The sequence below is a fragment of the Arthrobacter silvisoli genome (genome assembly GCF_003369445.1).
GTDB lineage: Bacteria > Actinomycetota > Actinomycetes > Actinomycetales > Micrococcaceae > Arthrobacter > Arthrobacter silvisoli.
This window is the reverse complement of sequence record NZ_QRCU01000071.1, coordinates 1-49174: the sequence shown is the minus strand read 5'-3', so window position 1 is coordinate 49174 and position 49174 is coordinate 1. Positions and strand designations below refer to the sequence as shown.

Genomic DNA, 49174 nt, shown 5'->3' with positions numbered 1-49174 from the left:
GTCTCACGAAGCGAGCCGCCGGACACCTTGGTGTCCGGCGGCTCTTACCATTCAAAAATGAAGCGTCGTCGTTGAAACCTCCTTAGTGTTCGGCGCCCTGGTGCTCGGCGGATGTCTTGATGGGGACCTCGTTGCCGTCGCAGTCGATCAGCTTGCCGTTTTCGAAACGGTCGCCTTCCGCCAGGCAGGCGAGGTCGGCTTCGGTGACCACACGGTTCGTTCCGGCCACGAACACCGACTGGTTGTCCGAGTTGCCCTTCTTGAAGTGGTTGAAGAGCACGTTCAGCAGGATGGCCATGACGGCCGCCGAGCTGATGCCGGAGTGGAAGATCGTGGAGAACCAGGACGGGAACTGGTCGTAGAACTTGGGTGCGGCGATCGGGATCATGCCGAAGCCGATGGACGCGGCCACCACGATCAGGTTCATGTTGTTGCGGTATTCGACCTTGGCCAGGGTGCGGATGCCGCTGGCGGCCACCGTGCCGAAGAGCACGACGCCGGCCCCGCCGAGGACGGGTGTCGGAACCGCGGCGACCACGCGGCCGAGGATGGGCAGCAGGCCGAGGACCACCAGGATGAGGCCGCCGGCGCTGACCACGAAGCGGCTCTTGACCCCCGTGATGGCCACGAGGCCCACGTTCTGCGCGAAGGCGCTCTGGGTGAAGGAGTTGAAGACCGGGGAGATGGCGCTGGAGAGCATGTCCGCGCGCAGGCCGTTGCCGATGCGCTTGGAGTCCACCTTGGTGTCCACGATTTCGCCGACCGCGATGATGTCCGCCGAAGTTTCGGTCAGGGTGACCAGGATGACGATCAGCATCGAGATGATCGAGGCGATCTCGAAGGTGGGCACGCCGAAGGCAAAGGGGGTGGGGAACGCGACGATGTCGCCCTGGCCCACCTTGGAGAAATCGGCCATGCCGGTGACAGCGGCGATGACGGTGCCGATGATCATGGCCAGCAGGATCGAGAGCCGCGAGATGGCGGCGTTGCCCACCTTGCTCAGGAGCAGCACGACGGCGGTGGTGGCGGCTGCGAGGCCGATGTTTGCCACGCTGCCGTAGTTGTCGGCCTTGGCGTTGCCGCCCATGGCCCAGTTGGCTGCCACCGGCATCAGGGTCAGGCCGATCGTGGTGATCACGGTACCGGTGACCACCGGTGGGAAGAACTTGATGATCTTGGCGAACAGGGGAGTGATGGCCAGGCCGATCAGTGAGGCGACGATGACGGCGCCGAAGACGGCCTGGATGCCGCCGCCGCCGTTGACGATCGCCACCATGGTGGAGACGCCGGCAAAGGAGACACCCTGGACAAGGGGCAGCTGGGATCCGAAGAACGGGATGCCCACGGTCTGGAGGATGGTGGCGAGCCCGCCGACGAAAAGGCAGGCAGCGATCAGCAGGCCGATGTCCTGCGCGGACATGCCGGCGGCCGCGCCGATGATGAGGGGCGGGGCAATGATTCCGCCGTACATGGTCAGGACGTGCTGGAATCCGTAGGCGAAGGAGCTGCCGATTGAAAGGCGTTGGTCTTCGGGCCGGGTGCTGGCAATGCCTGCGGGACGGGTTTTCTTCTTGGTGTTCATGGCAGACTTTCCTGATTTGGGGCAGACATCTTTGTCTGGCTGTTATGTCTGGCTAACAATCCGAGCCGAAGAACGGCTTTTGGGTATGGCTGAGGCCGGGGTGGCCGGAACCAGGCGCTGTTCAGCCCTGGCGCCGGCCGCCCCGGAATCCGGAGCGCGGTTTAGCAGAAGCCGGCGATGCCGTCCCAAGCGTTGCCCGGGTCGGAGATCAGGTCACGCTCGAAGTTGGCTTCGATGAGGCCGTACGGGCGGTCAGCGGCGAAGAACACCTCGTTCGGGTTGTCCAGGCCGAAGGGGCTCAGGTCCACCACGAAGTGGTGCTTGTTGGGCGTGGAGAAGCGGAGTTCATCGATCTCCGGGTGGGCATCCAGGACCTTCTGGGCCATCTGGTACAGGGTCTCCTGCAGCGCCTTGGAGTACTGCTCGGAGAAGCCTTCCAGCAGGAGCGCCTTCACGGATTCGTAGGCGGCGTTGTAGTCGATCTTGCCTTCCGCGACCGCGTCGTTGTTGTAGCGCCAGCGGGCGGAGACGGCGGTGGCAAGGATGCGGTCCGAGGTCTCCTGGAGAGTGGTGTACTTGTCCTTCGGGTAACCCTCGAAGCCGGACTGGGTGGACTTCAGGACCGTAAGGTCGCTCAGGCCGGAGATGACGTAGGTGGAATCGCCTTCGCGGACCACCACGGCGGTGCGGGTTTCCTGGCCCTTGCGGACGAAGGAGTGGTTGTGCTCCTTGCCGTTGGCGATGATGCGCTCCCAGGCGTACTGCTCGGCTTCCCAGCGGCCGCCGGTCACCCAGTCGAATTCGCTGGTGAAGTGCTTGGCCAGGCGGAGCAGGAACTGCTCCGGGGAGCCGATGCCGTCGCGGGCGAAGGCGTAGACGGTGTTCTTCTGGGTGTCGGTGGGAACCACGCGTCCGTTGTCGCCCTCGAAGTGGGCTGCGCTGAAGTCGCCGCGGAGTTGGGAAGTGACGTTGAGGTCTTCGATCTCGTGGCGGTCGGTGTCGCGGGTGATCTTGACGACGCGGTTTTCCGCCTTGCCGTACTGGTTCTTGCCGAGGACGATCTTGCTGCTCATGGTCTGTCTCAACTTTCCTGGTGGGCCGGGGTGGCCCGCCCACCGTGTGGTGTCGTGCGCCGTGCGGCGCCTGTTTTGGCGGACACCGGCAACAAAAAAGAGCCGGCATCCATTGATGCCAGCTCATTACGACCCTGCCTGCTGCTCCCAGGTTTCGTGACCTGAGTCACGAGTTGCTGAAAAGACTAGCGCGGGATTCCGTTCTTGTGAAGGGGGTCACCCGATCGCCCGCAACTTTCCGAATGTGACCGGGCCCGGCATCGGGGGCCATGGCGGGCTCTTGACGCGGCGTCGGAAGCTGCCTACGCTTTCCACATAACAATAAAAGTTTTCCGAAGTGCGGAAAATTATGGACCATGAATGAGGAGGAACAGATGGACCAGCAGGAGAACAACAACGTCGTGGAATTCCCGGCCCCCGGCCAGGAGCTGTACCTGCCGTTCGGCTCCACGGATCCGGACTTCTACATTCCGGCCGACTGCGACCGTACCTCCGGCGGGTTTTCCCGCTGGCTCCGTGCGCTCCCGGTGTTCGGCCGGCAACGTCCCTAGGATCCTGCCTTAGGGGACGAACGGACTCTGCGCAACAGAGCCATGAAGCGGGCGGCATCTGGGGAGGTGCCGCCCGCTTTTCCATGCCCTTTTCCAGGCCCTTTTTCCTGCCCGGCGCGTTGCCGCCGTCGTCCTGGCGCGAAAGCAAGGATTGTCAGGCTGCGGTCGCCGGATGTTCCCGCTGAATTCGCCGGAGAGCTGCCGGGTCGCCGGAACGTTCCAGCGACTCCGCAGCTCTCCCGCGACCCGGGGGGCCGGGGGTGGCCGCGACCCTCCCTCCCGGTTGCAGTCCCGACCCCAGGGCCAGGCGCGGACAACCTCCGCGGATATCCGGGGCTTTGCCTCACTTGGCCCGGAAGCAACCGGGAAGGAACGTCCGCGCGGTGCTCCGGAATCGCAGGCAGGGAGCCACCGCTGTCCCGGACCACAGGAATCGGCACAGCGCGGCAGCAGCTTCATCCCACGCGGCGCGATAACGCCGCTAGCCGGCGATGAGTTTCCGCGCCGCGGCCGAATGCTTCGCCACCAGGCCGGCGATATCCAGGCCCGGGACAGCGCCGTCAACCACCCGCCACGTTCCGCCGACCATCACACGGTCCGCCCGGTCAGCGCCGCACAGCAGCAGTGCGGCCACGGGATCGTGGCTGCCGGAGAACCGCAGCTCGTCGAGGGTGAACATGGCCAGGTCGGCCTGGAGGCCCGGAGCCAGCTGTCCGATGTCCGAGCGGCCCAGCGCGGCCGCCGATCCCCGCGTCGCCCAACCCAGTGCCCGCTCCACCGGAACATCCGCGCCGTAGCGCAGCCGCTGCAGGTACAGCGCCTGCCTGGCCTCCAGGATCATGTTCGAGGCGTCGTTGGACGCCGATCCGTCCACGCCCAATCCCACCGGAACCCCGGCATCCTCAAGTTCCAGCACCCGGGCGGTGCCGGACGCGAGCCGCATGTTCGACGTCGGGCAGTGGGCGACGGCGGTGCCCGCGGCTCCCAGCCGGGCGATCTCGCCGTCGTCGAAATGGATGCCGTGCCCCAGCCAGGTGCGCCTGCCCAGCCAGCCGACGCTTTCCAGGTAGTCCACGGTGCGCAGCCCGAACATCTCCCGGCAGAAGTCCTCCTCGTCCAGGGTCTCGGCCAGGTGCGTGTGCAGGCGGACATCGTGTTTTTCGGCCAGTGCCGCGCTCTCCGCCATGATCTCCTTGGTGACGGAAAACGGCGAGCACGGCGCAAGCGCAATCTGGATCACGGCCCCGTCGCCGGGCTCGTGGTACTGGCGGATGAGCCGCTCGCTGTCGGCCAGGATTTCTTCCGGGCGCTGCACGGTGGACCGTGGCGGCAGCCCGCCCTCGTCCTCGCCCAGGGTCATGGAACCGCGGGTCAGGGTGGCCCGCATGCCCATCCGCCGCACCACCGTGGCTTCGATGTCGATGGCGTCCTGCATGCCTGCCGGGAACAGGTAGTGGTGGTCCGCCGCGGTGGTGCACCCGGAGAGCAGCAGTTCGGCGAGGGCCACCTCGACGGCGAGTTCCAGGCTCCCCGGAGTCAGCCGCGCCCACACCGGGTACAGGTTCTGCAGCCAAGGGAACAAGGGCGCGTTGGCTACCGGTCCCCAGGCGCGGGTGAGGGTCTGGTAGAAGTGGTGGTGCGTATTGACCAGGCCCGGCAGCAGGACGTGCCTGCCGGCGTCGAACACCTCATCACACGGCGCGGACGGCTGCCCGCCCGAGGGGACCAGTTCGGCGATTCTTCCCTCGCTGATTACCAGTCCGCCGCCGGCGTCGAAGCCGTTGGCGGTGAAGACGGCGAGGGGGTTCTTGATCCAGAGCCTGGACGGGGCGGGGGCTTCGGATGTGCTGGCGGGGACGGGGGCCATGGAGGTCTCCTTCGGCTGTGTGCGTTCGACTGCTTGCGGAATGCGTTCCAGCTCAGTTAGGCCCTGTCTGCTGATCCAGGTGTACGGACAGCGTAGGGTCGGGCGCTCCTGTCTGCCAAGTGAGACCCGCGAAACAAAGATTTCACATCGCGAGATTTTTTTTTCAAAAAACTATGGCGCGGCTCACAACGCGGTGCTAATCTCTAACTGCCAAAGGCGGGCGCCCGGACTCCCGGGAAGCTATCTACCAGGCGTAACTCAACCTTCATCGCACATGCTGAAGCCTGGTAACCGCGGCACAGTTCCGTTCCCTTGGTGTTTTTCGGTCACCAGCGCTTCCACAGCAAAAGGAAGTCGCACAATGAGTACAACCGTCACGGCCGAAAAGTTCCTGGCCACCTCCATCGAACTGGCAACTGCCAATGTCCTGAACAGCGGCGGGCCGTTCGGCGCCGTCGTCGTCACCGCGGACGGCAGGGCCTTCGAAGGCGTCAACCGCGTCACGGCCAGCAACGACCCCACGGCCCACGCTGAAGTCACCGCCATCCGCAACGCCTGCCGCGAACTCGGAACCTTCGATCTGAGCGGCGCCACCCTCTACACCAGCTGCGAACCATGCCCCATGTGCCTGGCCTCCGCGCTCTGGGCCCGCGTCGACCGCGTGTTCTTCGCAGCGGACCGGCACGACGCCGCCTCCGTCGGCTTCGACGACGCCGTCTTCTACGAATACTTCGAGAACGACAACCGGGACGAACTGATGCCGGTCGCCAGGCTGGAACTGGGCGACCCCCAGGCCCCGCCCGTCATTCAGCCGTTCACCACGTGGAACACCCTCGATTCCAGGATCGACTACTAGGGCCCGGTGGCTGAGATGACAATCCTGGACAATTCCGCTGAAAAGCAGGCTGCGCTCCTGGGCACAAAACCCGGCACAAAACCCGGCGCAGGGCCCGCAGCGGCACACGCAAAGCCCGCACCTGCCGGTGGAGCCGGCGGTAGCAGCAACGGCAAGAAGCCGCCGAGCTTCCTGGACACGTTCTTCCAGATCTCCAAGCGTGGTTCCACGCTGGCCCGCGAATTCCGCGGCGGCCTGGTCACGTTCTTCACCATGGCCTACATCGTCATCCTCAACCCGCTCATCCTGGGCGGCTTCTCGGCGGAGAACGCCCCCACGGATGTCACGGGCGGGTGGCTCCCGGCCGCACAGGTCGGCGCGGTCACCGGCCTCACCGCCGGGGTCATGACCATCGTTTTCGGCTTGGTGGCCAACTTGCCCTTCGGCCTCGCGGCCGGCCTGGGCATCAACTCCTTCCTCGCCGTCGCGGTGATCCAGGAGGTCACGTGGCCTGAAGCCATGGGCCTGGTGGTCATCAACGGCATCCTGATCGTCCTCTTCGGTGCTACTGGCGCCCGGACGGCGATCTTCAAGGCTGTCCCCAAGGAACTCAAGGCCGCCATCACGGTCGGCATCGGCCTGTTCATCGCCTTCATCGGCTTCGTCGACTCCGGTTTTGTCCGCCCCACCAAGGGCGGTCCGCCGGTCCAGCTCGGCAACGATGGATCCATCACGTCCATCCCCACACTCGTTTTCATCGTCGGACTGCTGGTCATGGGTATCCTCGTGGCACGCAGGATCCAAGGCGGCCTGCTCATCGGCATCGTCGCTACGACCGTCCTCGCCGCTGTTGCCGAGGCCGTGTTCCGGATCGGTCCCGGCAGTGCGGACAACCCCGGCGGGTGGCACCTCAACACGCCGGTGCTCTCAGGACACCTGGTGTCCGTTCCCGACCTGGGCCTGGTGGGCCAGTTCGATCTCTTCGGTTCCTTTGCCCGGATCGGCGGCCTCGCAGCCACCATGCTGGTCTTCACCCTGGTGTTCACCAACTTCTTCGACGCGATGGGCACCATGACCGGCCTGGCGAAGAGCGCCGGCGTGGCCCACAAGGACGGCACGTTCCCCAAGCTGAAGTCGGCCTTCATCGTTGAGGGCATGGGCGCGGTGCTCGGCGGTGCAACCTCCGGCTCCTCCAACACCGTGTACATCGACTCGGCAGCGGGCATCGGCGAAGGCGCCCGCACGGGCCTGGCCTCCGTGGTCACCGGGGTCCTGTTCCTGGGCTCGATGTTCTTCACGCCGCTGACTTCGGTGGTTCCGCTGGAAGTCGCAGCAGCCGCCCTGGTGGTGGTCGGCGCGATGATGATGGCGCAGATCCGGGAGATCAAGTTCACCAAGTTCTCCATCGCGCTGCCCGCGTTCCTCACCATCGTGACGATGCCGCTGAGCTACTCGATCGCCAATGGCATCGGCGTCGGATTCGTCTCTTACACCGTGGTGAGCGCCGCCTCCGGCCGGGCCCGGAAAGTCCATCCGCTCATGTGGGTGGTCACCGCCGGCTTCCTGGTCTATTTCGCCCGCGGGCCCATCAACGCGTTGCTGGGCGTCTGAGGCCGCCTCAACCTCACACGCCCTGTCCCGCCTGCCCGTGCGCCTTCTTCCCAGAAACAAGGGGAAGAACAAGACTAGTGGCAGGATCGCGAATCGTTCCGGGCGGGCCCTCCCGCCCGGAACGCCACCGTAAAGGAAGTGATTCCCATGCTGGATCTGATGCCGACACTCGGCAGCTGGCAACCAGCCCTGAGCGGCCAGCGCTGTGCTGTGGCCACCATCGTGGCCTGCGGCGGTTCCGTTCCCCGGCCCATGGGCACCTCGATGCTGGTTTCCGAACACGGCGAGGTCCTGGGCAGCCTGTCCGGCGGATGCGTCGAAGGAGCCGTCGTCGAGGCGGCCCTTGAATCAATGCGCGACGGCGGCAGCCGCCGTGAGCTGTTCGGCTACAGCGCCGAGGACGCCTTCGCCGCCGGGCTCAGCTGCGGCGGAGAACTGGAAGTCCACATCCAGCCGGCGGAACCGGGCGAACTTGCCGGCCTGAGCGCGCTGGCGGGAGGTGACGCCGGCGCCGCCCTGGCCCTCATCCGCCGGCTCGACGCACCGGGGCGAACCGTCGTCGTCGGCGATCCCGCGGCCTTCAGCGCCGCCGGATCGGCGGAACTGGCGCGCCTGCTGGGACACGATCCGGCACTGCTCGGCGCGGCGGCCGTCCAGCTTGAGCCGCTGCTGCGCGGCGGCCGGGCCGGGCTGGTGCGCCTGGAAGCCCCGGACGGCTGCGATCCCGAAACGGAACCCGTCACCCTCTTCGTCGAAAGCCGGTTGCCCGCTCCGCGCATGCTGGTCTTCGGCGCCAACGACTTCGGCGCGGCACTCATCCCGGCCGGCCAACTGCTCGGGTACCACGTGACCCTGTGCGATGCACGGCCGGCCTTTGCAGGCCAGGAGCGCTTCAGCGCGGCCGACCAGCTGGCCACCGCCTGGCCGCACCGCTACCTCGCCGCCGAGGCCGCGGCCGGACGGATCGACGCACGCACCGTGGTGTGCGTGCTCAGCCACGATCCGAAGTTCGACATTCCGCTGCTCCGCACCGCCCTGGAGCTGGCCGTGAAACCCGGGCTCGCCTACGTGGGGGCCATGGGTTCGCGGCGCAGCCACCGCCAACGGGTGGACTCCCTGCTGGCCGACGGCACCCCGGCCGAGGCACTGCAGCGGCTGCATTCGCCGATCGGCCTTGACCTGGGCGCGGTCACCCCCGCCGAGGTGGCCGTCTCCGTCACGGCGGAAATCATCGCCTCCCGGAGCGGCGCCTCGAGCGCGCCCCTCAAGGACCGCAGCGGCCCCATCCACACAGCAGACTTTTCAACGAACACTTCACCGAGCACGGCCGGAAAGGCACAGCAATGGACATGAACACCATCGAGGCGGTGGTGCCTACCACCGACCCGGCCGAATGGCGCGACGGCGACGCCTGGCTGGCAGGCGGAACGGTGCTGTTCTCCTACGGCAGCTTCGCCTTCGGCCGCTTGGTCTCCGACGGCGGGCCGTTGCGGCGCCTGCTGGACCTGGGCCAGGCCGGCTGGACACCCGTCACCCTGAGCGACGCCGGCATCGAACTCGCCGCCACCTGCACGGTCGCGGAGCTTTATGCCCTGCCGGAGTCCGCGTCCGTGGCCGGCCGAAGCTGGCCCGGCCTGGACCTTTTCCGGCCCTGCTGCGATTCCTTCGTGGCCTCCTTCAAGGTGTGGAACATGTCCACCGTTGGCGGCAACATCTGCACCTCGCTGCCTGCCGGGCCCATGATCTCCCTCTGCGCCGGGCTCGACGCCACCGCCACCATCCTCGGCCCCGGCGGCAGCTCCCGCACCGTCCCGGTGGCGGATTTCGTCACCGGCGACGCCACGAACTGCCTGGCCCCCGGCGAGCTGCTGCGCAGCATCTTCGTCCCGGCAGCGGCGCTGTCCGCCAAGGTGGCGTTCCGGCGGCTCTCGCTGAGCAACCTCGGCCGCTCCGGCGTGCTGCTGACCGGGCGCCTGGACCCCGACGGCGGACTGGTCCTGACTGTCACGGCCGCCACCAAACGCCCGGTGCAGCTGCGCTTCGCCGCGGCCGGGCTGCCGGACGCGCAGCAGCTGGCCGCCGCCGTCGAACGCTCGATTCCGGCGGAGCTGTACCACGACGACATCCACGGCCTGCCCGCCTGGCGCCGCGACATGACGTTCCGCCTGGCGGAGAAAATCCGCGCCGAACTCCTGGGCGAAGGGATCCGGGTCTCCGGGGACTTCTGGAACGCTTCCGGCACACCGCACGCCACGTCCGCCCAGCCTTCCGCTGCACCCGCTCCTGCCCCTACGAAGGAGGCCCCGAATGGCCATTGAGATCAACGGAACCCCCGCAATGGAGGCGCCGCGACCGGGCCAGTGCCTGCGGACCTTCCTGCGCGAACAGGGCAACTTCGGGGTCAAGAAGGGCTGCGACGGCGGCGACTGCGGCGCCTGCACGGTCCACGTGGACGGCACCCCGGTGCACAGCTGCATCTACCCCGCGGTGCGCGCCGAGGGGCACTCGGTCACCACCATTGAAGGCCTGCCCGCTTCCGCTGGCTGCGCCGAGGGGGAGCTGCATCCCGTGCAGGAACAGTTCCTCGAGAACCAAGGCTTCCAGTGCGGCTTCTGCACGGCAGGCATGATGATGACAGCCGCCACCTTCGACGAGGAGCAGAAAGCCAACCTGCCCCGCAGCCTCAAGGGCAACCTCTGCCGCTGCACCGGCTACCGCTCCATTGCCGACGCCGTCTGCGGCACGGCAGAGCACGCCGGATCCGGCGCCGGCCGGCTCGGTGACAACGTTCCCGCCCCGGCGGGGCATGCCGTCGTCACCGGCACCGCCCGCTACACCCTCGACGTCCCGCCCGATCAGCTCCCGGGGCTGCTGCACCTGAAGCTGCTGCGCTCGCCGCACGCCCACGCAAGGATCGTGTCCATCGACACCGCGCCGGCACTCCGTGTTCCCGGTGTCGTGGCCGTCTTCACCCACGAGGACGCCCCGGCGCAGCTGTTCTCCACGGCCCAGCACGAGCTCTACACCGACGACCCCGACGACACCCGGGTGCTCGACGACGTGGTGCGCTTCATCGGGCAGCGGGTGGCCGCCGTCGTCGCCGACTCGGTGGCCGCGGCGGAAGCCGGGGCACGCGCGGTCGAGGTCGAATACGAACTCCTGGACGCCGTCTTCACCCCGGCCGACGCCTTGCAGCCCGGCGCTCCCGCGGTCCATGGCGACAAGGACGGCGAAGCCAGCCGGATCTCCCGGCCCCTGGAAAACGTGGTGGCCGAGGTCCACTCGGAACTGGGCGACGTGGCCGCGGGGTTCGCCGCCGCGGACGTCATCCACGAGAAGACCTACCGGACCCAGCGCGTCCAGCACGTGGCCATGGAGACGCACGCCTCGATCGCCTGGCTCGACGACGAGGGCCGGCTGGTGGTCCGCAGTTCCAGCCAGGTGCCGTTCCTGGTCAAGCGCACCCTGGCCCGGGTGTTCGACCTGTCCGAGGACCGCGTCCGGGTGGTCGCCGGCCGGGTGGGCGGCGGTTTTGGCAGCAAGCAGGAAGTGCTCACGGAAGACCTGGTGGCGCTCGCCGCCCTGAAGCTCCGCCGCCCCGTGCAGCTGGAGTTCACCCGCACCGAGCAGTTCACCGCCACCACCACGCGCCACCCCTTCACCATCAAGCTCAAGGCCGGGGCCAACCGGGAAGGCCTGCTCACCGCGCTCCAGCTGGACGTGGTCACCAACACCGGCGCTTACGGGAACCATGCCCCCGGGGTCATGTTCCACGGCTGCGGGGAATCGCTGGCGGTGTACAACTGTGCCAACAAGAAGGTGGACGCCCGGGCCGTGTACACCAACACGGTTCCGGCCGGCGCCTTCCGCGGCTACGGGCTGAGCCAGATGATCTTCGCGATCGAATCCGCCATCGACGAACTCGCCGAAGGCATCGGCATGGACCCCCTGGACTTCCGCCTGAAGAACATGGTCCGTCCCGGCGATGACATGCTCTCCACGCAGCCTGAACCGGAAGAGGATGTGCACTACGGCAGCTACGGCCTCGAACAATGCATCCGGCTCGTGCGCGACGCCCTGGACCGTGGGGGAGAACGTTACCGGAGCGCCGGCTTGGACGACCTCGGCCCGGAATGGGTCACCGGGACCGGCTCCGCGCTGTCCATGATCGACACCGTCCCGCCGCGCGGCCACTATGCCCACACCCGCCTGCGCCTGCTGCCCGACGGCACGTACGATGCCGCCGTCGGGACCGCCGAGTTCGGCAACGGCACCACCACGGTGCACTCCCAGCTCGCGGCGACGGCCCTGGGCACGGAAGCCCCGAAGGTAGCGGTGCGGCAGTCCGACACGGACCTGGTGGAGCACGACACCGGCGCTTTCGGTTCTGCCGGCACCGTGGTGGCCGGGCAGGCGACGCTGCTTGCCGCCCAGGAACTGGCCCGCCGGATCCGCACGGTGGCGGCCGCGCTGAGCGGCGTCCCGGAGGCTGACTGTGTGCTCGACGGCGGCAGCGTCGTGTGCGGGGAACGCCGGGTACCGCTGTCCGAGGTGTACGGCGCGGCGCACCGGGCCGGCGTCGAACTTTCCGCCGAGGGCCGCTGGGGCGGCACTCCCCGTTCGGTCGCGTTCAACGTCCAAGGTTTCCGGGTGGCTGTGAATACCGGCACCGGCGAACTGCGGATCCTGCAGAGCGTGCAGGCCGCGGACGCCGGCGTGGTGGTCAACCCGCGGCAGTGCCGCGGCCAGATCGAGGGCGGGATCGCGCAGGCCCTGGGCGTTGCGCTGTACGAGGAAGTGAAAGTGGACGACGCCGGCCGCGTCACCACCGACATCCTGCGGCAGTACCACATCCCCTCCTTCGCGGACGTGCCGCGCAGCGAGGTGTACTTCGCCTCGACGAACGACGAGCTCGGCCCGCTGGGTGCGAAATCGATGAGCGAAAGCCCCTTCAACCCGGTGGCGCCGGCGCTCGCGAACGCCATCCGCAACGCCACCGGCGTGCGCTTCGCCGAACTCCCGATCGCCCGGGACAAGATCTACCTCGGCCTGAAGGAGAAGGCCCGCGAAGAGGTGGGCGTCTAAAGGGGAACTCAGCCCAGCAGGTGCAGGTTCGCTTTCGTGTCCACGTCCCCGCCGTCGGCGAGGTCGCCACAGTCCACCAGATCCACCAGCCCGGGGTGGGCCTTGAGGAAGTGCCGGGCTCCGGCGTCGCCCGCTGCGGACCCGGCCACCTGTTCGCGCAACGCGGCGTCGATCACCAGGGGATGGCCGCGGCGGAGCGTTCCTGAGAGGTCGCGGTAGGCGGCGGCGGTGATGCGTTCAGGGTGGTGCTGCTGGAGCAGCCGGGCCACGGTCTCACGGTTGAGCCCAGGCTGGTCCACCAAGGCGACCATCACATTGTTTCCGGCGGCGGCACCGGAGATTCCGGCGCGGAAGGAACCGCCCATGCCTTCGTGCCACCGGGGGTTCTCCACCGTCCGGTGCCGGGACAGGCCGGGCAGTGCGGCTACCCGCCCGGCCTCGGCGCCGAGCACCACGAGTACCTCGGAACAACCGCCTTCCAGGAGGACGTCGGCCAGGACTTCCACCAGGGTGCGGTCCCGGAACGGCAGCAGCGCCTTGGGCCCGAGGCCGAGCCTGGTTCCGGCGCCCGCGGCGAGCAGGACGCCGCTGGTGGGAGGGAGCACAGAAGCGGACATGAGGCAAACCATACCCGTCGGGCGCTTGATTGTGACCGGGGTAAGGACTGGGCCATCTTGACGGAGGGGTGACCGGGGTCATATCGTTATTTCACCATTCAAAATTCTCATTCCGCTATGTGGAAATCCTCACCGAAGAGCGATCCAGCCGTGGCGGAACTTCCGTGAAGCAACGTTAGAAGTGGAGACCCACGATGAATTCGACTTCCCCGGTCGGCAGCACATCGGCTCCGGAACAGGCAGTGTTGCCTAAAAGTTCCACCCATCACGCGGCCAACGAAGCGATCTGCGACGCTGCCTCCGCCGCGGCAGGCCGCGTCATCAGCCCCGCCCTGTACAACGTGGACCTGGCCCCCACCAAGAAGGAAGGGCGGCGCTGGACCAGCTACAGCATCTTCACCCTCTGGGCCAACGACGTCCACAGCCTCGGCAACTACGCCTTCGCCGTCGGGCTCTTCTCCCTCGGCCTGGGCGGCTGGCAGATTCTGGTGGCCCTCGGCATCGGCGCTGCCCTGCTGTTCGCACTCCTGAACTTCTCCGGGTTCATGGGCTACAAGACAGGCGTCCCGTTCCCCGTGATGAGCCGCATCAGCTTCGGCATCCGCGGCGCCCAGCTTGCCAGCCTCATCCGCGGTGCGGTCGCCGTGGCCTGGTTCGGCATCCAGACCTTCCTGGCTTCCGTGGTATTCCGCGTGATGCTTGTGGCAATGTTCCCGGGACTGAAGGAACTGGACGGCAACTCGATCCTGGGATTGTCCACCCTCGGCTGGCTCACCTTCGTTTCGCTCTGGATCATCCAGCTCGTCATCGTCAGCTTCGGCATGGAAATGATCCGTAAGTACGAGGCCTTCGCCGGCCCCGTCATCCTCGTTACCATGGTGCTCCTGGCGGCCTGGGTCTTCTTCGAAGCCCACGGATCCATCCAGTGGACCGGCATCAAGGGCCTCGAAGGCGCCGAAATGTGGCGCACCATCTTCGCCGGCGGCGCCCTGTGGGTCTCCATCTACGGCACCTTCGTGCTGAACTTCTGCGACTTCACCCGTTCCTCCGTCAGCAAGCAGTCGATCGTCCGCGGCAACTTCTGGGGCATCCCGATCAACATGCTCGTCTTCGGCGCCATCGTGGTGATCCTGGCCGGCGGCCAGTACAAGATCAACGGCACCGTCATCGAGAGCCCCTCACAGATCATCCAAAGCATCCCCAACACCTTCCTGCTGGTGCTGGCCTGCCTCGCGGTCCTGATCCTGACCATCGCCGTGAACCTGATGGCCAACTTCGTGGCCCCGGTCTACGCGCTGACCAACTTGTTCCCCAAGCACCTGAACTTCCGCAAGGCGGCCTGGGTGAGCGGCACCATCGGCCTGGTCATCCTGCCATGGAACCTTTACAACAACCCGCTGGTGATCGTGTACTTCCTGGGCGGCCTCGGTGCCCTCCTCGGCCCGCTGTTCGGCGTGGTCATGGCCGACTACTGGCTGATCCGCCGCGGCAAGGTCGATGTTCCCGCCCTGTACAGCGAGGCACCGGGCAGCGCCTACTTCTACAAGAAGGGTGTGAACCCCAAGGCGATCACCGCCATGATCCCGGCGGCCGCCGTCGCTATCCTGATCGCTTTCGTCCCGGCGCTGGAGCCGGTGGCACCGTTCGCCTGGTTCTTCGGGGCCGGCGTGGCCGCCGTCGCGTACTATCTGGTCGCGGACCGGAAGCAGAAGCACGACGACGTCTCCGGCGAGCCGATCGCCGTCGTCAGCACCCACTAACCACCGCCGGGAACCAGGAGGAAACCATGCGCATCCTTGTCGCCAACGTCAACACCACCCAGTCCATGACCGACTCCATCGCCGCCCAAGCAGCGGCAGCCGCCGGTCCCGGCACCGAAATCGTAGGGTTGACCCCCCGCTTCGGCGCCGACTCCTGCGAGGGCAACTTCGAAAGCTACCTCGCCGCGATCGCGGTCATGGATAAGGTGCTCAGCTACCCGGAACCCTACGACGCCGTTGTCCAGGCCGGATACGGCGAGCACGGCCGTGAGGGACTGCAGGAACTCCTCGACGTCCCGGTCGTGGACATCACCGAGGCGGCGGCCAGCACCGCGATGTTCCTGGGCCACAAGTACTCCGTGGTCACCACCCTTGACCGCGCCGTCCCGCTGATCGAGGACCGCCTGAAGCTGGCCGGGCTCGATGCCCGCTGCGCCTCCGTGCGTGCCAGCGGCATGGCCGTGCTCGAGCTCGAGGAGCACCCTGACCGCGCCGTCGAAGCGATCGTGGAGCAGGCCGAACGGGCCGTCCGCGACGACAAGGCCGAGGTGATCGTCCTGGGCTGCGGCGGCATGGCCGGCCTGGACGAGCAGATCCGCCAGCGCTGCGGCGTCCCGGTGGTCGACGGCGTCGCCGCCGCCGTGACCATCGCCGAGTCGCTGGTCCGCCTGGGCCTGTCCACCTCGAAGGTGCGCACCTACGCGGCGCCTCGGCCCAAGACTGTCGTAGGCTGGCCCCTGCTGGCGGACGCTCCCGCCGTGCGCTGAATCCACGCAGCAGCAGGAAGGGAACACCATGACTGAAACGCAGGCCCCGCGGGTCGCCGTCGTCACCGGAGCCGGCTCCGGCATCGGACGGGCGGTTGCCCGGCTGATGCTCGCCGAGGGCTGGTCGGTGGCCCTGGCGGGCCGCCGGGAGGCTCCCCTCAAGGAGACCGCCGCGGACCATGCCGGGGCACTCGTGGTGCCCTGCGATGTGACCCAGCCCGACGGCGTCGCGCACCTTTTCGAGGAAACGCGCCGGCGCTGGGGGAGGGTGGATGTCCTCTTCAACAATGCGGGCATCTTCGGCCCCTCGGGCAGCGTGGACGAAGTGGACCTGGCCGGCTGGGAGGGCACCCTGGCCGTCAACGTCACCGGCGCAATGCTCTGCGCAGCGGAGGCCGTCCGCACCATGAAGGCGCAGGAGCCGCAAGGCGGGCGCATCATCAACAACGGCTCCATCTCGGCGCATTCGCCCCGGCCTCTCTCGGTGGCGTACACGGTGAGCAAGCACGCCATCAGCGGCCTGACCAAGAGCATCGAGCTGGACGGACGCCCGTACAGCATCAGCTGCGGCCAGATCGATATCGGCAACACCCGCACCGAAATCATGGACACCATCGGGGTCGGCTCCGGCGCGCTGCAGGCCGACGGCAGCCGCCGCGTGGAACCGATGTTCCCGGTGGAGGACGCCGCCCGCGCGGTGCTCCTCATGGCCAACATGCCGCCGTCGGCCAACGTCGGCTCACTGCTGGTGACTGCCGCCGGCATGCCCTTCATTGGACGCGGTTAGGCAACGATCGGAGCCCGACCCCGCTAGCCCGCCGGCCTCAGAAAATCGACCAGCCCGTGCGGGTGGTGAGCGCATCCAGGGCCGCAACGCCGGCCACTGAGTTTCCGGAGCGGTCCAGGGCCGGACTCCAGACACAGACGGTGTAGTTGTTGGGCATCACGGCGATGATCCCGCCGCCCACCCCGCTCTTGCCGGGCAACCCTACGCGGTAGGCGAATTCGCCGGCAGCGTCATACGTGCCGCAGGTCAGCATGACGGCGTTGATCCGCTTGGTTTGCGACGCCGACAGGAACGCAGTGCCGTCGGCTTTCCTGCCGTTGCTGGCCAGGAACCTGGCCGCGAGTGCGAGGTCCGTGCAGTTCATCGCAATGGAGCACTGGGCGATGTAGGCATCGAGCACCGCCTCCACGGTGTTTTCCAGGTTGCCGTAGCTGGCCAGGAAGTGAGCCAAGGACGCGTTGCGGTGGCTGTTGCGGGCCTCGGAAGCGGCAACCTCGGCGTCGGACTCGATGCCCGGGTTGCCGCTTTCGTCCCGCATGAAACGGCGCACGGCCTCCGCCGCGGAGCCGTCCGTGGCAGTGAGCAGCCTGTCCGTGACCACCAGCGCCCCGGCGTTGATGAACGGGTTGCGTGGTATTCCGTCTTCGTGCTCCAGCTGCACCAAGGAGTTGAAGGGGTTGCCCGACGGTTCGCGGAAGACGCGCTTCCAGATGCTGTCGCCGTCCCCGGCCAGGACCAGTGCCAGCGCGAACACCTTGGAGATGCTCTGGATCGAAAACGGCACGGCGGCGTCGCCGGAGGCGTACACCTCGCCTCCGCGGGTGGCGACGGCGATGCCGAACTGGCTGGTGTCCACGGTCGCAAGACCGGGGATGTAGTCCGCTGCCGCACCGTGGCCGACGAACGGCCGGGTCTCCCCGACGATGTCGTCCAGGAGGTTTTGCAGGTCAATCATCAGTGTGGGCCTCGAATTGCTCGCTCAGGGGATTGTTCGTTCACTCGAATTGTTCGTTCAATGGCGGCGTGGAGTGGGTCCACAGCCGGATCTGCAGGTGCGCCAGCAGCCGTTGGTCGGGATCCTGCAGGTCGATTCCGCTCAACTCGCAAGCACGGCGGAGCCTGTAATGCACGGTGTTCCGGTGGATCGCAAGCTCCTCGGCGCACCGGTTCACGTCACCGAAGAATTCCAAGTACGCCAGCAGCGTGGCAGCAAACTCGGGATACCGCTGGCAGAGCAGCGTGACACCGTCGTGCCTGAGCCGGGTCCTGGATCCCAGGAGGGCAAAGAGCTCCCGCGTGAGCACTTTGGTCTCCACATCGCTGTAGGAAGCGACGCTGATGGACGGCGTATCCTCCAGGACTTCCAGCACGCTGCGGACGTGCCCCAGCGTGCTGTGGAGTTCGTCAAGGCGGTCGACTACCGGCCCCACCGCTGCCTGCACCTGGCAGTTCAGGTGCACGCGGGCATCGCGGACGATGGCGTTGACCAAACGATTGATGGCGGGCGGGGACTTCACGGGATCCAAGTCCGGCAGGATCATCGCGATCTCGAGTCCGATGGCCCCGACCACCGCGCCGGGCCGGTAGGCAGCGGCGTGGATCGATGCAACGTTGGCCAGCTCTCCGCGCCGCAGCTGCAAGCCGGGGGCCGTGTCGTCGTCGCCCTTGGCCGAGATGAGCACCAAGGCTGCCGGCCTGCCCGGATCGATGCCCGCGGATTGGGCCTGCGAATGGATGTGCGGCGTGCCGCTGAGCAGGCTGGAAATCCGGTCCCGCCGCAGCGCCTGCGATTGTTCGTTGCGGTGCCTCACCAACTCGATTGCCGCATGCCGCGCCGCGCCCACCAGGATCCTGTCCGTGTTGGCGGCCAGGGGCTCGGTTCCCTCCTGCAACCAGATGTACCCGAGCACCCGGCGTCCGGCATGGATCCCGATGGCCACCCGCTCCCGGAGGCCTTCCTCCGGATTGGCGGCCATATGCACGGGGCTTTCAGAGGCCTGCAAGTGCCTGTACACGCCGGATTCCTTGAGGAGCTTCTGGTAGCGTTCCGGGCCCCTCCGGCCCAGGATGGACAGCCTGCGCAGTTCGTCGACGTCGTTTGAAGCCGGTGAGTAAGCCAACACCTTGTTGGCCGGGTCTTCGATGACAACATGGCCGTTGGCCAAGGTGGCCGTTGTCGCTGCGATCGCGAACAGGTCACGGTGCATGACGTCCGATGCCTCACCTGAGAGGCCTGGCTCCTGGATGCGGTCCTTGGCGATGCCCTCGAAGGCGTCCCACCGCATGGCCGAAGGGACGGCGATCAGGCCGACGCCCGCGGGACGCAAGAGCTCCGCGATGGGCTCAAGTTCGGCCTCGGTGCCCTTGACCGCAATCGCCACGGGCCGCCACGGGAGCAGCCTGCGAACTGCCGGCAGGGCGGCCCGGCCCCGGGCGCCGATCAGCAGGACCAGGGTCCCGGGCTGAAGGGGGTCATCGTCCTCCGCGTCCACTATGGCTGTTTCGCGAACAATGCCGTTATCCGCTGCAGGGGCGACCACCAAACGTCCGTGGTCGACTCCAATGTCTTCAAGTATGTCGCTGAGCATGGCGCCTTTGACATGCTCAGCAGTGTTGTGGGGTGCCACTGCTTTTCTTTCTCTGAGGAGGTTGTCCGGCCAAGAACATTACTCCCCGTACGTCCGTGCGGGTTTGTCTCTCCGGCACAACCAGCATGGCGCGAATTTAGCGGCACGGACAGTTCCTTGTTCGGAAACGGAACCTAGAGTGGTCTACCGTGCGCCGGGCAATGGGGCCGGGTGCATGGATTCAATGGAGTCAAAGGAGACCCCAGGAATGAAAAACACACAGTTCGATCCAGCGGATGCGGTGGAAAACGCCCGGGAACTGCTTGGTGACAGGACCGCCGCAGCGCAGGACTTCTCCAGCGAAGAGGCGGGCTACCACAAGACCCTCAAACCCCGGCAGATCCAGATGATCGCCATCGGTGGTGCCATTGGCACGGGCCTCTTCATGGGGGCGGGCGGCCGCTTGAATGCCTCCGGGCCAGCGCTGATCCTGGTCTACGCAGTGTGCGGATTCTTCGCATTCCTCATCCTGCGTGCCCTGGGCGAGTTGGTCCTGCACCGGCCGTCCTCCGGCTCATTCGTTTCCTACGCCCGGGAGTTCTACGGCGAAAAGATGGCATACGCCGCCGGTTGGCTCTACTTTCTCAACTGGGCCATGACCTCGATCGTGGATGTCACCGCCGTCGCACTGTACATCAAGTTCTGGGGCCAGTTCTGGGAGCCGCTGCAGTCCATCCCGCAGTGGCTCATCGCACTGGGGGCCCTCGTCGTCGTGCTGGCGCTGAACCTCGTCTCCGTGAAGATTTTCGGTGAGATGGAGTTCTGGTTCGCGCTGATCAAGGTGGCAGCCCTCGTGGTCTTCCTCGTCGTCGGGGTTTGCTTCATCATCTTCGGCGGCCGGACGGACATCGGTGCTCCCGGCGTGAACGTCATTCTGGACCACGGCGGCGCATTCCCGGCCGGCGCGGTGGCTCCGCTCGTGGCCATCAGTGGCGTCGTCTTTGCCTACGCGGCCATTGAACTGGTCGGCACGGCCGCGGGGGAGACCGCCCAACCACAGAAGGTCATGCCCAAGGCCGTGAACACCGTCGTCTTCCGCATTGCCATCTTCTACGTCGGTTCCGTGCTGCTGCTGTCCCTGCTCCTGCCCTTCACGGCGTACAAGGCCGGGGAATCGCCGTTCGTCACGTTCTTCTCCCATCTCGGCGATCCACAGGCCGGAGCGATCTCAGCCTCGGTGATGAACTTTGTGGTCCTCACCGCTGCTTTGTCCAGCCTCAACGCCGGCTTGTACTCCACTGGTCGCATCCTGCGTTCCATGGCGGTCAATGGTTCCGCCCCGCAGTTCACCGCCCGCATCAGCGCTTCGGGCGTCCCTTACGGCGGGATCCTGCTGACGGCTGTCATCACCCTCCTCGGCGTCGGACTCAACGCCCTGGTCCCGTCCCAAGTGTTCGAAATCGTCCTCGAGGTCTCCGCTATCGGCATCATCGGCGGCTGGGCCACCATCATGCTCTGCCACATCAGGCTCCAGTCGTGGGTGCGGCAAGGCCGGGTTGAACGGCCATCATTCCGTCTCTTCGGGGCCCCTTTCACGTCCTACCTGACCCTCGTTTTCCTGGCGTTTGTCCTGGTCACCATGGGCTTCTCGGAAACCGGCCGCTGGGTCCTTGGATCGGTTGTGGTCCTCGTGCCGCTGCTGGTGGCCGGGTGGTTCGGCTCCCGGAAACGCATCCTCGCCGCCGCCGGGGAACGTCGCGGCCACACCGGCGTCTTCCCGGTGATCGCCGAGCGTCCCGCCCAGGCGGCACGGCGACCCTGATCTCCGCAGCCAGCCGGACCACCAGTGCCGGAACCGGCAGAGCGCACCCGAACCAACAATCACCCGAACCAACAATCACCCGAACCAACATTGGAAACAAAACAACAGTGAATATCGAAGCCGCCCCGAAAGACATTGGCACCCCCAGCAGCGCCTGGCGCTCCCGCGCGGATGCCTGGGAGTTCCTGGGCTACGCCTTCAAACAACTGGCCAAGAGCCGCGCGGGAACGGAGGGCCGGACAGCCGACGCTGCCCGGACTGCCGACGCTGCCCTGACGGCCCAGGCGGCCCGCGCCCTCAGCCTCCTGCACGCCGTCGAACTCTATTGGGCGGCGCCGGGGCAGGCGGCCGTGGAACAGCTGCGGGCGGCCTTGGACACCGGTGATTTCCACGCAGGACTTGAGCTGCTCCGTGGCCTGGCGCCGATCGTGCCGGGCCACGGAGGAGCTGCGTCCCTGCCGTCGCGGGGTCACGGCCCTGCGGGGACGGGCGACGGGGAAGACGACGGCGGTACCCAGGTTCCCGACGTCGACGAACGGCCCCGGTTCGACGTGCTGGTGGTTGACGACCTGACGGACGAAGAAACTGATTCGCTGAAGGCCGGCCTCCTGGCGCAGAGACGGCCCGGCGACGCGTTCATTTACCAGCTCGTGGTGGTCCCCAGCTACGAGGACGCGTTGGTGGCCCTGCTGCTGAACCCCGCAATCCAGGCGTGCATCCTTCGCCCCGGCCTCGTTGCGGAGAGCGAACAACCGCTTGGCAGGGATCTCCGGGCCTATCTGTCCGCCCACACCGGCGCGCCGCCGGCCGGGGCGCGTCCCCTGCACCGCATCCTGGCCTTGGCCGAGCAACTTACCGCGTTGCGCCCGGAAGTGGATGTCTACCTGACGGCGGGCGTGTCCATCGAGAGCCTGGCTGGTTCGCTGAGCAGGCGCTTCCGGAGGATCTTCCGCAAGCAGGATCACCTCGACCTGCATCTGTCCCTTCTGTCCGGTGTAGCGGAGCGCTTCCGAACTCCCTTCTTCACCGCGCTGCAGGAATACAGCCGCAGACCCGCCAGTGTGTTCCACGCCCTGCCGGTGTCGAGGGGCGGCTCGGTAGTGGGCTCCCCGTGGATTCGCGACATGGCGGATTTCTACGGCCTCAACCTGCTCATGGCTGAGACTTCCGCAACCTCGGGCGGGCTGGATTCGCTCCTGGACCCGCATGGCTCCATCAAGGATGCGCAGGACCTGGCAGCGCGGGCGTTCGGATCCCACCAGACGTTCTTCGTCACCAACGGCACGTCCACGGCCAACAAGGTGGTCCACCAATCCATCCTGGCTCCGGGCGATGTGGTTCTCGTGGACCGGAACTGCCACAAATCCCACCACTACGCCTTCGCGCTCGCCGGGGCGCAGGTCAGCTATCTGGATGCCTACCCGCTGGACCGCTACGCCTTCTATGGTGCGGTGCCCCTGGCCTCCATCAAAGCCAGGCTGTTGGAGTACCGCAAGGCGGGCCGGCTGGACGAGGTCAAGATGATCACGCTCACCAACTGCACGTTCGACGGCATCGTGTACGACGTGGAGCGCGTCATGGAGGAGTGCCTGGCCATCAAGCCGGACCTGGTGTTCCTCTGGGACGAGGCATGGTTCGCGTTTGCCCGCTGCCACCCGGTCTTCCGCCGCCGCACCGCCATGGCAGCGGCCCGGAAACTCGAAGCATCCTTCGGCGATCCTGCGTATGCGGCAAGGCATGCCGCCCAGGCCGAGCGGCTGTTGGACCCGGTGACGGGACTCCCGGCGGACGATCAGGCCTGGCTGGAGACCAGGCTGGTTCCGGACCCCGCCAAGGCCCGCATCCGGGTCTACGCCACACAGTCCACCCATAAGACGCTGACGTCCCTGCGGCAGGGGTCTATGATCCACGTCTTCGACCAGGACTTCGAGGACCGGAACCGGGAGTCGTTCCGCGAAGCGTACATGACCCACACCTCCACCTCGCCCAACTACCAGATCCTCGCCTCCCTGGACGTCGGGCGCCGCCAGGTGGAACTGGAGGGCTTCGGCCTGGTCCAGCGGCAGGCCGACCTCGCCACCAGCGTGGCACAGGCAGTCGCCCGGCATCCCCTCCTCAAGAAATACTTCCGCGTCCTCACGTCGCGGGACCTCATTGAGGCGCCCTTCCGGAAGACCGGACCGGCCATGCCGCACCGCGACGGTCTCGCCGCGCTCGCAGACGCCTGGCAGCACGACGAGTTCGTCGTCGATCCCAGCCGCCTCACCTTGGATATCAGCCGGACCGGGATCGACGGCGATACCTTCCGCCACCGTTACCTCGCCGACGGCCATGGCATCCAGGTCAACAAGACCTCGCGCAACACCGTGCTGTTCATGACGAACATCGGCACGTCCCGCAGTTCGGTCGCCTACCTGATCGAAGTCCTGGTCAAGCTCGCCGAGTCGTTCGAGGAGGAACGTTCGACGGCGGGCGCCGGCCGCCGTCGGACACCGGCAGTGTCCGACGACGGCGGGACGCCGCCGCTGCCTGACTTCAGCCGGTTTGCGGACCGCTTCCGCCGGGACGCTCTGTGCCCGGACGGCGACGTCCGGGCTGCCTACTTCGAAGGCTACAAGGCAGGATCCACCGAGTACCTGTTCGCGGAGGAACTGGACGCCAGGATCGAGGCCGGGGTGGAAGTGGTCTCCGCGGGGTTCGTCACCCCGTACCCGCCGGGTTTTCCGATCCTGGTTCCGGGCCAGGTAATCACGCGCAAGACGCTGGAGTTCATGGCCGCCCTGGACACGAAGGAAGTCCACGGCTTTGATCCGGAAAGGGGGTACAGGGTGTTTGCGGAACCGGAGCCGCGGCCTGGGGCACCCCGTACGGCGGACGCGGAGAGGGGCGGGTCACAATTGCTCCATAGCGCTTCCATGATGTGAAAATTCAATTCCCTCTTGTGGAATAGTGTGATCTGGAATACGTTGAGAGTGTCCCCGGCAACCGGGGAGTTCTCTACTGATTGGTTCAGATCAATGAAGATCCCAGACTCCGCGGCGCTGAAGGCGAGTTCGGCCCCGCAGAAGAAGAAGCCACTGTACAAGTCGCTCTTCTTCCAAATCCTGATCGCCGTCGTCGCAGGTGTGCTGATCGGCCATTTCTGGCCGAACATCGGCTCCACCCTCCGGCCGTTGGGCGATGGATTCATTCAACTCATCAAGATGATCATCGCCCCGCTGATCTTCCTCGTGATCGTCACGGGCATTTCGGCAGTCGGCGACGTCAAGGCGGTCGGAAGGGTCGGGGTCAAAGCCCTCCTGTACTTCACGGCAGCTACCCTTTTCGCCCTGGTGTTCGGCCTGGTGGTCGGCAACATCGTCCAGCCAGGCGCGGGCCTGAACATCGATCCGGCCACCCTGTCCCAGGATGCGGTGGACGCCAAGACCGGCCACGCCGTCCCGAAGGACGCGGCCAGCTTCCTGCTGGACGTCATTCCCACCAGCGTGATCGGTGCGTTCGCGAACAACAGCCTGCTCCAGGTGCTGTTCTTCTCCGTGTTCTTCGGCGCGGCCATCGTCGTGATCGGACGGCAGCGCTGCATGCCGGTCATCAGCCTCATGGAGACCGTCCTGGAGCTGATCTTCAAGATCATGTCCTGGATCATGAAGGTGGCCCCGATCGGCGCATTCGGCGCCATGGCGTTCATCATCGGCCAGTATGGCCTGGACACGCTGGGCACCTACGCGCTGCTGATCGCCGCGTGCTACGGGGCGGCGGTCATCTTCATCGGCCTGCTGTTCGTGGTGGCCTGGGCGTTCGCCAGGGTTCCGCTCTGGCAGTTCCTGAAGTACACCCGCGAAGAATTCCTCCTCGCCCTGGGCACCGCGTCCACCGAGGCCGTGATGCCGCGCATCATGACCAAGCTGACCAACGCCGGCTGTTCCCGGGCCACCACCGGCCTGGTGGTTCCCACGGGCTACTCCTTCAACCTGGACGGCGCCGCGATCTACCTCTCGATTTCGCTGCTGTTCCTGGCCCAGGCCTTCGGCCACCACCTCGACCTCGGCCAGCAGTTGGCCGCGCTCGGCGTGCTGTTGCTGACCTCCAAGGGCATGGCCGGCGTCCCCGGCTCCTCCTTCCTGGCGCTGTCCGCTACGGCCGCGGCGCTCGGCATCTTCCCGGTAGCCGGCGTCGCGCTCCTCCTGGGCGCCGACCGCCTCATGGACTCGATGCGCGTGGTGGTCAACCTGCTGGGCAACTGCGTAGCGACCTTCGTGGTGGCCAAGTGGGAAGGCCAGTTCGACCGCAGCGTCATGGTCCGCGCCTTCCGCGGGGAAATCACCAACGAGGATTCCGCCATCATGCTGGGCAAGGAAGAGGTCTTCGAGGAGCAGGAGCTCGAGCGTCTCAGCGAAGGCCAGCAGCCGTCCCCGAAATTCCGCGGCGGCCCGGTTTCCGGCGACATCCCGCGGTTTGAGATGAGCAGGCCCGGCTCGCGGGAAGAAACGCCGATTTCCCCCGACTGAGCGGCTGTTCCGCGGTAAGCAAGGCGGCACGTTCCGGTGATCCGGAACGTGCCGCCTTTTGTCTTTTCCGGCTAGAACGGCAGCAGCTCCGAGAGATCGGCGCGCAGCCCCGATGCGGCGACCCGGCCGGCGTCGACGGCGTCCGTCCAGGCCAGCCGGCCGCTCACCAGTGCAAGCCAGGTGGCGGCGTCGCACTCGATCACGTTCGGCGGCGTGCCGCGCGTGTGGCGCGGACCCTCCACGCACTGCGCCACGCCGAACGGCGGCACGCGGACCTCCACCGAGTTCCCGGGGGCCCGGGCGGTGAGCTCTTCGAGGGTGTAGCGGACCGCGGTGGCAAGGGTGCTGCGCGCCAGCGCCGCGTCTGCCTCGCGGTGAGATTGCCATGCCGCCAGGGCGGCGCGGCCATCGTCAATCGGTACCCGACGGCGGGCAACGGCCATGGTTGAAGCCTTTCCTTGTGTGTGGCGGGCGGGCTCAGCCCAGCAGGGACAGCAGTGCCTTGCCGAGGCGGATCCGGCCCACCGGATGTCCGCCGCCCAGCACGGGATCCACCACCTTCTCCAGCACGCTGGAGACCTCCGGAACGTCGACGGCGCCACTTACCGCAAGCAGCGTGAGCCCCACCAAGGTGGTGGCCCGCAGGTTGCCGTCCAGCACCTTGACGGCCACCGTGGCGCCGGTGGGCGTGGCGAGCACGAGGACGCCTTCGGCGCCGATCTTGGCGAGGATGCCCAGGTCATCCATGACCACGGTGTTGGCCTCGCCCCGGCCCTGGACGGCCCAGGGGTAATCCAGCATGGATGTGGCGATCGTTGCCGCGCGCGCGTTGGAATGCGGATCCCGCGGCGCCTGGGCGAGCCGCGAATAGGCGCGGGCGAGGCCGGTCAGGGAGAGTGCCGCCACGGGGGCGCCGCAGCCGTCGATGCCCAGGTGGGCGATGGATTCGCCGCTGTATTCCTCGATCGCAGCGCGCACCCTCTGCTGCAGGGGATGGTTCGGCTCCAGGTAGCTGCGGGTGTCCCAGCCGTTCTCCCTGCAGGCCCAGAGGAACGCGGCGTGCTTGCCCGAGCAGTTGCACGCCAGCTTGGACTTGCCCCGCTCGGAGCGGACCAACCAGTTCCGTGCGGTTTCGTCCTGGGGCCAAGCTGCCGGGCACTGCAGTTGGTCTTCACGGATGCCCGCGGCCTTCAGCATGCCTTCCACCACGTCCATGTGGTCCAGCGAGCCCGTGTGGCTGGCGCAGGCCAACGCCACTTGGGCGCCGCGCAGCGGAACGCCGGACTGCATCGAAGCCAGCGCCTGGAACGGCTTGAGGGCGGAGCGGGCGTAAATGGGGGTGGTGATGTCGCCCAGTTGCTCCACCACGCTGCCGTCGCCGGCCAGCACCACGGCCGAGCCGATGTGGCGCGATTCGATGAAGCCGCTGCGCTCGATCACGGCCAGCTCGACGGCGGATTCGGCCGTGAAGGTTTCATGCGTAGACGTGGGCATGAGGCAAGTTTAGGTGCCAACTCCCGCCGGACATGTCCATTCGCGGCCCCGAGGGTTGGACAGATCAGGTGCATGCCCAATCTTCGACGCCGGGGGTGGACATGTCCCACGGTAAATCTTCTGTAGACAAGCTGTATACAACTGGTCTACAGTTTCTATACAGCTTCCGGGTGAGACGCATCATGGAAGCGGCCGAGACGTCAGGCGGCATGGACCCGTGCGGTGCGCAAACGCCGGGACCTCCCCCAGTCATTCGTCAAAAAGGTTCCGTTCAATTCGAGCTGTTCCGTTCACATCGAGGACTTCCCTTATGAGCAATGTGTTTGAAAAGGACCGGGCGGTGCGCAAGCACACCTCGCTCCCTGCCGTGGCTGCGTCCAGCCTCGCCGGCACCGCCGTGGAGTGGTACGACTTCTTCCTCTATGGCACTGCAGCCGCACTGGTCTTCAATAAGCTCTTCTTCCCCACCGCCGATCCCTTCGTCGGCACCATGCTTGCCCTGGGCACCTTCGCGGCAGGATTCATCGCACGTCCCCTCGGCGCGATCGTCCTTGGCCACCTCGGTGACAAGCACGGCCGCAAGTCCACCCTGGTGGCCAGCCTCCTCCTGATGGGGGCTGCCACAGCGCTCATCGCCTTCATCCCGCCGTACGCCACCATAGGCGTCGCGGCACCGTTGATCCTGTTGCTCTTGCGACTGGTGCAGGGCTTCGCGCTCGGCGGCGAATGGGGCGGTGCCGTCCTCCTGGTCTCCGAATACAGCGATGACAGCACCAAGCGCGCGTTCTGGGCCTCCTGGCCGAACGTCGGCCCACCGCTTGGCAACCTCATGGCGGCCGGCGTCCTGGCGCTGCTTTCGGCAACGATGCCGCAGGCGGAATTCCTTTCCTGGGGCTGGCGGATCGCCTTCGGACTGTCCGCGCTGTTGGTGATCATCGGCCTGGTCCTGCGCCTCTACGTCCAGGAAACCCCGCTGTTCCAGGCCTCGCAGGCCAAGGCCGACGTCGAACATGCCACACGCACCAAACTGCCGCTCGCCGAACTCTTCCGCGGCAACTGGCGCGAGATCCTCATCGCCACCGGCAGCCGCATGGGCGAAAACGCCGGCTTCTACATCTACTCCCTGTTCCTGATCACCTACGTGACGGACATCCTCAAGATCGACCGGCAGACCGGCCTCACCGCCGTCATGATCGGCCAGGGCGTGGCAGTAGTGGCGATTCCGCTGCTGGCAATCTTCGCGGACCGGATCGGCCGCAAGCCCATGATGATCGCCGCGTCCGCGGCAACCGTGGTGTGGGGCTTCGCCTTCTTCGCCCTGCTGGACACCCGGCAGCCCGCGGCGATCATCCTGGCCGCTGTCGGCGGGCTCCTGATCTTCGCCGCGTACAGCTCGGTGATCGGCGCCTTCTTCTCCGAACTGTTCCCCACGAAGGTCCGCTACAGCGGTACCTCTGTGGCCTACAACGTTGCCTCCCTGATCGCCGGTTCGCTCTCGCCGATCATCGCCTTGGCCCTGTACAGGGGCTTCGGCACCGGGCAAGCAATCGCCTTCTACCTCGTGGGCATGGGCCTGATCTCCATCCTGTCCGTCTCCTTCGCCAAGGAGACCAAGGACATCAAGCTCAGCGACCTCGACGTCGCGTCCGGGCAGAAGGCTGTGCAGGTGTCCGGGCAAGAACCGGACAGCGCGCCCGCCCAGAAGGTGGCACAGTCATGATGTAAGCACTGTCCGTGGCGGCCCGCCCGCCGCCACGGACAGCCACCAGACCAGTTGAGGCATTCAGAATCGAGGAATACGTGAGCATCTTCCAGAAGCCGGCTCCTACGGCACCGGAAACCGCCTACCTTTGGCTGCGCAAGGAGATCTCCTCCCTGCCCTGGGACCAGGAAGCCTTCCTCAGCGAGAATGCCATCGCCGAAGCCGCCGGTGTCTCGCGGACCCCGGTGCGCGAGGCCCTCCTCCGGCTGGAGGCGGCCGGCCTGCTCCGCAGGGTCCCGCACAAGGGCGCCTACGTTCCGGCCCTGACCGCCCAGGACATTGAAAGCATGATGGAGGTCCGCCAAGTCATCGAGGACTGGGCGGTCCGGAAGGTCACCGCCAACGGCTACCTGGGTCCGGAACTCGAACAGCTGCTTCGCAGCCAGGAGGAAAGCCTCGCGGATCCCGTGGCCTTCATCGAGTGGGACATCAGTTTCCACAAGCAGATCGTGCACGCCGCCGGAAACCCCGCCCTGGAGGAACTTTACGACTCCCAGCGCTTCAAGCAGCAGCGCATGGGCGTCAAGGCCGTCCAGGACAGCCACGGCCGCAGCGACCACGTGGTGGAGGAGCACCGCGCCATCGTCGACGCGATCCGCAGCCAGGATTCGCAGCGCGCCTCCGCCGCGGTCCGGAACCACCTCGATTCCACCCTCACCGTCCTCAAAGCCATCCCCGCACGCATACAACGCTGAACCCGCCGGGAACACGGCGGGGAACAGCCCCGAGATCCCAGGAGCAACCCATGGACATCGCTCTCGTCCAGTTGTCCAGCCCGGACAATGAGACGCAGGCCCAACGCATCGAGCGGGCGGAGGCCCTGCTCCGCGAACAGCGCGGCGCGGACCTGATCGTCCTGCCCGAGCTGTGGAGCGCCGGCTACTTCCATTTCAAGCAGTACCCCGGGCTTTCCGAATCGGTTGACGGACCGACGGTGGCGATGTGCACCGCCGTGGCGAAGGAACTGCAGAGCTACGTCCACGTCGGCAGCATCGTCGAACGCGTCGCCGGCACTGCGAACAACGGAGCCTCCGAAGGCGCGCTCCCGGTGCTCCGCAATACTTCCATCCTGGTAAGTCCCCAGGGCAACGTGGCCCACAAGTACTCCAAGCTCCACGTCTTCGGCTACAAGTCCCTCGAAGCCGAACTCCTCACTCCGGGAGACTCCCTGCCCGTGGCCGGCACCCCCTTCGGCCAGATCGCCGGCACCACCTGTTACGACCTGCGCTTCCCTGGCCTGTGGTCCGAGCTGAGCGTCCGGGGCGCCGACATCGTGGTGGTTCCCGCCGCCTGGCCGGCCGCGCGCCGGGAGCACTGGCGCCTGCTGACGTCCGCGCGCGCCGTCGAACACCAGGTCTTCGTGCTCGCCTGCAACGCCGCAGGTGTCCAGGAAGGCGTCGAACTTGGCGGCACCAGCCGCGTTGTGGACCCCGCCGGCCGCCTCCTCGCAGAAGCCGGCGACGGCGAAGAAGTGCTCCGCGTGGGCATCGACCCCGGCGCGGTCCAGGCCGTCCGCAGCGAGTTCCCGGTCATCGCCGACCGGCTCGCGGACTATTCGGGCCTCGCCCGCTGACGCAGGGCCCGCTGAGCCCCCTAGAGCTTTTTGAAGAACTGAGCAGGAAAGACCCACCCATGAAGACACACACCCAAACGCTGGCGTTCGACGTCGCGGGCACCGGTGAGACGATCGAGCTCACCGACTTCACCGCCGTCGTCGCCGGATACACCGGCCGCGACGCTGCCGCCGTCCAGCACCACATCGACGAACTCGCCGCCATCGGCGTTGCCCCGCCGCCCGCCGTGCCCATGTTCTACCCCGTGGAAAGCGTCACGGTCAGCCCGGCTGCTGCGCTGGACGTCGCGGGGGAGAAGACCTCCGGCGAGATCGAGCCGCTCTACATCCGGCACGGCGGGCGCTACTACCTCGGCATTGCCTCGGACCACACGGACCGGCACGTCGAGACCATCGACATCGGCGATTCGAAGCGGGCGTGCCCCAAGCCGGTGGCCGGCACCGTCGTCGCCATCCCCGAACTCGAAAGCCTATCGCTCGACGAGTGCCGCGCCCGCAGTTGGGTGGACGGCCGCCTGTACCAGGACGGCACACTGGACGGGCTCCGGACGCCGGCCAACGTCGTCGGGCTCCTCCTGGAGCGCAGCGACATCGGTGACGGCGACTTCGTTTGCCTCGGCGGCACCCTGCCGGTGATCGGCGGCGAGTTCATCTACGGGCGCGAATGGCGCATCGAACTGACCTTCCCCAACGGAAAAACCATCCACCACACGTACACCATCACGAAAGGACAGCAGTCATGAGGACCGGAGACGAGTACATCAAGACGCTCAACGACGGGCGCACGGTATTGATTGACGGCGCGGTTGTCGACAACGTCGCCGAACACCCCGCCTTCCGCAACGTGGCCCGCACCATCGCCGAGCTCTTCGACATCGCCGCTGACCCTGCCAACGGCATGCAGTACCACAGCGAGGAAATCAACGGCACGGCCAACCGGGTCTTCAGCATCCCGCGCAGCGCCGGGGAACTGAAGCTCCGCCGCCTTGCCGTGGAGCGCTGGGCCAAGCACACCCACGGCTGGGTGGGCCGCAGCCCTGACCATGTCGGCACCTTCTTCGCCGCCTTCGGCGCCCACCCCGAGGTCTTCGCCAGCGAGGAACGCGACTACGCCGGCAACCTCACCCGCTACTACGAGCGGATCCTGCGGGAGGACCTGTACGTCTCCTACGCGATCATCCCGCCGCAGTATTCGCGCGCGACGACGGCGTCCGGGTGGGAGGGCGACAACATCCAGGTGGGCGTGGTCGGGGAAACCGAAGAAGGCCTGATCGTGCGCGGCTCGCAGATGCTCGCCACCGGCGGCGCGATCGCCGACGAAGTGTTCGTCACCTGCATCAAGCCGCTCGGCCCGGACGATGTGGACTTCGCCGTCAGTTTCGCGCTGCCGGCCGCCACCAAGGGGCTGAAGTTCCTCTGCCGCCGTCCCTACGCCACGAGCACCACCAGCGAGTTCGACTACCCGCTCACCAGCCGCTACGACGAATCCGATGCCCTGGTGATCTTCGACGACGTGCTGGTGCCGTGGGAGCGCGTGTTCATCAACCGGAACATCGACACCCTCCGCCGCCAGTTCTTCGACACCGGTGCCCACGCCCTGGGAAACTGGCAGGCCCAGACCCGCCTGACGGTCAAGCTGCAGTTCATCGCCGCCGTCGCCCGCAAGATCGCCGCCGTCAACGGAACCGACCGGATCCCCGGCGTCCAGGAGAAGCTCGGCGAACTCGCCGCGCTGGTCTCCTCCGTCGAGTCCGCGCTCCTCGCCGCCGAATACAGCGCCGAAGCAGACGACTCCGGCATGCTTGTCCCCGGCAAGCGTGCCCTCTACGGCATCATGGGCCTGCAGTCCGAGACCTACCCCCGCGTCATCCAGATCCTCCGCGACCTGGCCGGCGGCGGTGTGCTCCAGTTGCCCTCCGGCATCGCCGACATGAAGAGCGAGGTGACCGCTCCCGACGTCGAAAAGTACGTCGCGTCCCCGAACGTCAGCAGCGAGGAACGCATCAAGCTCTTCCGCCTGGCCTGGGACATCATCGGTACCGAGTTCGGCGGCCGCCACCAGCAGTACGAGCTGTTCTACGCCGGCGCACCGTTCGTGGTGAAGGGCGCCTACACCTACCGCAACTACGGCTACGAAAAGCACGTGGCCGAGCTGGACGAGTTCCTGGCCGGCTACGACGTGGACGGCCGCAAGGAGGACAACTAGCCATGGCCAAGCCGGAGTTCGAATTCACCCCCACCTCCTCCGTGGAGTTCACCCCGTGCACTCCGCACATCGAGGGCCTGTCCGAGGCCATCCTGGCCCGGGACGACTCCAACGACTCCGTCACCCGGATCCTGAAGTTCGAACCGGGTACGGATACCTCGCCCAACGGCGCCCTGACCCACGATTTCTGGGAAGAGGTCTTCATCTTCGAAGGTTCCTTCGTGGACCAGCGCCTGGGCAGGACCTTCAAGGCAGGCGACTGGGCCACCCGCCCGCCGGGCATGGAACACGGGCCGTGGATCTCGGAAACCGGGGCCAAGATGTTCGAAGTGCGCTACTACCAGGACGGAAAGAACTGACATGGTCACTCCAGCAGTCTTCGCCGAGCCCGACGGCCTGGCCATGCGCCGGACCATGGGCCGCTTCCTCACCGGCGTGGCCGTGGTGACCACGGAGCACGACGGCGAGCAGTACGGCATGACCATCAACTCGCTCACCTCCATCAGCCTGGACCCGCCCATCCTGATGATTTCGCTGAACTTCAACACCCGCACCGGCGACGCCGTGCTGGCCAGCGGAAAGTTCGCGATCTCCATCCTCGGCGCCAAGCAGGAGGCCGTGGCCCGGCAGTTCGCCACCCGCGGCGGGGCCCGCTTCGAAGCCGGCTCCTTCGACACCACCGGGGGCGGGCTGTCCGTGGTGGCCGGGGCGCTCTCGCAGGCAGAGTGCAAGGTGGTCCACCAGTACGACATCGGCGACCACCAGGTCTTCTTCGGCCAGGTGGTGTCCTGCCGGGACCGCGACGGCGAAGGCCTGGCCTTCAACGCCGGCAAGTTCGGATCTTTCCGGGACTTCAACCACGACGCGATGCCCTGGACGTTCTAGGGCACTGTCGTTCCCGCTCACCAGCAAGGCCGTCGCACCTCCGGAATCCCGGAGGGCGGCGGCCTTCCGCAGTTAACCCGATGATGCTAAATCCCGACGGCGGCCTGGCGCCGTCGGCCGCGCGTCAGGCCGCCCGCGTGCGCGCGACGAAGCGGAAACGGTCCCCGCAGAAACGGCCGACGGTCCACTCGACCACCCTGCCGCCGTCGTCGAATCCGGTGCGGTCGATCCGCAGGAGCGGCGAGCCCATCTCGACCTTGAGGAGGCGGGCCTCCTCGGGGCCCGCGAGGTACGTCTCGACGCCGTCCTCCACCTCGGTGATCCGGATGCCGAAGTCTTCGCGGAGGGTCGCGTACAGCGAACCGCGTTCCCGCAATCGCTCCTCGAATCCTTCCAGTTCGCCAGGGATGCATGCGGTTTCCAAGCCCAGCGGTTCCCCGTTGCCCAGCCGGACGCGCTGGATTCGCACGAAAGGTGCGCCCGGCGTGAGCTGCATGTGCCCGGCCTCCACGGCGTGGCTCGCGTCCACGTGGAGCTGCTCGATTTCCAGGATTTCCGACGACGGGGTGTAGCCGATTGCCTGCGCATCCTCAGTGAAAGAGGTCAGCTGCCGAACGTGCGTGATCTTTGGCCCGCCCGTGTAGGTGCCCGAGCCCTGGGTTCGGGTGAGCCTGCCTTCGGCGACGAGTTCGCCGATGGCCTTGCGGACGGTGGTGCGGGAGGTGCCGAAGTCCAGCGCGAGGGTGCGCTCGGTGGGGATGAGGGTGCCCGGTGGCAGGTCCGCGATCATCTCCAGGATGCGCATTTTGTAGACGTAGTACTTCGGCAGTTCGCTCACCGACCGATCTTAACCCTTGACGGCCAGATTGGTCTATGCCAATCTTGTGCAGGTTGGTCTACACCAATTTAGCCCTTTGTCTCCCAGACCCCGAGGACACCGATGTCTCTCCTGAATGACCTGCGCAGCACCCCGCGGCTCGGCCTCCTGATCGGCGCGACGGCTGCCGCCGTCGGCGTGATCTACGGCTACGACCTGTCCAACATCGCCGGCGCCCTGCTGTTCCTGACCAAGGAATTCCACCTCTCCACGAGCGACCAGGAAATGGTGACCACCGCCGTCGTCGTCGGCGAAGTCCTCGGCGCTCTGGTGGGCGGCTGGCTCTCCAACCGCATCGGACGCAAGGCGTCCATGGTGGCGGTCGCCGCGTCCTACGCAGCCTTCGCCCTGCTGAGCGCATTCGCTCCCGGCATCCCGGTGCTGATGGTCGCCCGCCTGTTCCTGGGCCTGACCATCGGCATCTCCGTGGTGGTCGTGCCCGTCTTCGTCGCCGAGAGCTCGCCGGCCAAGGTGCGCGGCGCCATGCTCGTCGCCTACCAGGTTGCCACCGTCATCGGCATCATCCTGGGCTACATCGCCTCCTGGGCGCTGTCCTCCACCGGCGAGTGGCGCTGGATGCTGGGCCTGGCGGCGGTCCCCGCGGTGGCCGTGCTCGCCATCCTCCTGCGGCTCCCGGACACCCCGCGCTGGTACGTCATGAAGGGCCGCTTCGAGGAAGCCCGACGCACCCTCACCACCATCGAACCGGAGTCCGACATCGACGCCGAGATCGAGGGCATGCGCGCCGCGCTCGCCGAGGAATCCGGCGGACGGAAGTCCGGAGCGGTCAAGGAGATGCTCCGACGGCCCTTCCTGCGCGCCACCGTGTTCGTGGTGGGCCTGGGCTTCTTCATTCAGATCACCGGCATCAACGCAGTGGTCTACTACAGCCCGCGCATCTTCGAAGCCATGGGTTTCAGCGGCAACGAGGCCCTGCTGCTCCTGCCCGCACTGGTACAGGCCGCCTCCCTCGTGGCCGTGTTCGTCTCCCTTGCCCTCGTCGACAAGGTGGGCCGGCGCCCGATCCTGCTCGGCGGCATCGGCATGATGGTGGTGGCCAATGCGCTGCTGATCGGCGTCTTCCTGGCCGGCCAGTCCTTCGGCGGTGCGCTCACGGTGCTCGGTTTCCTCGGCGTCCTGCTCTTCACCGTGGGCTTCACCTTCGGCTTCGGCGCCTTGGTGTGGGTCTATGCCGGCGAGAGCTTCCCGGCGCGGCTCCGCTCCCTCGGCGCGAGCACCATGCTCACCTCCGACCTGATCGCCAACGTGGTGGTGTCCGCGTTCTTCCTCACCATGCTCCAGCGCCTGGGCGGGGCCGGTACCTTCGCCGTCTTCGGTGCCCTGGCCGTGGCTGCATTCTTCTTCGTACGCCGCCTGGCCGCCGAAACCAAGGGTCGCAACCTTGAGGACATCCGGATCTTCTGGGAAAACGGCGGCAGCTGGGAATCCCGCGGGGTTCCCGCCGTTCGCGGCGGGGTTCCGGCGGCGAAGGGCTGAGTCCCAAGCACCACACCACGGAGAGCATGCCCGGGCAGCGGGCATGCTCTCCGGCCTTTAACGTCGGATTGTAGGCCGCAACCGCGACACCGCTTAGGTCCGGGCAGGCCGCACAAAGTACCCTTGGAGACTGTGAAGGTACTCGTCATTGGCCCCGGCGGCCGCGAACACGCCATTGTCCGCTCCCTGCTCGAAGATCCCAACGTGTCCGAGGTCCACGCGGCTCCGGGCAACGCCGGCATCGCCAAGCTGGTTCCCACGCACGCCATTGACGGCAACGATCCCGCCGCCGTCGCGCAGCTGGCCCGCAAGCTCGCGGTGGACCTGGTGGTCGTCGGTCCCGAGGCCCCGCTCGCCGCGGGCGTGTCCGACGCCGTGCGCGAAGCCGGCATCCCCGTGTTCGGCCCCAGCAAGGCCGCAGCCCAGCTCGAGGCGTCCAAGGCCTTCGCCAAGGAGGTCATGGCCGAAGCCGGCGTGCCCACCGCGATGGCCCGCGTCGCCACCAATGCCGAGGAAGCCGCAGACGCGCTGGACACCTTCGGCGCCCCGCACGTGGTGAAGGACGATGGCCTTGCTGCCGGTAAGGGCGTGGTGGTCACCAACGATCGTGCCGAGGCCCTGGCCCACGCCCAGGCCTGCTTCGACGCCGGCGGAACCGTGGTCATCGAGGAATTCCTGGACGGCCCCGAGGTCTCCCTCTTCGTCCTCTGCGACGGCCGCACCACCGTGCCGCTGTCCCCGGCCCAGGACTTCAAGCGCATCTTCGACAACGACGAGGGCCCCAACACCGGCGGCATGGGCGCCTATACCCCGCTCGACTGGGCGCCCGAAGGCCTGGTCCAGGAAGTCATCGACCGCGTGGCCCAGCCCACCGTGGACGAAATGGCCCGCCGCGGCACTCCCTTCGTCGGCGTGCTCTACTGCGGCCTGGCCCTCACCTCGCGCGGCACCCGCGTCATCGAATTCAACGTCCGCTTCGGCGACCCGGAAACGCAGGCCGTCCTGGCCCGCCTCAAGACGCCCCTCGGGTCCCTGATGCTGGCAGCTGCCAAGGGCGAACTGGACACCGCGGAAGAGTTGCGCTGGTCCAAGGACTCCGCTGTCGCCGTCGTCGTCGCCGCCGAAAACTACCCGGACACCCCGCGTACCGGCGACCGCATCACAGGACTGAAGAAGGCCGAAAGCCTTGAAGGCGTCCACGTCATCCACGCCGGCACTACGCTGGACGAGGAAGGCCGCGTGGTCTCCGCCGGCGGGCGCGTGCTCGCCGTGGTGGCGCTCGGCAGCGACCTGGTGGAAGCCCGCGAACGGGCGTACGACGGCGTCGAACTGGTCCAGCTCGAAGGCAGCCAGTACCGCACGGACATCGCCGGCAAGGCGGCCCGCGGCGAAATCCGGGTGTCCACCAACACCGGCATTATTCCGGCGGTGAAGCGCTGACCATGACTGAACTCAACACCGGCGGCTTCGCCGCGAAGACCCTCGACCTTCCGGGCTGGAAGCATGTGTACTCCGGAAAGGTCCGTGACCTCTACGTCCCGGCGGACGAATCCATCAGGGAACAGCTGGGCCAGGACTGCGTCCTGGTTGTTGCCAGCGACCGGATCAGCGCCTACGACCATGTCCTCTCCAGTGAAATCCCGGACAAGGGCCGCATCCTCACCCAGCTGAGCCTGTGGTGGTTCGAGCAGCTCGGCGTGGAACACCACGTGCTGGCCTCCACCGTGGCCGGAGGCGTTCCGGAAGCCGTCGAAGGCCGGGCGATGATCTGCAAGAAGCTGGATATGTTCCCGGTCGAGTGCATCGCCCGTGGCTACCTCACGGGCTCCGGCCTGGCCGAATACAAGCAGTCCCGCACCGTGTGCAGCATCCCTTTGCCGGAGGGCCTGGTGGACGGTTCACGCCTGGCCGAGGCCATCTTCACCCCGTCCGCCAAGGCCGAGGTGGGCGAGCACGACGAGAACATCACCTTCGAGGCCGTGGTGGACGCGGTCGGTCCGGACGTTGCCGACCGGCTCCGCGAACTCACGCTTGCCATCTACACCAAGGCTGAGGAGATCGCCCGCGGACGAGGCATCATCCTGGCCGACACCAAGGTGGAGTTCGGCGTGGACGCGGCCAGCGGCGTCATCACCCTGGGCGACGAGGTCCTCACCCCGGACTCCTCCCGCTTCTGGGACGCCGCGAGCTACGAACCGGGCAAGGCACAGCCGTCCTTCGACAAGCAGTACGTCCGGGACTGGCTGACCTCCGCCGAATCGGGCTGGGACCGCGCCTCCGACGCCCCGCCGCCCGCGCTGCCGGCCGACGTCGTCGAACGCACCCGCGCCCGTTACGTCGAAGCCTACGAGAAGCTCACCGGACGCACCTTCGCGTGACGCGTCCAGGCTGATACACCTGAAGCAGGGTCCCGAAGCCGTCTGGCTTCGGGACCCTGCTGGTTTTGCGTGACTGCGTGTCCTGCCGGCTTACTTCGCGCCGTTTGCCGCGTGGCTGGCCGCCTGGGCGCGGCGTTCGGCGAGACGGATTTCCAGCAGCGAATCCATGGCCTGTTGGACGCGGTCCGCGGCACCCGCGGCCGTGAAATCCGCTTGTGCTTCTTCCAGGTAGATCAGTGCTTCGGTGTTTTCGCCCGCGGCTTTGAGGGCCTTGCCGAGCAGGAAGGACACCTCGCCTGCGGTGTGCCGGGCGAGCTCGCCGCGGTCCGCGTGGATTTCGCGGAGCTTCGCGACGGCGGCCAGGATGTCGCCCGTGAGGTAGAGCCAGCGGGCGCGGATGAACGCCACTTCGAGCTGGTCGGTCTTGTTGCCGCCCACGATCGAGAGGGCGAGTTCGGCACGCTCGATGGCCGAGAGCGTCTCGGGTTCCACGATGCCCGAAGACAGCCTGACGGCCGCCGAGGCCTTGTTGAAGCGGGCCCAGAGTTCGATGTCGTTCGCGGGGGAGAGGAGCTTCGCCGCGCGCTCGTGATGCTTGATGCCCTCGGCGTAGTCGTGCCGCATGAAGGCCACGTTGCCCACCACCCAGGCCACCTCGCCCGCGAGCTGGGACATGGAGTGCTCGTCCATTTGGGCCATCATGGACTCGCAGTACTTCCAGGCCTCGTCCAGCTTGCCGCTTTCGGCCAGCGCGCCGATGAGCGCACGGTGCGCGCCGATGATGAGCGTGGAGCCCTTGGGGAGCTGCTGGCTGAGCCGGACCGCCTCGGTGGCGTGTTCGACGGCGGTGGCCAGCTGCCCTTGGCCGTGGCAGACGGCGGCGAGCATCTGGCGGGCGCGCACGCCAAGGCCCGCCGATTCGGTGGCCATGGGGTGCTCCAGCAGATGCTGGATGATCTTCTGGCACTCCTTGAGCTGGCCCTGCTTCATGACGCATTCGGCCTGCATGTAGGTCATGTTCCACCAGGCGCTGGTGTTGCGGGCTTCCAAGGCGATCTGTGCCGCTGCCGCCGCGTGGCTTGCCGCCAGCGGGTAGTCCCGGAGGTCCCAGGCCTGCCGGGCATAGAGGCCGGCGAGCACGTATTCGGCGTCGCTGACGGATACAGGCTGGCTCCAGGCTTCCAGGGCCTTGGGCGCCAGCTCGAGCCGACGGGCCAGTTCTTCGATAACCTCGGCAGTAGGTTCGCGGCGGCCCGTCTCCAGCAGGGAGATGTAACTGGGGGAGTAGAGGTCCTTGCCCAGTTCGGCCTGGGTCAGTCCCCTTTCGAGCCGTTCGGCACGGAGCTTTTCTCCGAATCCGTTGCCCACCGCGTCCTCCTAGATTTGGTGCTTTAGCGCTGCCTTAGCGGGTTGCCCTTGACAGCCTCTGTGGAAAACATTTTACAATGTGTGTCAACAGGGACCGCACTAATTTCCATAACGAATCCGACTCGCATCGAGGGAAAACCATGTTCAAGAAGATCGCTGCATCTGTCGCCTTGGCGGGCGCTCTTGCATTCACGGCAGCGGCTCCGGCCGTCATCTCTGCAGCCCCTGTAGCAGACGCCATCCATACAGTGCTCAGCATCGGCAATTGGCCCGATCCCATGCGCTCGCAGGCCATCGGTAACTGGCCTGATCCGATGCGCGCCCAGGCCATTGGCAACTGGCCTGATCCGATGCGCGCCCAGGCCATCGGCAACTGGCCCGACCCCATGTAAAAATCAAATGATTTGAGAAATCACCCCGGCGACTGGGCGTCGGGGTGATTTCTTTTTTGCCTTCTGAGGGGCAGAGTGCAAATACAAAACCGGTCAAAGGAATGTTTCCGCCGGGCTGAGAAAGCGGGTCGCGAAAAACCGGGCAGCGAATTGTTTTGCTTAAAGAAGCAGGGCCTCCCAAATGGAAGGCCCTGCTCTAAATGGTCGGGATGACAGGATTTGAACCTGCGACCTCTTCGTCCCGAACGAAGCGCGCTACCAAGCTGCGCTACATCCCGATCCGTTGCCAAAGCAACGTGTTCAAGGATAGCGGATCCCTGCCCCGGATGCGAAATCGACGGGTCGGTGCCCTCCGCCTCGCCCGGCTTGTCCCCACGGACAGCTAGACGAGCGACTCCCGCCAGGCTCCATGCAGGGCGGCGAAACGTCCGCCGCCGCTGATCAGTTCGGCGGGAGAGCCGTCTTCCACCACCTCGCCGTCGTGGATGACGAGCACCCGGTCCGCGGATTCTACCGTGGACAGGCGGTGGGCGATGATGATCGCCGTCCGTGCGGACCGCCCGTCCTGCCCGCCGCCTGCGAGCAGGCTCGACAGCCCGGCCTGCACCAGCCGCTCCGACGGGATGTCCAGGGACGAGGTGGCCTCGTCCAGGATCAGCACGGCCGGTGCCGCGAGGAACGCGCGCGCAAAGCCGATCAGCTGGCGCTGGCCTGCCGATACGCGGCCGCCGCGCTTGTTGACGTCCGTGTCGTAGCCCTCGGGCAGGGCCGCGATGAAGTCATGGGCGCCGACGGCGCGGGCGGCCGCCTCGATCTCACTCCGCGGGGCGTCGGGGCGCCCCAAGGCGATGTTGTCCGCCACTGAGCCGCTGAACAGGAACGCCTCCTGGGTGACCATGACGACGGCGCGGCGCAGCTCGCTGCCGTCGAGATCCCGCAGCTCCACGCCGTCGAGCGTCAGGGAACCTGCGGTCACATCGTAGAAGCGGGCGATCAGCTTCGCGAGCGTGGACTTGCCGGCGCCGGTCCGGCCTACGAGGGCCACCGTCTGTCCCGCAGGGATGTGCAGGTTCAGCCTGGGCACCACAAGCGTTCCGGCGCCGTAGCTGAACTCGACGTCGCGGAAAGCGATCTCGCCGCGGGCCCGGGGGAGCGGAACCGGGTTCTTCGGCGGCCGCACCGTGGGAACCTCCTCCAGCAGGCCGGACACCTTCTCCAGGGCGGCCTGGGCGCTTTGGAAGGAGTTGTAGAACATGGCCATCTGGTCCACGGGCTGGAAGAAGCGCTTCGTGGACAGGATCAGGGCCAGCAGCACGCCGACAGCGAGGTCCCCGCTGAGTACCCGGAAGCCGCCGAAGAGCAGCACCACGGCCACGCACACGTTGCCGATCAGCACCAGGCCCGGCTGGAAGATGCCGTTCAGGTTGATCGAGCGGACCGTGGCCCGCCGGTAGTCCTCGGAGAGTTCGCCGTAGCGCTGGGCGTTCTCCTTCTCCTTGCGGAAGGCCTTGACTGCCCGGATGCCGGTCATGGTCTCAACAAAGTGCACGATCAGCCGTGCCGACACCACCCGGGACTCCCGGAAGGCGATCTGCGAATGCTTCTGGTACCAGCGGGCCAGGAAGAACATGGGCACCCCGGCGGCGAGCATGATGAGGCCGCTGCGCCAGTCGAGGGCGAAGACCGTGATGGCCGTGAAGGCCATGAACAGCAGGCCGGAGGCAAGGGAACTGACGCCCGAATCCAGCAGTTCGCGCAGCGCCTCGAGGTCCGAGGTCTGCCGGGCGATGATGCGGCCCGAGGTGTATTTCTCGTGGAACTCGAGGCTGAGCCTCTGGGTGTGGCGGAATACCCGCAGGCGGAGGTCCAGGAGCATGGCCTGGCTCAGCCGCGCCGTGGAGGTGACGTAGAGCGCCGTGAGTGCTGCCGTGGCCACTGCGGCTGCGAGGTAGAGGACGCCCGCGAGGAGCAGCGGCCCGGTGCTGCCCGACTGCAGGGCGGGCAGGGCATGGTCGATACCGAAGGCGATGATGGCCGGGCCTGCCACCCTGGTGGCCTGGGACAGCACCACCATAGCCAGCGTGAGCCAGAAACGGACCCGCACGGGCTTGATCAGGGAACCCAGCAACGCGAGCGAGCGCCGCCGCACAGCCTGGCTGTCCGTGCGGCTAAGGTGGGCGTTGTCCTCGTTGGAGGTGCCGAAGGTGCTCATCGTCGTGCCTCCCCGGCATCTTCGAGTTCGTCCAGTTCGCTGTCTTCGAGGTGGCTGTCCAGGTCCTTCGGACCTTCGTCGAGGCTCGCGATGACGAAGCGGTAGTGCGGGTTGCGGGCCAGCAGTTCGGTGTGGGTCCCGACGTCGGAAATCCGCCCGTCCTCGAGCAGCGCCACCCGGTCGGCAAGGGCAACGGTGGATGGCCGGTGCGCGACGATCAGGGTGGTGGTGTCCTGCAGCACTTCGCGGAGCCGGGCTTCGACCAGTTCCTCTGTGTTGACGTCGAGGGCTGAGAGCGGATCGTCCAGCACCAGCACCTTGGGCTTCGCGGCGATCGCCCGGGCGAGGGCGATACGTTGCCGCTGTCCGCCGGACAGGCTGAGCCCTTCCTCGCCGATCAGGGTGTCCACGCCGTCGGGCAGGGAGTAGGCGAAGTGCGCCTGGGCGACGTCCAGCGCCTCCTCCAGGGCGGCGTCCGAAGGCTCGGGCGCTCCGAGCAGCACGTTCTCCCGCACGGAGCTGGAAAAGAGGGTGGTGTCTTCGAAGGCCACGGCCACCATGGTCCGCAGTTCCTCCACGCCGAAGTCCCGCACGTCCACGCCGTCGATCCGCACGGCGCCGCCCGTAGCGTCGTAGAGGCGCGGGACGAGCTGGAGCAGGGCGCTCTTGCCGCTGCCGGTCACGCCCACCAGGGCCATCGTCTCGCCCGGGCGGATGTCCAGGGTGATGTCGTGCAGCAAGGGGCCGCCGTCGTCGAACGCGAAGGAGGCGTGCTCGAAGCGCAAGCCGCCGCGCAGTTCACGAGGCGACTGCGGGGCGTCCGGGCTGGTGATGGTGTTCGCGGTGTCCATGACCTCGAAATGCCGGTCCAGGGCGGTCTTGGCGGTCAGCGCCATCGCGAGCAGCATCCCGGAGAATTCCACCGGCGCAGCCACCACGGCCGCGGTAGCGAAGAACGCCACGAGGGAGCCGATGCTCAGTTCACCGGTGGAGGCCAACAGGATGCCGGCCACCAGGCCGACGCCGAGCGCCAGTTCAGGCAGCAGGTTCACCACCAGGCTGAACTCCGCCTGCTGCTTGGCCTTGGCGATCTCGGTCTGCCGGAGCTCCTCGGCCTGGCCGTTGAAGTTTTCCAGCGCTTCGCGGCTGCGGCCGAAGGCCTTGAGCACGCGGATGCCGTGGACGGATTCCTCCACGGTGGTGGCGAGGTCGCCGGCCTGGTCCTGGCTGAGGCGTGCCACCAGGCTGAAGCGGCGCCGGAAGCGGAAGGAGAAGACCATGATCGGCAGGGCCGCGGCCAGGAAGATCAGCGCCAGTTGCCAGCTCATGGTGAACATGACGCAGACGCCGATCGCTACGGTCAGGGTGGTGACCACCAGCATGATCGCGCCGAAGGCCATCCAGCGGCGCAGGAAGTTCAGGTCGCTCATGGCCCGCGACAGCAGCTGCCCCGAGCCCCAGCGGTCGTGGAACGACACGGTGAGGTCCTGCAGGTGGCCGTACAGCGAGACCCGCATACGGGTTTCCACTGTGGTGGCCGGGTTGATGACGAACTGGCGGCGGAGCGCCACCAGTCCGGCCTCGGCAATGCCGAGCACCAGGATCACGACGGCGGAAATCCACACCGCGCTTCCCGCACCGCCGGGCTTGAGGAAGTCATTGACCAGGACCCGGAGGACCTGCGGGATGGCCAGGGCCACCACGCTGGCAAGCAGCGCGCTGAGCAGGCCCATGAAAAGCCGCGGGATGATCGGCCTGACATGGGGGTAGAGGCGCTTGATGGAGGTAAAGAACGACGTTTGCTTGGACATGCCCGCTTCTCAACAGCTGGATCTTCAGACGGCGGAGGTGGTTTCCTACAGCAACTACCCTATGCCATGCGTGATTCCCTTCACAGGAAAATGCGAGGGGTGGTGAAATGTTTTACCACTTATCGCGATCCGTCATCTCGCGATCCGTCAGCTCAAGGGACGGATCATCGGGTGAAACCCGAATGCCGTCCCCGGTATTCCGGGGACGGCATTCTTTCGGTATCGCTACGCCTACGCCTACGCCTGCGCGCTCAGCGTCAGCAGCACGGCCTCCGGGCGGCAAGCGATCCGCACCGGCGCGTAGCGCGAGGTGCCGATCCCGCCGGAGACATTGACCGGCGTCGTACGTCCGTTGCTTTCCCAGTCGTTCAGGCCGCGGGCGCGCCAGGTGGGCAGGTCGCAATTGGCGACGAGGGCACCGTAGCCGGGGATGCAGACCTGCCCGCCGTGGGTATGGCCGGCCAGGATCAGGTCCGCGTCGGCCTCGGTGAAATGGTCCAGTACGCGCTGGTACGGCGCGTGGATGACGGCCACGCGCAGGTGCGGGCGCTTGTCCTGCCCTGCGGTGCCGCGCGGCCAACCGGCATAACGTTCGCGCTTGAGGTGCGGATCGTCGACGCCGGAGAAGTCCAGGCGGACACCGTTGAGCGGAAGCGACTGGTGCCGGTTGGTCAGGTCGATCCAGCCGGACATCCCGAAGCCGGAGCGCAGCCTGGGCCAGTCCAGCTTGATGGGGTCTTTGCGGAGCCGGCTGGGGCCCTGGAAATAGCTGAGCGGGTTCTTCAAGGTGGGTGCGTAGTAGTCGTTGGACCCGGGGACGAACACGCCGGGCAGCGCCAGCAGGGGGCGAAGGGCCTCGAGCAACGGGTCGATGGCCTTGGGGTGGCTGAGGTTGTCTCCGGTGTTCACCACGAGGTCCGGCTTCAGGTCAGCCAGGGACAGGAGCCAGGCCGCCTTCTTGTTTTGGCCGGGCACAAAATGGATGTCGCTCAGGTGGAGCACCCGCATCGACGCGGAGCCGGCGGGGAGGATCGGAAGGGTTTCCTCACGCAGGGTGAACTGGTCCTTCTCCCACCATCCGTAGGCGGCGGCAGCCGCGCCCGCCGCGGCTCCGACGGCTGCAGTGACGGCAAGGCCGCGTCCGAAGTCACGAACGCGGCCTGCCAGATGTCCTTGGGCGGTCATCAATCATTTGTCCTTAGGGTCGTTTGCCCTTGTTGCCCGAGGTGGGACTTGGGCTGGAACCAGTGTCGCCGCTCTTCGTACCGCCCTTGGTTTCCTTGGTGGGAGTCGGCGCCGGGGCCACGTAGCTCAGGTTGGACGGCGGTTCCGGGAACGGGTCCGTTCCGTAGCGCGGGGCCACCTGCAGCATGTAGTTGGCGAACTGCGGGCCGGCGATCATGTACCCGTCGATGTTCGAATAGAACTTGCCGTTGATGGTGATGTTGCGGCCGTAGCGCTGCTGATCGCCGAGCGGATCGCCGAACCAGGAAGCTGTGGCCAGGCCCGTGGTGTAGCCAACCACCCAGGTGGAGCCGTTGGAGTTGTTGGTACCGGTCTTGGCGGCAACGGGGAAGGTGGTACTTGTGGAAATGCGGGGCTGGATCCAGAAGCCCGAACCCTTGTTCAGCACCTCCTGGAGGGCCTTGCTGACGCCGTGGGCAACTTCCGGGGAGATCGCGTCCCGGCAGTTGCTGGACTGCGCCGGAAGCTTGTTGCCGGATGAATCGGTGACGGATTCGATGGCGATCGGCTCGCAGTAGCGGCCGTCGTTCGAGAAAGTGGCGAAAGCACTGGCCATGGTCAGCGGTGCCGTCTGGCGGGATCCCAGGAGGTTGGCCAGCGTGGTCATCGGGATCTGCGGGTGCGGATCGGTGACCTTTCCGTCCTTGCCCCGGGCGGGCAGGCCCTCGTGGATGCCCGCGGCGTCCACGATCTTCTGGATACCGCAGAGGTCCAACTGGGAGGCTGAAGCGAAGGTTGCGGTGTTGATGGAGTTCATCAGGCCGTACAGCACGCTCATCGGGCGGTAGTAGCCCTCTTCGGCGTTCTGCAGGTCGTTGCTGCCCTCGACGTTGCTGTCATACCAGCCGGTGGTTGGCGTGGAGCAGGTGTTCCGCCACGGGAAGTCGATGGGGTACTTGCGGACCGCGGCGTTGACCGTGTCGTTCATCGACTTGCCCTCGTTGAGCCACTCCGCGAAGGTGAAGGGCTTCATGGTGGAACCGGTCTGGAAACCGCCCAGGCCGTTGAGGTCATTGCCGTTCGCATCCAGGACGTCCACGTTGAAGTTCTGTTCAGCCTGGAACTTGCCCGGTGAAGGCAGCCACACCGTGTTCTGGGCCATGGAGATGATCTTGCCGGTCTTCGGCTGCACCGAAACCAGGGAGGCACCCCACTTGTCCGGGTTGGCGCCGGCGGAAGCGTTCACCTGCTCCTGGGCCACAGCCTGGGCCTTGGGGTCCAGGGTGGTCTTGATGGTCAGGCCGCCACGCATGACCCGGTTGGTGCGCTCATCAGGAGTGGCGCCGTAGGCCGGGTTGTTCAGCAGCAGGTGCAGCACATAGTCACAGAAGTACGGCGCGGAGGTGGCGTAGGCACAACCCTGGCGGGCCGGGGTGATCTTCGTTTTGACCGGCGTGGCCACGGCCTTGTCGTAGTCGGCCTTCTTGATCTTCCCCTGGTTCAGCATGAGCTGCAGGACGAGGTCGCGGCGGGACTTGGCGTGGTCCGGATTCGTGATGGGGTCGTAGTAGGACGGGCTGTTGACCACACCGGCCAGGAGCGCCGCCTGGGGAAGGGTGAGGTTCTTGGCGGTGGTGCTGAAGAAGAACCGGGAGGCGGCTTCGATGCCGTAGGCGTCCCGGTTGAAGAAAACGATGTTGAGGTAGCCCTCGAGGATCTGCTCCTTGGAGAACTTCTTCTCCAGGGCGATCGCGAGCTTCATTTCGCGCAGTTTGTCACCGACACCCTTGTTGACGCCGTTGAGCTTGACGTCGGCATCCTTGCCCTGGGAGACGAGGGACTCGTTGATGACGTTGTTCACGTACTGCTGCGTGATGGTGGACGCGCCCTGCTTCTGGCCGCGGGCGGTGCTGACCACGGCACGCAGGATGCCGGTGGTGTCGATACCGCCGTGCTCGTAGAAGCGGCTGTCTTCCACCGCAACAATGGCGTCCTTGATGTAGGGACTCATCTGGTCCAGCGGCACCCGGGTGCGGTTCTCCTTGTAGATCGAGGCGATCTTGGAACCGTCACTGGCCAGGATGGTGGTGGACTGGCTGGGCGGGTTCACCTGGAGCTCCGCCGGCAGCGTGTCAAAGAACTGGATCGAGCCGCTGGCCGTGCTGCCCGAAAGGGCGGCCGCGGGGACCAGCAGACCTGCCACCAGGACACCGCAAACGGCACTCACGCCGAGGAATGCGATGATCTTTCCCAGAGTGGTGGCAGTATCGAATATGGGGTTCTTGCGAGTCACCATGTTTTCCACTTTACCGGCAAGGGCTACGCTTTCTCTCATGACCAAATGGGAGTACGCGACGATTCCGCTCATTATTCACGCCACGAAACAGATCCTCGACACCTGGGGCGAGGACGGCTGGGAACTTGTCCAGGTAGTCACCGGCCCCGATGGAAATGGTCTGGTCGCCTACCTTAAGAGGGAGAAGCAGTAACTATGACAAGCCCCGCAGAAACCACGTCTGGCGCGGAAACCACGGCCCCGGCATCCGCCGTCGAGCAGCGCCTCGCAGAGCTTGGCCTCGTCCTCCCGGAGGTGGCAGCACCGGTGGCCGCCTACGTCCCGGCGGTCGTCTCCGGCAACTACGTCTACACCTCCGGCCAGCTGCCCTTCGTTAATGGCAAACTCCCAGCTACGGGCAAGGTCTCCACCGGCGACGAAGGCCAGTCCGAGGAAGCCACCATTGCCCCGGAAGACGCCAAGGTTTACGCCGAAGTGTGTGCCATCAACGCCCTCGCCGCGGTCAAGAGCGTCATCGGCGACCTCGACCGCGTCACCCGGATCGTCAAAGTGGTCGGCTTCGTTGCCTCCGACCCGTCCTTCACCGGCCAGCCGGCCGTCATCAACGGTGCCTCCGAGCTCCTGGGCAAGGTCTTCGGCGACGCTGGCATCCACGCACGCTCCGCCGTCGGCGTTGCGGTCCTGCCGCTCGACTCTCCCGTTGAGGTCGAACTGATCGCCGAATTCAGCTGATCGCCGAAGCCAAGCAAGGAACCGGTCAAAGCAATTGCCTCAGCTAGCCCGACGCCTGTTCGTGTTGCCCCCTGAACTCGAGGGGGCAGCACGCAACTGGCTCCAGCTCGGCGAACGGAGTCCCCGCGCCGCGCGATACGCATCATCAGTAGTCCTCCTCCGTGACGCTCCCGGCGGCTTGGAGACCTGGATGGGCTACCGTCCGGGGACCTCCCCGCTGGGCGTGGTCGCCTTCCCGGGCGGCTCACTGGACGCGAGCGACGACGACGCCCTCGGCTGGCTGGGCCCCTCGCCCCAGCAGTGGGCCGAGACGCTCGGAACCACCGACGTCGGGCTGGCCCGCCGCCACGTGGTGGGAGCCATCCGCGAACTGTTCGAAGAAACCGGAGTCCTCCTCGCGGGGCCGGACCTGTCCACCACGGTCGAAGCGACGTCCACTCCGGAATGGATGAAGGCCCGCGAAGCCGTGGCCAACCAGGACAAGTCTTTCACCGACGTCCTGGCCAAGCGCGGTCTGTCCCTGCGCACGGACCTGCTCAAGCCGCTGGTCAACTGGCTCAGCCCGGACTTCGCGCACCGCCGCTTCAACACCCGCTATTTCGCAGCCACCGTCCCGGTCGGCCAGAGCCCGTCCCTCCTGCAAAGCAAGGGCGTCTGGGGCCGCTGGGTCCGTGCCTTCGAACTCATCGCCGAACGCGACACCACCAACCTCGGTGACGAAATCGGCCAGGAAAACACCATCGGCCTCACCCTGGGCCAACTCCTGGTTCCCGGCTCGGAAATCATGCTCGAAAAGATGGCCGCGGCACAGGGCTGCATCGCCTACCTCAGCTACAAGCGCAAGCACCACGTCTACCAGCCGCGCCTGGTCGAGGAAAACGGCGTGCTGATGCTCGAAGTCGAAGCCGCCCGCACCGTCGCAGGAGATCCGCAGCGGGAGCGGTGACCGCTCACATCCCTGTGCCCGCCTTGAGTGGCTCCGCCATGGTCACCTGAGACGCAGACAACGGCCCTCCGCCGACCCTTCTATAGCTGTCAAGCCCCGCGGGTGCTCGGGTTTGTCGCGTTGAGTGT

Annotated in this window: 40 protein-coding genes and 1 tRNA gene; 26 read left to right on the top strand and 15 right to left on the bottom strand. The window is 66.7% G+C overall.

What is annotated here, in order from left to right:
• Nucleotides 1-82: 82 nt before the first annotated feature.
• A complete protein-coding gene (locus tag DWV11_RS16070; RefSeq protein WP_115789923.1) occupies nt 83-1582 on the bottom strand; it encodes a nucleobase:cation symporter-2 family protein in 1500 nt (499 codons plus the stop codon).
• 161 nt (nt 1583-1743) lie between these two features.
• Entirely contained in the window at nt 1744-2655 is a 912-nt protein-coding gene (gene pucL, locus DWV11_RS16065) for a factor-independent urate hydroxylase (RefSeq protein ID WP_115789922.1), read from the bottom strand.
• Nucleotides 2656-3011: 356 nt separating this feature from the next.
• Here pucL and DWV11_RS16060 point away from each other — a divergent pair, with 356 nt between their 5' ends.
• Nucleotides 3012-3206, top strand: a complete 195-nt coding sequence (locus DWV11_RS16060; RefSeq protein ID WP_115789921.1) for a hypothetical protein — start codon at nt 3012-3014, stop codon at nt 3204-3206.
• Between the two features lie 481 nt (nt 3207-3687).
• On the opposite strand, the gene DWV11_RS16055 is transcribed toward DWV11_RS16060, so the two are convergent.
• Nucleotides 3688-5073 (bottom strand): 8-oxoguanine deaminase, encoded by a 1386-nt coding sequence (locus DWV11_RS16055; protein WP_115789920.1) that lies wholly within the window; start codon nt 5071-5073, stop codon nt 3688-3690.
• Nucleotides 5074-5434: 361 nt separating this feature from the next.
• On the opposite strand from DWV11_RS16055, the gene DWV11_RS16050 reads away from it, so the two are divergent.
• The 5 genes from DWV11_RS16050 (at nt 5435) to DWV11_RS16030 (ending at nt 12604) form a co-directional block, all read left to right on the top strand.
• A complete protein-coding gene (locus DWV11_RS16050; protein WP_115789919.1) occupies nt 5435-5929 on the top strand; it encodes a nucleoside deaminase in 495 nt (164 codons plus the stop codon).
• A 6-nt stretch (nt 5930-5935) separates the two neighbouring features.
• Nucleotides 5936-7519, top strand: coding sequence for an NCS2 family permease (locus tag DWV11_RS16045; protein WP_115789918.1), 1584 nt, complete (start codon nt 5936-5938; stop codon nt 7517-7519).
• 147 nt (nt 7520-7666) lie between these two features.
• On the top strand, nt 7667-8872 hold the full coding sequence (locus DWV11_RS16040) for an XdhC family protein (protein WP_115789917.1): 1206 nt from the start codon (nt 7667-7669) through the stop codon (nt 8870-8872).
• The gene (locus DWV11_RS16035; protein WP_115789916.1) at nt 8863-9837 is read left to right on the top strand and encodes an FAD binding domain-containing protein; all 975 of its coding nucleotides are present in this window, start codon (nt 8863-8865) and stop codon (nt 9835-9837) included. Before DWV11_RS16040 ends, DWV11_RS16035 begins: the two co-directional genes overlap by 10 nt.
• On the top strand, nt 9827-12604 hold the full coding sequence (locus DWV11_RS16030) for a molybdopterin-dependent oxidoreductase (RefSeq protein WP_115789915.1): 2778 nt from the start codon (nt 9827-9829) through the stop codon (nt 12602-12604). The genes DWV11_RS16035 and DWV11_RS16030 overlap by 11 nt, the downstream gene beginning before the upstream one ends.
• 8 nt (nt 12605-12612) lie before the next feature.
• Here the strand turns inward: DWV11_RS16030 and nboR are convergent, their stop codons facing one another.
• Entirely contained in the window at nt 12613-13221 is a 609-nt protein-coding gene (gene nboR, locus DWV11_RS16025) for a nicotine blue oxidoreductase (protein ID WP_115789914.1), read from the bottom strand.
• A 194-nt stretch (nt 13222-13415) separates the two neighbouring features.
• Here nboR and DWV11_RS16020 point away from each other — a divergent pair, with 194 nt between their 5' ends.
• Genes DWV11_RS16020 through DWV11_RS16010 form a run of 3 tightly spaced genes read left to right on the top strand, consistent with a single transcriptional unit; the run spans nt 13416 to nt 16535 of the window.
• Entirely contained in the window at nt 13416-14981 is a 1566-nt protein-coding gene (locus DWV11_RS16020; protein ID WP_115789913.1) for an NCS1 family nucleobase:cation symporter-1, read from the top strand.
• A gap of 26 nt (nt 14982-15007) precedes the next feature.
• Nucleotides 15008-15748, top strand: a complete 741-nt coding sequence (locus DWV11_RS16015) for an aspartate/glutamate racemase family protein (RefSeq protein WP_115789912.1) — start codon at nt 15008-15010, stop codon at nt 15746-15748.
• A 28-nt stretch (nt 15749-15776) separates the two neighbouring features.
• Nucleotides 15777-16535 carry an SDR family oxidoreductase gene (locus DWV11_RS16010; RefSeq protein ID WP_115789911.1) on the top strand — a complete coding sequence of 253 codons (759 nt, stop codon included), beginning with the start codon at nt 15777-15779 and terminating at the stop codon, nt 16533-16535.
• Nucleotides 16536-16572: 37 nt separating this feature from the next.
• Here the strand turns inward: DWV11_RS16010 and DWV11_RS16005 are convergent, their stop codons facing one another.
• Together DWV11_RS16005 and DWV11_RS16000 are read right to left on the bottom strand one after the other, a co-directional pair.
• Nucleotides 16573-17487, bottom strand: a complete 915-nt coding sequence (locus tag DWV11_RS16005; protein ID WP_115789927.1) for a glutaminase — start codon at nt 17485-17487, stop codon at nt 16573-16575.
• Between the two features lie 43 nt (nt 17488-17530).
• Entirely contained in the window at nt 17531-19162 is a 1632-nt protein-coding gene (locus tag DWV11_RS16000) for a PucR family transcriptional regulator (protein WP_245953723.1), read from the bottom strand.
• A 208-nt stretch (nt 19163-19370) separates the two neighbouring features.
• Between DWV11_RS16000 and DWV11_RS15995 the strand changes: the two genes are divergently transcribed.
• The 3 genes from DWV11_RS15995 (at nt 19371) to DWV11_RS15985 (ending at nt 25432) form a co-directional block, all read left to right on the top strand.
• Complete coding sequence (locus tag DWV11_RS15995; protein ID WP_115789910.1) at nt 19371-20924, top strand: amino acid permease; 1554 nt, start codon at nt 19371-19373, stop codon at nt 20922-20924.
• 107 nt (nt 20925-21031) lie between these two features.
• The gene (locus DWV11_RS15990) at nt 21032-23848 is read left to right on the top strand and encodes an aminotransferase class I/II-fold pyridoxal phosphate-dependent enzyme (protein WP_115789909.1); all 2817 of its coding nucleotides are present in this window, start codon (nt 21032-21034) and stop codon (nt 23846-23848) included.
• A 93-nt stretch (nt 23849-23941) separates the two neighbouring features.
• Nucleotides 23942-25432 carry a cation:dicarboxylate symporter family transporter gene (locus DWV11_RS15985; protein WP_115789908.1) on the top strand — a complete coding sequence of 497 codons (1491 nt, stop codon included), beginning with the start codon at nt 23942-23944 and terminating at the stop codon, nt 25430-25432.
• Nucleotides 25433-25503: 71 nt separating this feature from the next.
• Here DWV11_RS15985 and DWV11_RS15980 read toward each other — a convergent pair whose 3' ends face one another.
• Both DWV11_RS15980 and DWV11_RS15975 read right to left on the bottom strand, forming a co-directional pair.
• The gene (locus DWV11_RS15980; RefSeq protein ID WP_115789907.1) at nt 25504-25875 is read right to left on the bottom strand and encodes a sterol carrier family protein; all 372 of its coding nucleotides are present in this window, start codon (nt 25873-25875) and stop codon (nt 25504-25506) included.
• 34 nt (nt 25876-25909) lie between these two features.
• The gene (locus DWV11_RS15975) at nt 25910-26926 is read right to left on the bottom strand and encodes an asparaginase (RefSeq protein WP_115789906.1); all 1017 of its coding nucleotides are present in this window, start codon (nt 26924-26926) and stop codon (nt 25910-25912) included.
• Nucleotides 26927-27236: 310 nt separating this feature from the next.
• On the opposite strand from DWV11_RS15975, the gene DWV11_RS15970 reads away from it, so the two are divergent.
• From DWV11_RS15970 to DWV11_RS15940, 7 genes are all read left to right on the top strand, one after another.
• On the top strand, nt 27237-28646 hold the full coding sequence (locus DWV11_RS15970) for an MFS transporter (RefSeq protein ID WP_115789905.1): 1410 nt from the start codon (nt 27237-27239) through the stop codon (nt 28644-28646).
• 80 nt (nt 28647-28726) lie between these two features.
• Nucleotides 28727-29383: a GntR family transcriptional regulator gene (locus DWV11_RS15965; protein ID WP_115789904.1), complete on the top strand. Its 657-nt coding sequence runs from the start codon at nt 28727-28729 to the stop codon at nt 29381-29383.
• A gap of 50 nt (nt 29384-29433) precedes the next feature.
• Nucleotides 29434-30261 (top strand): carbon-nitrogen family hydrolase, encoded by an 828-nt coding sequence (locus DWV11_RS15960; RefSeq protein WP_115789903.1) that lies wholly within the window; start codon nt 29434-29436, stop codon nt 30259-30261.
• A 59-nt stretch (nt 30262-30320) separates the two neighbouring features.
• Complete coding sequence (locus DWV11_RS15955) at nt 30321-31004, top strand: DUF2848 family protein (protein WP_115789902.1); 684 nt, start codon at nt 30321-30323, stop codon at nt 31002-31004.
• Complete coding sequence (locus DWV11_RS15950; protein ID WP_115789901.1) at nt 31001-32467, top strand: 4-hydroxyphenylacetate 3-hydroxylase family protein; 1467 nt, start codon at nt 31001-31003, stop codon at nt 32465-32467. Before DWV11_RS15955 ends, DWV11_RS15950 begins: the two co-directional genes overlap by 4 nt.
• A gap of 2 nt (nt 32468-32469) precedes the next feature.
• Nucleotides 32470-32826: a cupin domain-containing protein gene (locus DWV11_RS15945; RefSeq protein ID WP_115789900.1), complete on the top strand. Its 357-nt coding sequence runs from the start codon at nt 32470-32472 to the stop codon at nt 32824-32826.
• Between the two features lies 1 nt (nt 32827).
• The gene (locus DWV11_RS15940; RefSeq protein WP_210725771.1) at nt 32828-33352 is read left to right on the top strand and encodes a flavin reductase family protein; all 525 of its coding nucleotides are present in this window, start codon (nt 32828-32830) and stop codon (nt 33350-33352) included.
• 124 nt (nt 33353-33476) lie between these two features.
• On the opposite strand, the gene DWV11_RS15935 is transcribed toward DWV11_RS15940, so the two are convergent.
• Entirely contained in the window at nt 33477-34190 is a 714-nt protein-coding gene (locus DWV11_RS15935; protein ID WP_245953721.1) for a GntR family transcriptional regulator, read from the bottom strand.
• Nucleotides 34191-34292: 102 nt separating this feature from the next.
• On the opposite strand from DWV11_RS15935, the gene DWV11_RS15930 reads away from it, so the two are divergent.
• The 3 genes from DWV11_RS15930 to DWV11_RS15920 all read left to right on the top strand — a co-directional run bounded on the left by DWV11_RS15930 (nt 34293) and on the right by DWV11_RS15920 (nt 38104).
• Nucleotides 34293-35726, top strand: a complete 1434-nt coding sequence (locus DWV11_RS15930; RefSeq protein ID WP_115789899.1) for a sugar porter family MFS transporter — start codon at nt 34293-34295, stop codon at nt 35724-35726.
• 132 nt (nt 35727-35858) lie between these two features.
• Nucleotides 35859-37166: a phosphoribosylamine--glycine ligase gene (gene purD, locus DWV11_RS15925; RefSeq protein ID WP_115789898.1), complete on the top strand. Its 1308-nt coding sequence runs from the start codon at nt 35859-35861 to the stop codon at nt 37164-37166.
• A gap of 2 nt (nt 37167-37168) precedes the next feature.
• A complete protein-coding gene (locus DWV11_RS15920) occupies nt 37169-38104 on the top strand; it encodes a phosphoribosylaminoimidazolesuccinocarboxamide synthase (protein ID WP_115789897.1) in 936 nt (311 codons plus the stop codon).
• Nucleotides 38105-38194: 90 nt separating this feature from the next.
• Here the strand turns inward: DWV11_RS15920 and DWV11_RS15915 are convergent, their stop codons facing one another.
• Nucleotides 38195-39472, bottom strand: coding sequence for a helix-turn-helix domain-containing protein (locus DWV11_RS15915; RefSeq protein ID WP_115789896.1), 1278 nt, complete (start codon nt 39470-39472; stop codon nt 38195-38197).
• A gap of 140 nt (nt 39473-39612) precedes the next feature.
• On the opposite strand from DWV11_RS15915, the gene DWV11_RS15910 reads away from it, so the two are divergent.
• Nucleotides 39613-39864, top strand: a complete 252-nt coding sequence (locus DWV11_RS15910) for a hypothetical protein (protein ID WP_115789895.1) — start codon at nt 39613-39615, stop codon at nt 39862-39864.
• A gap of 201 nt (nt 39865-40065) precedes the next feature.
• Here DWV11_RS15910 and DWV11_RS15905 read toward each other — a convergent pair.
• The 5 genes from DWV11_RS15905 to DWV11_RS15885 form a co-directional block, all read right to left on the bottom strand.
• A tRNA-Pro gene (locus DWV11_RS15905) sits at nt 40066-40142 on the bottom strand.
• 104 nt (nt 40143-40246) lie between these two features.
• The gene (locus DWV11_RS15900; RefSeq protein WP_115789894.1) at nt 40247-42076 is read right to left on the bottom strand and encodes an ABC transporter ATP-binding protein; all 1830 of its coding nucleotides are present in this window, start codon (nt 42074-42076) and stop codon (nt 40247-40249) included.
• Nucleotides 42073-43887: an ABC transporter ATP-binding protein gene (locus DWV11_RS15895; protein ID WP_115789893.1), complete on the bottom strand. Its 1815-nt coding sequence runs from the start codon at nt 43885-43887 to the stop codon at nt 42073-42075. The genes DWV11_RS15900 and DWV11_RS15895 overlap by 4 nt, the downstream gene beginning before the upstream one ends.
• A gap of 237 nt (nt 43888-44124) precedes the next feature.
• Nucleotides 44125-45072: a metallophosphoesterase gene (locus DWV11_RS15890; protein WP_115789892.1), complete on the bottom strand. Its 948-nt coding sequence runs from the start codon at nt 45070-45072 to the stop codon at nt 44125-44127.
• Between the two features lie 13 nt (nt 45073-45085).
• A complete protein-coding gene (locus DWV11_RS15885; RefSeq protein ID WP_115789891.1) occupies nt 45086-47368 on the bottom strand; it encodes a transglycosylase domain-containing protein in 2283 nt (760 codons plus the stop codon).
• Nucleotides 47369-47405: 37 nt separating this feature from the next.
• Between DWV11_RS15885 and sp36 the strand changes: the two genes are divergently transcribed.
• From sp36 to DWV11_RS15870, 3 genes are read left to right on the top strand one after another with little or no spacing between them, the layout of a single operon-like run.
• A complete protein-coding gene (gene sp36, locus DWV11_RS15880; RefSeq protein ID WP_115789890.1) occupies nt 47406-47561 on the top strand; it encodes a Sp36 family protein in 156 nt (51 codons plus the stop codon).
• 2 nt (nt 47562-47563) lie between these two features.
• Nucleotides 47564-48100 (top strand): RidA family protein, encoded by a 537-nt coding sequence (locus DWV11_RS15875; protein ID WP_115789889.1) that lies wholly within the window; start codon nt 47564-47566, stop codon nt 48098-48100.
• 34 nt (nt 48101-48134) lie between these two features.
• Complete coding sequence (locus DWV11_RS15870) at nt 48135-49046, top strand: NUDIX hydrolase (protein WP_115789888.1); 912 nt, start codon at nt 48135-48137, stop codon at nt 49044-49046.
• Nucleotides 49047-49174: the final 128 nt, after the last annotated feature.

What these genes read in the sequence shown, in the direction of transcription:
- DWV11_RS15995 (WP_115789910.1), top strand. Translation starts at nt 19,371, where the DNA reads ATGAAAAACACACAGTTCGATCCAGCGGATGCGGTGGAAAACGCCCGG.
- DWV11_RS16040 (WP_115789917.1), top strand. Translation starts at nt 7,667, where the DNA reads ATGCTGGATCTGATGCCGACACTCGGCAGCTGGCAACCAGCCCTGAGC.
- DWV11_RS15875 (WP_115789889.1), top strand. Translation starts at nt 47,564, where the DNA reads ATGACAAGCCCCGCAGAAACCACGTCTGGCGCGGAAACCACGGCCCCG.
- DWV11_RS16020 (WP_115789913.1), top strand. Translation starts at nt 13,416, where the DNA reads ATGAATTCGACTTCCCCGGTCGGCAGCACATCGGCTCCGGAACAGGCA.
- sp36 (WP_115789890.1), top strand. Translation starts at nt 47,406, where the DNA reads ATGACCAAATGGGAGTACGCGACGATTCCGCTCATTATTCACGCCACG.
- DWV11_RS15970 (WP_115789905.1), top strand. Translation starts at nt 27,237, where the DNA reads ATGAGCAATGTGTTTGAAAAGGACCGGGCGGTGCGCAAGCACACCTCG.
- nboR (WP_115789914.1), bottom strand. Translation starts at nt 13,221, where the DNA reads ATGTCCGCTTCTGTGCTCCCTCCCACCAGCGGCGTCCTGCTCGCCGCG.
- pucL (WP_115789922.1), bottom strand. Translation starts at nt 2,655, where the DNA reads ATGAGCAGCAAGATCGTCCTCGGCAAGAACCAGTACGGCAAGGCGGAA.
- DWV11_RS15895 (WP_115789893.1), bottom strand. Translation starts at nt 43,887, where the DNA reads ATGTCCAAGCAAACGTCGTTCTTTACCTCCATCAAGCGCCTCTACCCC.
- DWV11_RS16070 (WP_115789923.1), bottom strand. Translation starts at nt 1,582, where the DNA reads ATGAACACCAAGAAGAAAACCCGTCCCGCAGGCATTGCCAGCACCCGG.
- DWV11_RS15940 (WP_210725771.1), top strand. Translation starts at nt 32,828, where the DNA reads ATGGTCACTCCAGCAGTCTTCGCCGAGCCCGACGGCCTGGCCATGCGC.
- DWV11_RS15910 (WP_115789895.1), top strand. Translation starts at nt 39,613, where the DNA reads ATGTTCAAGAAGATCGCTGCATCTGTCGCCTTGGCGGGCGCTCTTGCA.
- DWV11_RS15985 (WP_115789908.1), top strand. Translation starts at nt 23,942, where the DNA reads ATGAAGATCCCAGACTCCGCGGCGCTGAAGGCGAGTTCGGCCCCGCAG.
- DWV11_RS15980 (WP_115789907.1), bottom strand. Translation starts at nt 25,875, where the DNA reads ATGGCCGTTGCCCGCCGTCGGGTACCGATTGACGATGGCCGCGCCGCC.
- DWV11_RS16015 (WP_115789912.1), top strand. Translation starts at nt 15,008, where the DNA reads ATGCGCATCCTTGTCGCCAACGTCAACACCACCCAGTCCATGACCGAC.
- DWV11_RS16050 (WP_115789919.1), top strand. Translation starts at nt 5,435, where the DNA reads ATGAGTACAACCGTCACGGCCGAAAAGTTCCTGGCCACCTCCATCGAA.
- DWV11_RS15960 (WP_115789903.1), top strand. Translation starts at nt 29,434, where the DNA reads ATGGACATCGCTCTCGTCCAGTTGTCCAGCCCGGACAATGAGACGCAG.
- DWV11_RS15900 (WP_115789894.1), bottom strand. Translation starts at nt 42,076, where the DNA reads ATGAGCACCTTCGGCACCTCCAACGAGGACAACGCCCACCTTAGCCGC.
- DWV11_RS16010 (WP_115789911.1), top strand. Translation starts at nt 15,777, where the DNA reads ATGACTGAAACGCAGGCCCCGCGGGTCGCCGTCGTCACCGGAGCCGGC.
- DWV11_RS15890 (WP_115789892.1), bottom strand. Translation starts at nt 45,072, where the DNA reads ATGACCGCCCAAGGACATCTGGCAGGCCGCGTTCGTGACTTCGGACGC.
- DWV11_RS16030 (WP_115789915.1), top strand. Translation starts at nt 9,827, where the DNA reads ATGGCCATTGAGATCAACGGAACCCCCGCAATGGAGGCGCCGCGACCG.
- DWV11_RS15950 (WP_115789901.1), top strand. Translation starts at nt 31,001, where the DNA reads ATGAGGACCGGAGACGAGTACATCAAGACGCTCAACGACGGGCGCACG.
- DWV11_RS15920 (WP_115789897.1), top strand. Translation starts at nt 37,169, where the DNA reads ATGACTGAACTCAACACCGGCGGCTTCGCCGCGAAGACCCTCGACCTT.
- DWV11_RS15955 (WP_115789902.1), top strand. Translation starts at nt 30,321, where the DNA reads ATGAAGACACACACCCAAACGCTGGCGTTCGACGTCGCGGGCACCGGT.
- DWV11_RS16055 (WP_115789920.1), bottom strand. Translation starts at nt 5,073, where the DNA reads ATGGCCCCCGTCCCCGCCAGCACATCCGAAGCCCCCGCCCCGTCCAGG.
- DWV11_RS16035 (WP_115789916.1), top strand. Translation starts at nt 8,863, where the DNA reads ATGGACATGAACACCATCGAGGCGGTGGTGCCTACCACCGACCCGGCC.
- DWV11_RS15945 (WP_115789900.1), top strand. Translation starts at nt 32,470, where the DNA reads ATGGCCAAGCCGGAGTTCGAATTCACCCCCACCTCCTCCGTGGAGTTC.
- DWV11_RS15930 (WP_115789899.1), top strand. Translation starts at nt 34,293, where the DNA reads ATGTCTCTCCTGAATGACCTGCGCAGCACCCCGCGGCTCGGCCTCCTG.
- DWV11_RS15885 (WP_115789891.1), bottom strand. Translation starts at nt 47,368, where the DNA reads ATGGTGACTCGCAAGAACCCCATATTCGATACTGCCACCACTCTGGGA.
- DWV11_RS16060 (WP_115789921.1), top strand. Translation starts at nt 3,012, where the DNA reads ATGAATGAGGAGGAACAGATGGACCAGCAGGAGAACAACAACGTCGTG.
- DWV11_RS15975 (WP_115789906.1), bottom strand. Translation starts at nt 26,926, where the DNA reads ATGCCCACGTCTACGCATGAAACCTTCACGGCCGAATCCGCCGTCGAG.